This window comes from Mesobacillus jeotgali (genome assembly GCF_031759225.1).
Lineage (GTDB): Bacteria > Bacillota > Bacilli > Bacillales > Cytobacillaceae > Mesobacillus > Mesobacillus jeotgali_B.
Genome location: NZ_CP134494.1, coordinates 1,800,937 through 1,858,607, shown reverse-complemented (window position 1 = coordinate 1,858,607; position 57,671 = coordinate 1,800,937). Strand labels below are relative to the sequence as shown.

At 44.0% G+C, this 57,671-nt stretch carries 57 protein-coding genes and 2 pseudogenes (2 of these 59 only partly in view); 6 read left to right on the top strand and 53 right to left on the bottom strand.

Annotated elements, in window-relative coordinates; translation table 11 throughout:
- The 7 genes from RH061_RS09145 to RH061_RS09115 form a co-directional block, all read right to left on the bottom strand.
- Positions 1-194 carry the start of a hypothetical protein gene (locus tag RH061_RS09145; protein WP_311075547.1) on the bottom strand. 403 nt of this gene lie to the left of the window's left edge, so only the first 194 of its 597 coding nucleotides appear in the window; its start codon is at positions 192-194; its stop codon lies beyond the left edge, outside the window.
- Between the two features lie 32 nt (positions 195-226).
- Positions 227-1,252 carry a DUF2332 domain-containing protein gene (locus RH061_RS09140; protein WP_311075545.1) on the bottom strand — a complete coding sequence of 342 codons (1,026 nt, stop codon included), beginning with the start codon at positions 1,250-1,252 and terminating at the stop codon, positions 227-229.
- Positions 1,252-1,578 carry a hypothetical protein gene (locus RH061_RS09135; protein WP_311075544.1) on the bottom strand — a complete coding sequence of 109 codons (327 nt, stop codon included), beginning with the start codon at positions 1,576-1,578 and terminating at the stop codon, positions 1,252-1,254. The genes RH061_RS09140 and RH061_RS09135 overlap by 1 nt, the downstream gene beginning before the upstream one ends.
- A gap of 1 nt (position 1,579) precedes the next feature.
- Positions 1,580-2,185 (bottom strand): DUF4253 domain-containing protein, encoded by a 606-nt coding sequence (locus RH061_RS09130; RefSeq protein ID WP_311075543.1) that lies wholly within the window; start codon positions 2,183-2,185, stop codon positions 1,580-1,582.
- A gap of 26 nt (positions 2,186-2,211) precedes the next feature.
- Positions 2,212-3,108, bottom strand: coding sequence for a serine hydrolase domain-containing protein (locus RH061_RS09125; protein WP_311075541.1), 897 nt, complete (start codon positions 3,106-3,108; stop codon positions 2,212-2,214).
- Between the two features lie 8 nt (positions 3,109-3,116).
- Positions 3,117-3,728 (bottom strand): kinase, encoded by a 612-nt coding sequence (locus tag RH061_RS09120; protein ID WP_311075539.1) that lies wholly within the window; start codon positions 3,726-3,728, stop codon positions 3,117-3,119.
- Positions 3,729-3,835: 107 nt separating this feature from the next.
- A complete protein-coding gene (locus RH061_RS09115) occupies positions 3,836-4,273 on the bottom strand; it encodes an NUDIX hydrolase (protein WP_311075537.1) in 438 nt (145 codons plus the stop codon).
- A gap of 266 nt (positions 4,274-4,539) precedes the next feature.
- Here RH061_RS09115 and RH061_RS09110 point away from each other — a divergent pair, with 266 nt between their 5' ends.
- Entirely contained in the window at positions 4,540-4,869 is a 330-nt protein-coding gene (locus tag RH061_RS09110; protein WP_311075536.1) for a DUF4257 domain-containing protein, read from the top strand.
- 134 nt (positions 4,870-5,003) lie between these two features.
- Here RH061_RS09110 and RH061_RS09105 read toward each other — a convergent pair whose 3' ends face one another.
- Positions 5,004-5,465: a GyrI-like domain-containing protein gene (locus tag RH061_RS09105; RefSeq protein WP_311075534.1), complete on the bottom strand. Its 462-nt coding sequence runs from the start codon at positions 5,463-5,465 to the stop codon at positions 5,004-5,006.
- Between the two features lie 80 nt (positions 5,466-5,545).
- Between RH061_RS09105 and RH061_RS09100 the strand changes: the two genes are divergently transcribed.
- Positions 5,546-6,067: an undecaprenyl-diphosphatase gene (locus RH061_RS09100; protein WP_311075532.1), complete on the top strand. Its 522-nt coding sequence runs from the start codon at positions 5,546-5,548 to the stop codon at positions 6,065-6,067.
- An 897-nt stretch (positions 6,068-6,964) separates the two neighbouring features.
- On the opposite strand, the pseudogene RH061_RS09095 reads toward RH061_RS09100, so the two are convergent.
- The 3 genes and pseudogenes from RH061_RS09095 to RH061_RS09085 form a co-directional block, all read right to left on the bottom strand.
- Positions 6,965-7,255, bottom strand: a pseudogene (locus RH061_RS09095) (GNAT family N-acetyltransferase); the annotation flags it as partial.
- 4 nt (positions 7,256-7,259) lie between these two features.
- The gene (locus RH061_RS09090; RefSeq protein ID WP_396654866.1) at positions 7,260-8,135 is read right to left on the bottom strand and encodes an aminoglycoside 6-adenylyltransferase; all 876 of its coding nucleotides are present in this window, start codon (positions 8,133-8,135) and stop codon (positions 7,260-7,262) included.
- Position 8,136: 1 nt separating this feature from the next.
- Positions 8,137-9,138: an alpha/beta hydrolase family protein gene (locus RH061_RS09085; protein WP_311075531.1), complete on the bottom strand. Its 1,002-nt coding sequence runs from the start codon at positions 9,136-9,138 to the stop codon at positions 8,137-8,139.
- 363 nt (positions 9,139-9,501) lie between these two features.
- Here RH061_RS09085 and RH061_RS09080 point away from each other — a divergent pair, with 363 nt between their 5' ends.
- A complete protein-coding gene (locus RH061_RS09080; protein WP_311075530.1) occupies positions 9,502-10,341 on the top strand; it encodes an STAS domain-containing protein in 840 nt (279 codons plus the stop codon).
- A 116-nt stretch (positions 10,342-10,457) separates the two neighbouring features.
- Here RH061_RS09080 and RH061_RS09075 read toward each other — a convergent pair whose 3' ends face one another.
- The 18 genes and pseudogenes from RH061_RS09075 to RH061_RS08990 form a co-directional block, all read right to left on the bottom strand.
- Positions 10,458-13,640, bottom strand: coding sequence for a DEAD/DEAH box helicase (locus RH061_RS09075; protein WP_311075529.1), 3,183 nt, complete (start codon positions 13,638-13,640; stop codon positions 10,458-10,460).
- Between the two features lie 215 nt (positions 13,641-13,855).
- Entirely contained in the window at positions 13,856-14,182 is a 327-nt protein-coding gene (locus RH061_RS09070; protein WP_311075528.1) for an ArsR/SmtB family transcription factor, read from the bottom strand.
- A gap of 1 nt (position 14,183) precedes the next feature.
- Complete coding sequence (locus tag RH061_RS09065) at positions 14,184-14,597, bottom strand: SRPBCC family protein (RefSeq protein ID WP_311075526.1); 414 nt, start codon at positions 14,595-14,597, stop codon at positions 14,184-14,186.
- Between the two features lie 122 nt (positions 14,598-14,719).
- Positions 14,720-16,327, bottom strand: a complete 1,608-nt coding sequence (locus RH061_RS09060; RefSeq protein WP_396654890.1) for a ribonuclease J — start codon at positions 16,325-16,327, stop codon at positions 14,720-14,722.
- A 364-nt stretch (positions 16,328-16,691) separates the two neighbouring features.
- Complete coding sequence (locus RH061_RS09055; protein WP_311075524.1) at positions 16,692-17,849, bottom strand: homogentisate 1,2-dioxygenase; 1,158 nt, start codon at positions 17,847-17,849, stop codon at positions 16,692-16,694.
- Between the two features lie 15 nt (positions 17,850-17,864).
- Positions 17,865-18,788, bottom strand: coding sequence for a fumarylacetoacetate hydrolase family protein (locus RH061_RS09050; protein ID WP_311075522.1), 924 nt, complete (start codon positions 18,786-18,788; stop codon positions 17,865-17,867).
- Between the two features lie 8 nt (positions 18,789-18,796).
- Entirely contained in the window at positions 18,797-19,408 is a 612-nt protein-coding gene (locus tag RH061_RS09045; protein ID WP_311075521.1) for a flavin reductase family protein, read from the bottom strand.
- Positions 19,409-19,411: 3 nt separating this feature from the next.
- Entirely contained in the window at positions 19,412-20,503 is a 1,092-nt protein-coding gene (gene hisC / locus RH061_RS09040) for a histidinol-phosphate transaminase (RefSeq protein WP_311075520.1), read from the bottom strand.
- 69 nt (positions 20,504-20,572) lie between these two features.
- A pseudogene (hppD, locus tag RH061_RS09035) lies at positions 20,573-21,688 on the bottom strand (4-hydroxyphenylpyruvate dioxygenase).
- Between the two features lie 127 nt (positions 21,689-21,815).
- Positions 21,816-23,135 (bottom strand): dihydrolipoamide acetyltransferase family protein, encoded by a 1,320-nt coding sequence (locus tag RH061_RS09030; RefSeq protein ID WP_311075519.1) that lies wholly within the window; start codon positions 23,133-23,135, stop codon positions 21,816-21,818.
- 11 nt (positions 23,136-23,146) lie between these two features.
- Positions 23,147-24,142: an alpha-ketoacid dehydrogenase subunit beta gene (locus RH061_RS09025; protein ID WP_311076334.1), complete on the bottom strand. Its 996-nt coding sequence runs from the start codon at positions 24,140-24,142 to the stop codon at positions 23,147-23,149.
- Positions 24,142-25,209 carry a pyruvate dehydrogenase (acetyl-transferring) E1 component subunit alpha gene (gene pdhA, locus RH061_RS09020; protein ID WP_311075518.1) on the bottom strand — a complete coding sequence of 356 codons (1,068 nt, stop codon included), beginning with the start codon at positions 25,207-25,209 and terminating at the stop codon, positions 24,142-24,144. The genes RH061_RS09025 and pdhA overlap by 1 nt, the downstream gene beginning before the upstream one ends.
- 33 nt (positions 25,210-25,242) lie before the next feature.
- On the bottom strand, positions 25,243-26,349 hold the full coding sequence (locus RH061_RS09015) for a Leu/Phe/Val dehydrogenase (protein WP_311075516.1): 1,107 nt from the start codon (positions 26,347-26,349) through the stop codon (positions 25,243-25,245).
- A gap of 61 nt (positions 26,350-26,410) precedes the next feature.
- The gene (locus RH061_RS09010) at positions 26,411-26,800 is read right to left on the bottom strand and encodes a thioesterase family protein (RefSeq protein WP_311076332.1); all 390 of its coding nucleotides are present in this window, start codon (positions 26,798-26,800) and stop codon (positions 26,411-26,413) included.
- Positions 26,801-27,337: 537 nt separating this feature from the next.
- On the bottom strand, positions 27,338-28,132 hold the full coding sequence (locus RH061_RS09005; protein WP_311075515.1) for an ABC transporter ATP-binding protein: 795 nt from the start codon (positions 28,130-28,132) through the stop codon (positions 27,338-27,340).
- A complete protein-coding gene (locus RH061_RS09000; protein WP_311075514.1) occupies positions 28,107-29,138 on the bottom strand; it encodes an ABC transporter permease in 1,032 nt (343 codons plus the stop codon). Before RH061_RS09000 ends, RH061_RS09005 begins: the two co-directional genes overlap by 26 nt.
- Positions 29,139-29,156: 18 nt before the next feature.
- A complete protein-coding gene (locus RH061_RS08995; RefSeq protein WP_311075513.1) occupies positions 29,157-30,155 on the bottom strand; it encodes an ABC transporter substrate-binding protein in 999 nt (332 codons plus the stop codon).
- A gap of 450 nt (positions 30,156-30,605) precedes the next feature.
- Positions 30,606-31,553: an NAD(P)H-dependent flavin oxidoreductase gene (locus tag RH061_RS08990; protein ID WP_311075512.1), complete on the bottom strand. Its 948-nt coding sequence runs from the start codon at positions 31,551-31,553 to the stop codon at positions 30,606-30,608.
- A 73-nt stretch (positions 31,554-31,626) separates the two neighbouring features.
- Here RH061_RS08990 and RH061_RS08985 point away from each other — a divergent pair, with 73 nt between their 5' ends.
- A complete protein-coding gene (locus RH061_RS08985; RefSeq protein WP_311075510.1) occupies positions 31,627-32,148 on the top strand; it encodes a gamma carbonic anhydrase family protein in 522 nt (173 codons plus the stop codon).
- A gap of 59 nt (positions 32,149-32,207) precedes the next feature.
- On the opposite strand, the gene RH061_RS08980 is transcribed toward RH061_RS08985, so the two are convergent.
- The 19 genes from RH061_RS08980 to hflX all read right to left on the bottom strand — a co-directional run bounded on the left by RH061_RS08980 (position 32,208) and on the right by hflX (position 51,634).
- A complete protein-coding gene (locus tag RH061_RS08980) occupies positions 32,208-32,882 on the bottom strand; it encodes an NAD(P)H-dependent oxidoreductase (protein ID WP_311075509.1) in 675 nt (224 codons plus the stop codon).
- A gap of 49 nt (positions 32,883-32,931) precedes the next feature.
- The gene (locus RH061_RS08975; RefSeq protein WP_311075508.1) at positions 32,932-33,978 is read right to left on the bottom strand and encodes a DmpA family aminopeptidase; all 1,047 of its coding nucleotides are present in this window, start codon (positions 33,976-33,978) and stop codon (positions 32,932-32,934) included.
- A gap of 1,040 nt (positions 33,979-35,018) precedes the next feature.
- The gene (gene paaX, locus RH061_RS08970; RefSeq protein WP_167832925.1) at positions 35,019-35,894 is read right to left on the bottom strand and encodes a phenylacetic acid degradation operon negative regulatory protein PaaX; all 876 of its coding nucleotides are present in this window, start codon (positions 35,892-35,894) and stop codon (positions 35,019-35,021) included.
- Between the two features lie 132 nt (positions 35,895-36,026).
- Positions 36,027-36,803, bottom strand: a complete 777-nt coding sequence (locus RH061_RS08965) for an enoyl-CoA hydratase-related protein (RefSeq protein WP_311075507.1) — start codon at positions 36,801-36,803, stop codon at positions 36,027-36,029.
- A complete protein-coding gene (pcaF, locus tag RH061_RS08960) occupies positions 36,804-38,012 on the bottom strand; it encodes a 3-oxoadipyl-CoA thiolase (protein ID WP_311075506.1) in 1,209 nt (402 codons plus the stop codon).
- A gap of 12 nt (positions 38,013-38,024) precedes the next feature.
- Positions 38,025-38,888, bottom strand: a complete 864-nt coding sequence (locus RH061_RS08955) for a 3-hydroxyacyl-CoA dehydrogenase (protein WP_396654865.1) — start codon at positions 38,886-38,888, stop codon at positions 38,025-38,027.
- A gap of 66 nt (positions 38,889-38,954) precedes the next feature.
- The gene (locus RH061_RS08950; RefSeq protein WP_311075505.1) at positions 38,955-40,472 is read right to left on the bottom strand and encodes an aldehyde dehydrogenase family protein; all 1,518 of its coding nucleotides are present in this window, start codon (positions 40,470-40,472) and stop codon (positions 38,955-38,957) included.
- Between the two features lie 36 nt (positions 40,473-40,508).
- The gene (locus RH061_RS08945; protein ID WP_311075503.1) at positions 40,509-41,282 is read right to left on the bottom strand and encodes an enoyl-CoA hydratase-related protein; all 774 of its coding nucleotides are present in this window, start codon (positions 41,280-41,282) and stop codon (positions 40,509-40,511) included.
- Between the two features lie 14 nt (positions 41,283-41,296).
- Positions 41,297-42,076, bottom strand: coding sequence for an enoyl-CoA hydratase-related protein (locus RH061_RS08940; RefSeq protein ID WP_311075501.1), 780 nt, complete (start codon positions 42,074-42,076; stop codon positions 41,297-41,299).
- Positions 42,069-42,377, bottom strand: a complete 309-nt coding sequence (locus RH061_RS08935; protein WP_192473315.1) for an EthD family reductase — start codon at positions 42,375-42,377, stop codon at positions 42,069-42,071. The genes RH061_RS08940 and RH061_RS08935 overlap by 8 nt, the downstream gene beginning before the upstream one ends.
- A 117-nt stretch (positions 42,378-42,494) precedes the next feature.
- Positions 42,495-42,977: a 1,2-phenylacetyl-CoA epoxidase subunit PaaD gene (gene paaD, locus RH061_RS08930; RefSeq protein WP_311075497.1), complete on the bottom strand. Its 483-nt coding sequence runs from the start codon at positions 42,975-42,977 to the stop codon at positions 42,495-42,497.
- A 6-nt stretch (positions 42,978-42,983) separates the two neighbouring features.
- Positions 42,984-43,802, bottom strand: coding sequence for a 1,2-phenylacetyl-CoA epoxidase subunit PaaC (paaC, locus tag RH061_RS08925; protein ID WP_311076330.1), 819 nt, complete (start codon positions 43,800-43,802; stop codon positions 42,984-42,986).
- Positions 43,799-44,146 carry a 1,2-phenylacetyl-CoA epoxidase subunit PaaB gene (gene paaB / locus RH061_RS08920; RefSeq protein ID WP_311075495.1) on the bottom strand — a complete coding sequence of 116 codons (348 nt, stop codon included), beginning with the start codon at positions 44,144-44,146 and terminating at the stop codon, positions 43,799-43,801. Before paaB ends, paaC begins: the two co-directional genes overlap by 4 nt.
- A gap of 59 nt (positions 44,147-44,205) precedes the next feature.
- On the bottom strand, positions 44,206-45,165 hold the full coding sequence (paaA, locus tag RH061_RS08915; RefSeq protein ID WP_311075494.1) for a 1,2-phenylacetyl-CoA epoxidase subunit PaaA: 960 nt from the start codon (positions 45,163-45,165) through the stop codon (positions 44,206-44,208).
- A gap of 21 nt (positions 45,166-45,186) precedes the next feature.
- Positions 45,187-46,512: a phenylacetate--CoA ligase family protein gene (locus tag RH061_RS08910; RefSeq protein WP_311075493.1), complete on the bottom strand. Its 1,326-nt coding sequence runs from the start codon at positions 46,510-46,512 to the stop codon at positions 45,187-45,189.
- Between the two features lie 428 nt (positions 46,513-46,940).
- Positions 46,941-48,281, bottom strand: coding sequence for a type I glutamate--ammonia ligase (gene glnA / locus RH061_RS08905; RefSeq protein WP_311075492.1), 1,341 nt, complete (start codon positions 48,279-48,281; stop codon positions 46,941-46,943).
- A gap of 51 nt (positions 48,282-48,332) precedes the next feature.
- Positions 48,333-48,737, bottom strand: coding sequence for a MerR family transcriptional regulator (locus tag RH061_RS08900; RefSeq protein WP_311075490.1), 405 nt, complete (start codon positions 48,735-48,737; stop codon positions 48,333-48,335).
- Between the two features lie 144 nt (positions 48,738-48,881).
- Positions 48,882-50,153, bottom strand: coding sequence for a methionine gamma-lyase family protein (locus RH061_RS08895; protein ID WP_311075488.1), 1,272 nt, complete (start codon positions 50,151-50,153; stop codon positions 48,882-48,884).
- A 221-nt stretch (positions 50,154-50,374) separates the two neighbouring features.
- On the bottom strand, positions 50,375-51,634 hold the full coding sequence (hflX, locus tag RH061_RS08890; protein ID WP_311075487.1) for a GTPase HflX: 1,260 nt from the start codon (positions 51,632-51,634) through the stop codon (positions 50,375-50,377).
- Positions 51,635-51,814: 180 nt separating this feature from the next.
- On the opposite strand from hflX, the gene RH061_RS08885 reads away from it, so the two are divergent.
- The gene (locus RH061_RS08885) at positions 51,815-52,420 is read left to right on the top strand and encodes a trimeric intracellular cation channel family protein (RefSeq protein WP_311076329.1); all 606 of its coding nucleotides are present in this window, start codon (positions 51,815-51,817) and stop codon (positions 52,418-52,420) included.
- A gap of 69 nt (positions 52,421-52,489) precedes the next feature.
- On the opposite strand, the gene RH061_RS08880 is transcribed toward RH061_RS08885, so the two are convergent.
- The 5 genes from RH061_RS08880 to miaA all read right to left on the bottom strand — a co-directional run bounded on the left by RH061_RS08880 (position 52,490) and on the right by miaA (position 56,754).
- The gene (locus tag RH061_RS08880) at positions 52,490-53,509 is read right to left on the bottom strand and encodes an STAS domain-containing protein (RefSeq protein WP_311075485.1); all 1,020 of its coding nucleotides are present in this window, start codon (positions 53,507-53,509) and stop codon (positions 52,490-52,492) included.
- 296 nt (positions 53,510-53,805) lie between these two features.
- The gene (locus RH061_RS08875; protein WP_311075483.1) at positions 53,806-54,036 is read right to left on the bottom strand and encodes a glutaredoxin family protein; all 231 of its coding nucleotides are present in this window, start codon (positions 54,034-54,036) and stop codon (positions 53,806-53,808) included.
- Positions 54,037-54,120: 84 nt separating this feature from the next.
- The gene (gene spoVK, locus RH061_RS08870) at positions 54,121-55,080 is read right to left on the bottom strand and encodes a stage V sporulation protein K (RefSeq protein WP_311075481.1); all 960 of its coding nucleotides are present in this window, start codon (positions 55,078-55,080) and stop codon (positions 54,121-54,123) included.
- 460 nt (positions 55,081-55,540) lie between these two features.
- Positions 55,541-55,771 (bottom strand): RNA chaperone Hfq, encoded by a 231-nt coding sequence (hfq, locus tag RH061_RS08865; protein WP_214902219.1) that lies wholly within the window; start codon positions 55,769-55,771, stop codon positions 55,541-55,543.
- A 29-nt stretch (positions 55,772-55,800) separates the two neighbouring features.
- Positions 55,801-56,754 (bottom strand): tRNA (adenosine(37)-N6)-dimethylallyltransferase MiaA, encoded by a 954-nt coding sequence (miaA, locus tag RH061_RS08860; RefSeq protein ID WP_311075478.1) that lies wholly within the window; start codon positions 56,752-56,754, stop codon positions 55,801-55,803.
- 276 nt (positions 56,755-57,030) lie between these two features.
- Between miaA and mreBH the strand changes: the two genes are divergently transcribed.
- Positions 57,031-57,671, top strand: partial view of a rod-share determining protein MreBH gene (gene mreBH / locus RH061_RS08855; protein ID WP_311075476.1) — the 5' portion only. 367 nt of this gene lie beyond the right edge of the window; the window shows 641 of its 1,008 coding nt (coding positions 1-641); the start codon lies at positions 57,031-57,033; the stop codon falls past the right edge of the window.

Here is a 57,671-nt window from a genome sequence, read left to right as displayed (position 1 = left end):
ATATTTCCAAGGAAAGAGTTTACAGCAATGAAGATCAAATAACGGATCACATTGGCGACTGGATGGGCTTGCATCTTCTCTTCTATTTCTTTCTCCAAGCCGGCTGACGTTTTACTAATAAAAAGATGATAAATTGAGTAAAAAACCCCTATGGCCATACCTATGCCAGAAATAATTAAAGAGCCTTCATCCATACAAGTCACCCCAACGGAAAAATTTCAACATCCTAAAAATTAAGCTTGAACCACCGGCCATGGCCGTCGGTTTCCCCGATTGTGTTCAAGCTTTCATTACCATCGAGATAATAATCCAAGTGCAGCTTTACATCATAAATATTATTGTATATATGAAAAATTGCCCTCCGCTTCCCTATTTCTTTTATTTGTCCCAAAAGCTTCTCCTTAGTCTGGACTGGCATTTGATTTGCAACATGGGTATGGAATACACAAATCACCTGTTCTTCCGGAACTTCGCTTACCAGGGACCTGAGGACCTCTACTCCATCACCCTCTATTAAACTTAATGTTTGATTGCTTACATAGCTTGCTGCTTTTTCAAATAACTCCCGTCTTTCAGCGTGTTCAGGCCAGATCAATGCCTTTAGCCATAAATAATCCTCTGTATTTCTAACATCATTAATATTCAGGTCGACTCCTATTCTTGTTGCAACATCAAAATGGGGCAATGGATTCAAAAGTGTTTGATCTCCTCTTAATTCAGATCTCAGTTGAACTTCTGAATCAAAATTACCGAAAATCTCATCTGAGCCATATGAATAACTGTATTTGTCCACAAATAACTGCAAGCCAGCACTCGTTCCGATTTCAATCAATGCCAAAGGCTTTCTGGTCATAAGGGAAATGCGGCTAAAAATGGGATAGAGATAAGAACAGCGCCTGACCTCATTTGTCTGGACGATCTTACTTTTAAGTAACTCGATCAACTCATCAGGATAGGTCCGGCAAAAATCAACAAAAACCGGATAAGCTTCTTCTGCAGGAAGAGGCTGATCGGTCAAACTTGGATAGAATCCCGCCAGCGGGTGATTATATCCTTTCAATAATAGATAGTGTACAGCTCCCAAAAATAGATTTGGCACTGGTTGTCCTTCTCTCGCTTTTCCTGCAAGATCAAGCATTAAAGTATCTTCAGCTATTTTTGAAGAAAGGAATTCATAAAGCGGACTTGAGCCTTTACATTCTTGAACCGCAAATCTTTTGAACTTCAAAGAGATTTCATCAGACATGAACATCACCTAATCCTTTTAGATAAACCCTTCATCCACACTAGAATCATATAAACAGTTCCCACAGCGGCCACCACAAGGAGTAAATAGTTACCTATTAATATTTTCGTAGGGTTCTCCTGCGGACTCACTAATCCTAATTCAAACGGAAAAGCATCATCCAAAGGTGTCAACCAGGTGTTCTGTTCAATAATCGGAAGCGGCAGTCCAAGTCTGTGCTTGGTCAAATCATAATCAGGGGTTACAACGACAGAATCAAAGAAAGGAGTAATGGAGATTCCGATTACACCAATGAAAATAGAAATCATTAATAATCTGTAACGCTTTAACATATTAATCCCACCATAATAATAATTTCCCTGTCTCTTTCATATCCTGAATCAAACCGCTGATTGTTCCTGTTCCCTGTTCCACGATATCCGGACAGAATTTTTCGATTTCTTTTGCCAGCCCTTTTAATTCCTTGTCTTTAGGCATGGATTGAAACCTCATTTCTACCCAGTCATAATCCGCCCCAATGATGATGAAGGGATACCTACCATGCCAGTCCTTCAGCTTTGAAATGACGTTTTCATTGCCTATATCGCAATTGTCTCCATTGGTCTGCTGGACCTTCAGAATGTCGAATTGGTCTGTACCCTTAATAATTCCGATTTCTTTTTGATCATAATCGCAAATAAAGGCCTGATAGTTCACCTTCTGCAACTCCTGGTTAAGCTTTAAAACAAGATGTTCCGACTCTTTCTCACTGGTCTCAATACAAATTCCAGCCAATCCATCTGCTTCATCAGAAGATAAGTCCGTCTTATAAAAGGGCATTATTTTGCCGTGTGAATTCCGTTGTACAATTGCAAGTGCCTCTTTTGAAAAATCTGCTTCCTGAAGATTCAATTCCTTCTCCTGACTCTTGCGAAAGCTAAACAACTTTTTCCAATCCATATATGCACACTACTTTCTTTTTGATACTAAATGAATGACGGCAGTATATCTGTTTTAAAGTACTCCAGGGGTACGTGCGTTTCAGCATAGTTGTCACTGGTAAAGATCGTGACTAAATATATATCAGGTACGACTATGATATATTGCCCGCCATATCCCATGGCAAAAAAGGCATGCGGGCTGAACGGCGCATTGTCTTCATCTGAAAGAATCCACCAGTGGTAACCGTACATTCCAAAATAAGGACCGATGTACCTTGGTGCTGTAGATTCTCGTATCCATTCCTCTGAAACAATCCTCTTGCCTTCCCACTTTCCGTTACTTAGCATGAGCCTGCCTATTTTCAGAAGATCAAAAGGATTTAAAGACAGACCAAACCCGCCAATTGCGATTCCCTTTGAGTCAGAATGCCAGACATAATCTTTAATTTGCATCGGTTGAAACAAGTATTTTTCAGCAAAACTTGTCAGAGGTTCCCCTGCTGCTTTTTGAAGGATGGCGCTTAATAAATGTGAGGCTCCGGAATTGTAATACATATTTACTCCAGGTTCCTCGATCATTTCCCGGTCGAGGACAAACTTTATCCAGTCCTTGCTGTTGATCATCGGCATCGGTCTGCCGCCCCAGCTCGTAAACTCAGGCCAGTCAAAACCTGGGGTCATAGTCAGCAGATGCTCAACTGTAATTGCTTTTTTGGATTCCTCTAGGCATTCAAAAAAATCAGCTATCGGTTGTTTTACACTTTTGATTTTCCCTTGATCAATCGCAATGCCTATCAAAATCGAAAGGACGCTTTTGGTCACGGAATTCACTTTGTGCAATTTTTGCTTTTGTTTGTTGTTTCGGAAAAATTCATATATCACTTTATTTTCCTGCAAAACAAGACAGGAGTTGATTTTTTCTTTTGTGAACTTCTTATCCAAACCTACAGTCACTCTTTCACCAACTTATCGCATGATAATACTAATTGCGCTTTTTCAATCGGCCTCACTTTTTTCATGTAAAAATCTTCAGCCTTCCAATACCTTTTAGTGAACTTTTCGATATTCTGCTGAGTTTTCATGCTTTCCCTTGAAAAGCGAACCTCTCTTGGGCAATCCAGAAAGACGGTAAAATCAAAAAAGCTGCTCCATTCCTTTCTCAGCAAGAAGATCCCTTCAACAAAAATGACCTTCTTATCAGCTATATTCAGGTTTTTATATTCATGTCGATCCAAATAATTATCGTAATAGGGCAACTTCAGTTCACTAGAGGAAATGAGCTTTTCAAACAAAATTTCCTTGAGCGACTCAATATCCCACTGCAGATAATAATACTCTCTCCATTCGTCCTGCCCGGTATTGTATCTGGACTTCCGTTCAACAATATGGTCATCTATATGGATAATCAGGTTTTGAATGTCTTTTGAATCCAACATTGAACCGAGTCTTTTTACAAGAGTCGTTTTCCCTGACCTGCTAAGTCCATCGACACCTAGAATAAAGCGTTTATTTTGACCAATAGCTGAATGAATTTCCTTCATTAATTTCTCTGCAAAATCCAATTTGTCTACCTCTCATTTCATGGGTGAAAACTACATAATCTAATTCGCTAAATTCACACACATTTCCTTTTTTAGGCAAAAAAAATAACCACCTGTATCAGGCGGTATCATTTAAATTGAATTTTTCTGATTGTATGCTCAGCTTCTTCAATGCTCTCTTTTAACCAAACAGGAGCATTTGGATGGGCATTGATTTCTTCAGCCGTCATCCAGTATACAGCGGCGACTTCATCTGGACTTTTTGCAACCGGTTCTCCTGAAGCAATTTCACAATAAAAAACCAGATCAAGCACTTCCCTTCCATCTGGGAGAACAAAAGAAGTATTTCTGACATAATCAACATCATCTTCTATTGTAATACCCACTTCCTCAAAGAGCTCCCGTTTCAAGGTCCGCTCAAGCAAGTCTTTAGAGAACCCTTCGTTTTCTACCGTCCCTCCTACAAGCGACAAAAGGCCTCCTGCATGTTCCTCTTTGGAGCTCCTTTCAATGATCAGCCATTTTCCATCTCTGCAAATTGCCCCTTCCACATTTATAACAAACATTGGTATCCTCCTGTTCAATTGGTTTTTCCAAATTGATTACCTTCATTTAAATCGATTCTTTATGACAATAGGCCTGTAACTTTTTTCAAAGGTGTCAAATATTAAATTTTACCAAAAAGTTACACATAGTTTATACCATTTAAATATACTGAAAATTCGATAAATTTACACATGCTTTTCCACCATTACTACTTGTATAATAGTAATACACCTAGAGTTACCTAAGGTCGACCAACAAAAATCTGGACTTTAGGAGAGTGATGAACATGTTAGAAAACATTATTTTCGCAATGGTCATCGGTGGATTTGTTGGACTGACAGCACATGTGAGAAGACGAGGCAAGATCATCATGCCGAGAAGAACAAAAAAGTTCATTTACCTGGGTTTTTTAGAAGAGATCCTTACAGGTTCACTGGCCGCCGCTCTTTTGGTAGTCTCATCCGAAGCTGATTCACTGCTAAGAGTTTTTTTGATGTCAATCATGGCTGGCTTCGGGGGTGATGCCTTACTAAGAGGTCTGGAATTATTTCGAATAGGTAACAGTAACCCAGGCGGGGAGGATATTGGGAATGAAAAGACCAACACCTCAGCCTAAAAGAAAGAAGTTTGCTAAAGCCATTGGTCAAGCAGCTTCCAAAGTGCTTGTTTTTTTTTGATAAAAATGAACTTGGGAAACTTTTAAGCCGACTCCTTCCCCTTAAACATTACCCTCCTAAAAAAATCCCTCTTTTAAGCGATAATCGGAATATGGATTCTCAGTTCAGGTTCATCTTTTAAAGGATCAAAACTTCCTGGATACTCTTCCAGATGCTCTAATTCACTCTGGTTTATTAAATAGCCATTTTGTTTGATCCATGTATACAAGCCTGTATATGCTTCATGCACTGCTGTTCCCTTATACTCCGTACTGGCAAATGCATAAGCCGGAACCGTAATTAGCTCCATTCCTTCAGGCACTGCCACCGTATCCTCCACTTCCAATGCCAGATAATATGTAAAACCATTTTCGTTGATGTGATAAGAAAGCCCAAGAATGTTTTCAGGATTTACAGCGCATTCTATTTCATTTTTCCTTTCGAGAAATCCCCTGTGAAAGTTTTTGATTTCTCCTTTGGCTGCCTGTTCAAAAGTACCGATCCATTTGACTCCGATAGCCTTGAATGCTTCTTTATTTAATAGCTTTGCTTCCATTTCTAAACCCTCTCCTTATTTCATACATTTTTATGACCAGCCAGGGAAAAGTAAGGTTAAAAATAATGAGGAGAAACTAGATGGACCTTAAACTTTTTCAGTTAATCAACAGACTTTCTGGCCGATTCACCCCAGTAGATTTATTAATGATATTCATATCCAATCGGATGCGCTATGTCTATATTCTTATAACAGCATTACTTCTTTTTAAGAGCCGACGGAACAAGCAGATTGCTATTGAAACGGGAAGTTCTGTTTTTATCAGCTTTGTCATTCAATTTTTCATTAAAATCTTTTATTATAAGCCTCGGCCTTTCAAGAAAAGACGGGTTGGTATTCTCATTCCTTCAAAAATGGATTCATCCTTCCCGAGCAAGCACACTGTTCTGGCCTTTGCCGCTTCTACCTCACTATTGATGTTCCAGCGCAGGTTAGGAATACTGATGACGTGGTTGTCTGCCCTGACCGGTTTTTCCCGGATTTGGGTCGGTCATCATTACCCTTCAGATATTGTAGGCAGTGCACTAATCGGGTCATTGGCAAGTGTTGTGACAAGGATCATTTCATACCGTAGTTTCGGAAACAAACCAGAAATCAGTTAATTGCATTCTGTCAGCATAAGCCTTCTTCTTTGTGAAGATAGACTTTCTTTTGACAGCTTTTCATCGTTTGACCGCAAACCCGTTTGAAGTTACCCTTTCTTTTGGCAGCTTTTCTCCGGTTGGCCGCAAACCTGTCTGAAGTTGGCCTTTCTTTTGACAGCTTTTCATCGTTTGACTTCAAACCTGTCTGAAGTTGCCTTTTCTTTTGACAGCTTTTCACCGGTTGGCCGCAAACCTGTCTGAAGTTGGCCTTTCTTTTGACAGCTTTTCATCGTTTGACCGCAAACCTGTCTGAAGTTGCCCTTTCTTTTGACAGCTTTTCACCAGTTGACCCCAAACCTGTCTGAAGTTGGACTTTCTTTTGACAGCTTTTCACCGGTTGACCGCAAACCTGTCTAAAGTTACCCTTTCTTTTGACAGCTTTTCATCGTTTGACAGCAAACCTGTCTGAAGTTGCCCTTTCTTTTGACAGCTTTTCATCGTTTGACCGCAAACCCGTTTGAAGTTACCCTTTCTTTTGACAGCTTTTCTCCGGTTGGCCGCAAACCTGTCTGAAGTTGGACTTTCTTTTGACAGCTTTTCATCGTTTGACCGCAAACCTGTCTGAAGTTGCCCTTTCTTTTGACAGCTTTTCACCGGTTGACCGCAAACTTGTCTGAAGTTACCCTTTCTTTTGACAGCTTTTCATCGTTTGACAGCAAACCTGTCTAAAGTTGGCCTTTCTTTTGACAGCTTTTCATCGTTTAACCCCAAACCTGTCTAAAGTTCTCCTTTCTTTTGACAGCTTTTCATCGTTTAACTGCAAACCTGTCTGAAGTTACCCTTTCTTTTGACAGCTTTTCTCCGGTTAATCCCAAACTGTCTGAAGTTACTGAAACAGATTCTTCTGCATAACTTTCATTTCGGCTCCGGCCTTTCTAAATCAATCCAGAACCGTTTCACTACATTGCCATTTTCTTCTATATAACTGACATCCTCTTTGCCGCCATTTTTTAAAATAGCACGCTCTGAACCGACATTGTCTTCATTACATGTAACAAGTACCTTACTAATACCTAAATACTGTGCTTTCTCCAGGCACAATGACAAAATTTTTGTCGCCAGTCCCTTTCGCCGTTCGCTCGGTCGGATACCACAGCCGATATGCCCTTCAGTATTAAATAGCCTCTCTGTTAGCTCATGTTTGATGATGTTACTTAGTAAAGCTTCTAGCATCCTGCGGCAACTTCTTCACCTTTAACAAATACTCCCTCATTTTCTGCTCATATTCCATTGGATACTCATATCCCAAACTCTTCCCGACTTCTTGTGCCAGGCGGCTGAAAAAGTCTGCTGTCCGGAAGAGAGCTTCCCAGTTTTCTTCAATACCCGCTCCTGCATAAGTCCTTTCCAGTTCTGCCCATGTTTCTGAATCCAGGTATCGTTTGAACCAACGGCCGAACTTATTGGGATTGATGCTCCAATCATGCTTTACTCCCAGGTGCCATTCAATCACAGGCTGGAGGTACTGGAATCGTATGACATTGTCAAGCATGTATTTTGAATAGTACAGTTCATCACGCCATAGGCTGTTCGCGACATATGCGGTATCTCCCCAAAAACTATTGATAATATCAGCGAATCTTTCCGCTGAAGGCTTCTTTGTTATGTATGCCATATAAGATGGAGCCGAGATTCCTTTTGTGATGCCATCCTTATCCAACAGAACTTTATATCCGTTGTCATATGCATCTGGCAGTTCTGGCATGGAAGCCAGGTGTTTAACAAAATCATTCGTGGTAACCTGAAAATCTATCTTTGTTCCGTCTTCGTACAGGACGAGTCTCGTTCGCCAATTGCCATTCTGCAAAACCACTTTCTTTATGAGCGAACCGAATTGATCTAGCCATGCATCGTCATTGCTAAAAGCCTCTAAATCATCAACGAAAATCTCGAAATCAAAGTCTGTAAATAAGTCTGTGAAAGCATAAGGGTTAGCTCTTGAACTTGTCATGAGCACCGTCCTGATATTTTCATTTGGCTTAGCCCAATCAAGAAGCTGTTTTACCATCACTTGTTCTTGCTTCAAGTTAAATCACTCTCCCGTTTTCATTGATCAGTATTATTCTCTCTGAAATAGAACTGAATTGACCTCTTAATAGGAAAGCTCCAACCGCTTCGTTAATAGCTTCATAGATGCCTGTCCGTTCCTCATCCTCTCCCTGGTTAAAAATCAACGGGATATCAGAAAACGACATATGGTCCGCTCCTCTGATTTTTGCGAAGACTCGATGATCTCTACTGTTCTGATATAGGTATTCCTGGCCTTCAGTATATGCTTCGGCAATGACATCCTTCATTACCGACATCATTTCTTCACAGGTTGCCTGCTCTTGTCTCAGGTTTAATACCGGAAAGTGGAACTCACCTTCTTTTTCCAGCAAATGCAGACTACCATCAAGACTGATACAAGCTTTTAATCTTGAATCCTTCCTGGCGGTTTCCAACATCGCTGCTCCACCAAGGGAATGCCCTACTCCAACTGTATTGGATAAATTGAATATCCCCTTGAGCAGAGGGTCATGACCATTAATGTCCTCCAGATTATCAAGAACAGTTATAATGTCAGAAACCCGTGTTTCAAGAAGTTCCTTCAATGCCTGAAAATCAGTAAAATCCAGTGTTCTGACTGATTCATCCTGGAACAATATTTCTCCATCCTCCATCACTGTAAATAATGTATCGAGAATGTGTCCGATCGTTACAACTACATACCTGTTTTCAACAAGGTATTTAATAAGGGACGTATAAAGGTCCCTGTCGACACCAATACCTGGAGAAAACAATATGACCGGCAACGGTTGATCATCCAGGATATTGGCATTATTAGTGAATTCCACTATCAGTTCCGAGATGTGGTCCTTATCCGCCCCCAATTCAATGAATATGTTCAATGCTTCTTCTTCCGACGGAATGAATATTTGTGTATATGGACCTTCGGTTTGGTTAATAGCTGGGTAAAATACACTTAACATAATATTATTATTTTCCATACTATTGATTTTTCTGACTGCTCTTCCAATCCCTTTCAATTGTTGATCTCCATCCTTTTATCATGCTATTCCTTTTCTTTGCTTAACCTCTCAACCTCTTTTTCCAGAAAATCAAGTCGGCGGTGTATCCGATAAAATATCGGTAGGTACGCAATTATAACAATGATGAACCATCCCATTGTTTTCCTCCTTAACTCTTACTTGTATCTCCTTAAATCATGGGCTAGTTACTTATTTCGGTTTTCTGAGCATATTTCCTGCAAAAAATCGAGTATCAGGTGTTCTGGTGCTGGAATATTTGAGTTTACTCCTATTGTTTGCTACAGTTAAATTAAGGATATTTAACCCTATCTATATGTTGTTAATTAAATTTGAGTAAATTGCCGGGGAGTGTACATAAAAATGGAATCAACTTTTAACCATAGAAATGAAGTTACCGATTTCATTCAATCGAATAGGGAACTTTTCGAACAACACTTGTTATCAGAAGCGGTAAATGTAGCTTCAAAGATTAATGAAATCCTCCAAAAAGGGAATATCGATCTGTTAAAAAATGCTGAAAAATTAATTGTGTACATAGTAGAGCAACAGGAAGAGAATCTGGTTGCTTTTGCTGAACAAGAAGGAATCGCCTGGGCAGAACACTCGTTGACTGTTGCGTTCAAACTGGAGTGGATTCAGGCCATCCGTCGAACTTTGTGGCACTTCCTTAACAAATATGATCAATTGCATAACAGATTTTCTGACCGTGAGGAATTTTTCCAGCTCGAGAAAAAGATCAATGATCGAGTAGACCAATTCCTTAATACATTCTTCCTGACTTATACAAAGTACAAAGATGAACTGCTTAACTCGCAGAGGAAATTGGTTGAACATTTGTCTGTTCCAATTATCCCAGTCAGTGCTTCTGTTGCTGTTCTTCCTCTAATTGGTATGATCGATGATTACAGAATGCAGATTATTGAAGAAAAGATCCTGATGGATATATCAAGACTTAAAGTGCAGACCTTGATTATGGACCTTTCGGGGATTGCAGACATGGAAATGAATGTCATTTCCCATTTCCAAAAAGTATTGAGCGGCGTTGCGATGATGGGGTCAAACGCTGTTATAACTGGAATGCGACCGGAACTTGTTAAAAAAATGATCCAAACAGGAATCACTTTTAACCAAAAGGCAGAAACCAAAGGTACACTTCAGCAAACACTGAGATCCTATTTGGATAACGAAGTTGCAAAATAATGTAGCAAGCCCCTATTCGCTGAATAGGGGCTTTACTGTTGCCTATAAATATCTCTTGTCAAGCTTAAACACGAGTCTATTATTTTTTTCGATATTCTTAATGGTTTCCATCCAAGCTATATCTGCAAAATTTCGCGGATATCTTCTTCTGTCAGTGATGCTGGGCTTTTTTCTTCGATAATTTCTTCGATCATATTCCGCTTTTTATCCTGCAGTTCGTTCATTTTTTCTTCGATTGTGCCGCGGGCAATTAATTTAATGACCTGGACTGTGTTTTTCTGGCCCATTCGGTGTGCCCGGTCAGCTGCCTGCTCCTCAACGGCGGGGTTCCACCATAAATCATAAAGGATGACTGTGTCGGCTCCTGTTAAGTTTAAGCCTGTGCCTCCTGCCTTCAGGGAAATCAGGAAAAAGTCCCGTTCCCCGGTATTGAACTTTTCACAGGTTTCCACTCGCTCTTCAGGAGGTGTCTGTCCGTCCAGGTAGAAGAATGGAATTCCTTCATATGCTAGCTCCCTGCCGATTAGATCTAGCATTTTCGTGAACTGAGAAAAAATGAGCACCCTCCTGCCGGCAAACCTTGACTCCTCAATGATTTGTTTCAACTGATCAAATTTTGCAGAGCTCCCCTTGTATCCATCTACAAACAACGCTGGATGGCAGCATATTTGCCTTAACCTCGTCAATCCGGCCAGAATCCTGATTCGATTTTTCCTGATCGTATTCTTGTCCAGCTGCTTCAGCGTTTGATGGCGAAGCTTTGCTAAATAGGCAGCATAAAGCTTTTTCTGCTCAGGCAGCAAGTCAACTCTATCGATTGATTCGATTTTTTCCGGCAGCTCTTGAAGTACTTCTTCTTTTACCCTTCGCAATAAAAATGGCCGGATCCTGCGGGCGATGGTTTTGCTTGTCAAATGACTGTATTCCTTCAGCCCCTGGAATAACTCTGGAAATACAACCCGGAAAATAGACCACAATTCTTCTGTAGAGTTTTCAATCGGCGTACCCGTCAATGCGAAGCGGTGGTTCGCCTGTATGTTCATCACTGCTTTTGCCGTTTGGGTAAGCGGATTTTTGAAAGCCTGTGCTTCGTCGAAAAACACAGTGTGAAAATTGATTTTTTCGTATAGGTGAACATCCTTGCGCAAAAGCATATAAGAGGTAATGACTACATCAATACCACAAACATCCTTTAAAAGTTTGGACCGTTCTGCTTTATTGCCGTCTATGATGACTGCCTGGATTTCAGGAGTGAATTTCATGAATTCACTGAGCCAGTTATAAACAATGGATGATGGACAAACGATCAGGATCGGCTGTTGCCTTTCTCTCACATTGCTAAGTTCCGATGAGATATATGTAATGCTTTGCAGCGTTTTACCAAGACCCATATCATCAGCAAGAATCCCGCCAAATCCGTAGCTTGCGAGAGTTTTCATCCATTGGTAACCCTGTTTCTGGTATTCCCGTAGGATGGACTCCAATTTTTCAGGGACAGCGAAATTCACCTTACCAGGAGTACTGATTTCCTCGAGAAAATTCCTGAAAGTTTCTTCAAATTGAAGTACAGGTCCATCCTCGAATGACTCTATCAATTGCATACCCCGGACAATTGGGACATTAAGCCCTTTTTCGAGATCCTCATCCTGTATTGGTCCTGCATTCAAAAAACGTTGGATTTCTTCCCATTCCCTTGTTTCCAGCGACATTAGCGATCCATTGCGTAACCTGTAGAACTTCCTTTTTTCCTCAAGTGCTTCAAGTATATCCCTGATCTGTTTTTCAGGAATCCCATCCATTTCAAATTTGAATTCAAGCCAGTTTGTCCGTTCTTTTTTCACCTTGACTCGAATTTGCGGCCGTACTGGCTCCCTGAATATCCGATTCCTGACGGCTGTAGTGGCATAAATCTGTACAAGTTTTTGCAGCTTTGGCATGACATGATACAGAAATTCATACTCAAGCTCTTCATTATGCAAAAAATAACCGCCTTCTGTTTTCGCAAATGAAGCTTCATCCAGCAGCTCCAGTATCTGATCCTCCTTGACACTATCCCTGATCAACAGAGAATTCACTTTCGGTTCCCTGTCCTCGAGCGGGTTGAACATGATTTTTCCATATTGGAACTCAATTCCTGCCAGCAAACGGTTATTCACACGATCCAGATAAAGTTTTGCGGTCAATGGCTCTGTCATAAACTGCTTCGTTATATCGCCGTCTATTTGAACTTCTCCAATACGGCGCAGTCCCGGCACAACTTTTTCCACAAAGAATCCCATCTGATCATGTAAAATCGGTATGCTATCCGTTTTGGTTTTCGCGAGCATGTTTTTCAGTTCGAATAATCTGCTGCAATCCTCTGTACTGAGCTGGGTCAAGCTGGCTTTCGTCCAAACGAGATCATACTTTTCCATCACAATGAGTTCAGAAATACCTGCAATTTTTAAAGAATAGTCTCTCTCTGTCATTTTTTCAAAATTGAACATAAGGGGAAGTTTATCGTTTGAAACTGAAAACTGTCCAGTGATCTTGCCGTTTTCCTTAAACTTAACATCAGGTATATTTTTCAGCAGCGGAAACAGCTCAACCCAGAAGGAGGGCGGAATGATTAATGTTGACTTATAAATACCATTATTAGTCTTTATTTCAGCGTCCTCAACGATTTGAATGAGCATGTTGATGATTGAATATATATCATTTTGAAAGCAATGAAGCTTCGAATCATAGGTGAATAAATCAGATAGATGTGCTTTCTTCCCATTTGCTACACTCAACAGGAACCCTTGAAGGTCCTCGATTTCAATTGGACCAATACTCATCGATATACCGAGCAGCATTTCCTGGTCACTCTTTTTGACAGGTTCAATATTGAACACCGCGTTCAGGTTTTTCCTTGTTTCAAAGTGGAGCTGCTGGCCGCTTGTCCTGCGAGGTCCTTCGCTGAAAATGGTCAGCAGACCTTCAGCCAGATCGCTGCCTTTATGATCAATATTCTTAGTTGATAGTGATGTCCCTTTCTTTTGCTTGTCCATGATTGCCAATAAGACCGCAGCCACATGCTGGCACTCATGCTTGACAGACGCTAGCTTTGGACATGTGCACTCAGCTGCGAAATCACCGCCCCCTGTTTCGGTGACCGTGACATGGAATACATCCGCCCCCGTCACGGTTGCACCTACTTCATCCGCATTATAATCAGTGAATTCGACTTTTCCCGCACGGTAAAACGCATCCCCCCGCTTGAAGGAAACAGTTCCGCATAAATCCTTGATGTTTTTTTGACTTAGTTTGATATCCATGGTCTGCTCCCTCCTGGAAGATGCAATTCTCAATAATTATTAGTGTAGACCTTATGTACGCATTTGTTAAGCAGGAATGTAAAGAAGCATGGAATTGCTCCATGCTTGGAAGTCAGATATGTTGCCTGCGATTGACCATCGGGGCTGATTTTAATCTGAGAGCCATTTAAAGCGATTAAACCTTTCGACATGAATAAAAGAATTTTGACACTTCATTATTCATCATCCGATTCCACTAAATGTTTAAGTGCAGATAGCCTGTTATCCCAATATAATTCGAAAAATGAAAGCCATTCTTGCAATTCCTGAAGCGGTTCTGGCTGCAAGGCATAACGAGTTTCCCGCCCAACTTTCTTGCTAGATACCAGGCCTGCTTCTGATAAGACAAATAAATGCTTATTGACGGCAGTCCTCGTAATCGGAAACCTTTCAGTTATGGAGGCAATCGGCATCTCCTTGTCTGCAAGCAGCTTCAGGATTTTACGGCGAGTTGGGTCCGCAACAGCTTGGAACACATCATATCTCGCTTGTGAAGCTGTCATATTAATCCTCGATATAGGCTGGAAGTGCTTCGTTAACGATTTTATCCCAACCATTATCCATCATTCCTTGGACAATTGTATGAGGCTGGCCAAATTCTGTAACCTTTTCAGGATCCCATCCTGAGTGAATTAAAGTAAACTCGGTTTTGGAATCAAGTTCCTTCAATTCAAATACAAGGTGCCAATCTTTTCCCCAATCAAAGCCAAGGCGATTCGGCGGCTCCAATTCTGTCACTTTGCACGGTGAATCTCCAAAAGGTCCTGCGTGCAGAATGAACTCCTTTCCTAGTTCAGCTTCAAATGTATTCGGCATCCACCAGGCGGCAATGCCTTCTGATGTTGCGACTGCTTTCCATACTTTTTCGATTGGTGCATTCAGAATAATTGTTTTACGAATTTCTCTTTGTGTATCCATACTTGGCCTCCATTGATTAATAACACTATTTGGTGTCACTTTTTCATTATATAACACCTTTTAGTGTCACGTCAATAATACGAACCAGGCACATATGATAGTACCTGGTCCATCAGGGAAAATTAAATTTCGATAATGATTGGCAGAATCATCGGCTTTCTTCTAGTCTGTTGGAAGATATGCTGGCCCACTGCCTTTTTGATTCCTTGCTTAATGACATTCCAGCGATGCACATTGTCTTCTTGAAGTTCGGTTACTGTTTTGGTCACCAACTTATTAACATCTCTCATCAGGTCCTCGGAATTTTTCACAAAAACAAACCCACGTGAAATCGTATCCGGACCGGAAATGATTTTCCGTTCTGCTTTACTCAATGTCAGGACAATGACCAGCATTCCGTCCTCAGATAACTGCTTCCTGTCCCGGAGAACGATTTCGCCAACATCGCCTACGCTTACGCCATCAACGTACGTATCACCTGCTGGAACATTTCGTGTCTGGCGCGCCTCACCGTTTTCAATGTCAACGATATCCCCATTTCGAACAATGAATGTATTTCCTTTTTCTACGCCAACAGATTCCGCAAGCAAGCGATGATGATGCAGCATCCTGTATTCCCCATGGATCGGGATGAAATATTTAGGCTTCATCAGGGTCAGCATCAGCTTAAGGTCTTCCTGGTAGCCATGACCGGAAACATGCATCCCTGTTGTGCTGCCGGAGCCGTAGATGACTTTCGCCCCGAGCTTGAATAAATTATCTATGATTTTGGAAACATCCTTTTCATTTCCTGGAATGGGTGACGCCGCCATGATGACGGTATCACCTGGATAGATCGAGACATCGCGGTAATTCCCGGAAGAAAGACGGGAAAGTGCTGCCATCGGCTCACCTTGGCTGCCTGTACACAGGATCGCCACTTTGTCAGGATCCAATTGGTCGACAACATGAGGTTCGATCAGCATACCTTCAGGAACATTTAAATATCCTCTTTCGATCGCCACATCCACTACATTAACCATACTCCTGCCAAGCAATGCTAGCTTCCGGTCCGTCTTGATCGCTGCCTCGACAACCTGCTGAACCCGATTAACGTTTGATGCAAATGTCGAAACAAAGATTTTCCCTTCCGCTTTCATGAAAGCTTCCTCAAGATGGCTTGCTACCATACGTTCAGACGGTGTCAATCCGGTGCGCTCTGCATTTGTGCTTTCTGACAGCAGCACCATTACACCTTCCGTTCCAATCTTCGCCATCTTATGAATTTCGGATTGTTCGTCATTGGCAGGCGTCAAGTCGAATTTGAAGTCTCCCGTATGGACAACATTCCCCTCTGGAGTGTGGAACACTATTCCCAAGCAATCCGGGATGCTATGGCTCACTTTGAAAAAAGAAACTTTCACCTTGCCGAAATCCAGTTGTGAGTCTGAGTTGATTTTATTGAGCTCAGTTCCTCTTAAAAGCTTGTGTTCACTCAGTTTGAGTTCAATTAAACCAAGAGTGAAATTTGTTGCATAAACAGGTGCCTTTAGCTTTTTGAAAAAGTAAGGGACCCCGCCAATATGGTCCTCGTGACCATGAGTCACAATCAGGCCGCGGATTTTCTCTCTATTTTCTTCAAGACAAGTCATTTCCGGGATAATCAAATCGATTCCCAATAAACTTTCATCAGGAAACTTCCCTCCACAGTCAATCACAAAAATATCGTCCTCATACTGGACAACATACATATTTTTCCCGATTTCATTGATACCGCCCAAGGCGAAAATAGATAAACTCACATCAGATCCTCCTAATCCGTAGTCGATTTTGTTAGTATTGCCTATTGATTTTCCGATTATTTGGTTGACCTGGAAAAAGTACATCATTTATATACCCCCAAAGCAGTACCCATACAATTTTATTGGCGATAATTTCATTTTATTGGCGATTTCCACCTATTTATTGGCGAAAAAATGATTTTATTGGCGATGTTCACACCTTTATTGGCGAAAATAACAATTTTATTGGCGAACTGGAAAAAACCGCGGATTTTTTCCAGTTTCTCCACACAAAAAAACCAACTCGCTTCATAGCGAATTGGTCGTCTTCCCCTTATTTTTCTATCCAGGTATACATATACTGGTTGTCTTCGATTTCCTTGGATTTCTTTACCGTTTTCAACGGGCGGAATGTATCGATCATGACAGCAAGCTCCAAAGTTTCTTTTTTCCCGATGCTTGCTTCTGTCTTGCCCGGATGCGGCCCGTGCGGGATTCCGCTTGGATGCAATGTAATCGACCCTTCCTTGATTCCTTTGCGGCTCATGAAGTTGCCCTCCACATAGTACAGCAGCTCATCACTGTTCACATTGCTGTGGTAATATGGAGCAGGAATCGCTTCAGGATGGTAGTCGTATAACCTTGGCACGAAGGAACATACCACATAGTTATGGCCTTCGAACGTCTGGTGGACCGGAGGCGGCTGATGGATCCGTCCAGTAATTGGCTCGAAGTCCTCAATATTGAAAGCCCATGGATACAGATAGCCATCCCAGCCGACAACATCCAGCGGGTGATGGTTCAACACATGGCGATGCAGATGGCCCCGTGTCTTGGTGATCACCTCATGCTCCCCTTTTTCAGAGAAAGTTTCGAGTGTTTCCGGTCCGCGGATATCACGTTCACAGAATGGACTATGCTCGAGCAGCTGCCCATATTCATTTCGATAGCGACGAGGAGTCGTGATCTGGCTGAACGATTCCACAATCAGCGCTTTAGTCATTTCTGAATCATCTGGCACCACACGATATATCGTCCCGATCGGGATTACCACATAGTCACCTGGGCGATAGTTCAATGTACCGAACATTGTTTCCACCTTGCCGGAGCCATGATGGAAAAAGAACATCTCATCTCCATCACCATTCCGGTAGAATAGCTTCATTGGTTCATTGATATTCGCAAACCCAATCAGGAGATCATCATTACCAAGTATATATTCCCTCCCGCTTAAAGCATCCCCTGTTTTCGCAATCTGGTCGGTTAAGAAGTGCCTGTGGTTCAGTGATTCCTGTTCCTCATATTCAGGCATGTAACTGCCGATCAATTCACTTTTCACTACCTCTGTCGGCATATGGTGATGATAAAGGATTGACTGCGTGCCGGAAAAGCCTTTCGTTCCCATTACCTGCTCGCGGAATAGCGAACCGTCTTCCTTTTTAAAAATCGTATGGCGTTTCTTCGGGATTTCTCCCAGCTGGCGGTAATACATATAAACACCTTCTTTCTAGTCTTGAATAATTTTATTTCTCAGGACACCAAGCTCTTCAATCTCAAGTTCTACTTCATCTCCGGGCTCGAGCCAGCGGTAAACATCTGTACCCAATTCGAGGATACATCCTGTTCCCACTGTACCTGAGCCGATTACCTCTCCCGGATACAGTGTCGTCCCTGCGGAAGCACGCTCAATCATCTCGCCGAAGGAATAATAGAGATCCTTCACATTTCCGCTCGAAAGCTCTTTCCCATTCACCCTTGCTATCATTTGCAAATCAAAGCCTTTCGCAGATTTGCGGGACATCAATTCATCCTTCGTGACCAGGTAGGGACCGAAGGATGTCGCAAAATCCTTGCCCTTCGCCGGACCAAGTCCGACCTTCATTTCCTTCCGCTGCAGATCACGGGCACTCCAGTCATTCATGATAAAAAAGCCAAAAATATGTTTTTCAGCATCCTCAGCCTTGATATTCCGGCCTTCCTTGCCGATGACACAGGCGATCTCCAGTTCATAATCGAGCCACTCGCAGTTTTGCGGCCGCCTGATTTCTTCCTCTGGCCCCTTGATGGCAAGATGGTTGGTAAAATAGAACACCGGGATCTCATACCATTCAGGAATCATTTCAAGGCCTCGGTTCTCCCTGGCTGTTTTCACATGCTGCTCAAATGCGTAAAAATCCCGGACGCTCTTCGGATTAGGCAGCGGCGCTTTCAAGGTGACTTCTTCAAGTGGTAAAGTCCCATTCCCTGTCTCAATGAGGGCCTTTTTGTTTTCAAGGTATTCCATAAAATGCTCTTGGTTTTCAATGAATGCCAGCATATTATCAGGCAACGTTCCGTCTGATGCTTCTTGCATATCGACAGCTTCATTCCGTGAATTGATCCACCCTGCACTCACTTTTCCGTCTTTTTTCGTAAACGTAATAAATTTCATGAAATCACCTATTTTCTTTGAAGCTCAAAGGTCTTTGCCAGCGGCAGAGTATAGGTTGCACCCGCCAGCCTTCCCACCGGATTCAATTTTTCCGAATTGATGCGTCCGTTTTCATAAAGATCATCATCGACATGTACATGGACGACCTTTCCAATGACAAGACTGCCAGACCCGGCTTCTTCCCCGCCAAAGTGAAGGACTTGATCGAGAACACATTCGAGATGGACCTTCGATTCCTTTACCCGAGATGGTTTAACTGCCACGCTGTCAACCTTTGTCAGTCCGGAAGCATCGAATTCATCGACTTCTGACGGAAATTCAGTCGCACAGTCATTCATCTGCTGAACGAACTCTTCACTGACAATATTGATGACGAACTCATTTGTGCTTTCAATATTCCTCAATGTATCCTTCTTTGCACCATCCGTCCCTCTTCTCATTGGGGAGAAGCAGACCATCATCGGATTCGCACTGATGACGGTAAAAAAACTGAATGGAGCCAAATTGGCGTTTCCGTTTTCATCTTGGCTGGAAACAAAGGCAATGGGCCTTGGCAGGACAGAACCTTGCAATAGCTTGTATGCGTCTCTCCATTCAAGTTGATCAGTTTTGATTTCCAAGGCTTACACCGCCCTTTCATGAAAAAGCTGGCTGACGATGTGCAGGATGAATTCATGGTCTTCACGGCTGCCTAGTGTGATTCTGAATGCTTCTTTATAACCCGGAAGCTGCATTTGTCTGACGAGGACACCATTTTCCGTGAGCGTCTTGATGACCGGCCTGTTCGTGAAGGCAAACAAGAAGTTGGATTGCGAAGGGAAACTATCAATCTCCAGCTCTTTGAACTTCTCTTTCAAGAAGTCTCTTTCTGCACTATTTTTAGCTGAGCAGTCCTGGACGAAAGCCTGATCCTCAATCGCTGCCATCGCTGCCGCCTGGGCCAGCTGGTTGACATTGAATACATCCCTGACTTTGTGAAGCTCTTTCGCAATGTCTTCATGCATGACACCATAGCCGACACGCAAACTGGCAAGGCCATAGATTTTTGAAAAAGTCCTCAGGATTACAAGATTTTTATATTGCTTAAGCAATGGCATCGTATCAAGATATTCCTCGGAGTCAGCATATTCAAAATAAGCTTCGTCCATGATAATCAGAACATTTGAAGGCACATTATCGATAAACTCAAACAATTCTTGTTTAGCCACAATCGTCCCGGTTGGATTGTTTGGATTGCAGACGAACACCATTTTCGTATTATTGATGATCGCTTCCTGCATTTTTTTAAGATCATGCCTGCCATCTATCATCGGAACAGTGACAGCTCTCCCGCCCTCAATTACAACATTCGTTTTATACCTAGGGAAAGTTACCTCTGCCATCACCGCTTCGTCACTTTTATCAATATACGCTCTTGTCAGCAGGCGGATGATTTCCTCCGAACCATTGGATACCATAAAATGCTTTGGGTCCAATTGATAATGGACGGAAAGTTTTTCAACAATCCCTGAAGTCATTCCGTCCGGATAAAATGCCAGGTTAGCAGATGCCTGCATGATTGCTTCCTTCACTTTTGGCGAAGTACCATATACATTTTCATTATCCGAAAGCTTCCTGACTGTCGTGATTCCATACAATTCCTTGATTTCCTCAATGCTTTGGCCGAGGGCATATGGTGTGATGCCTTCCAGTTCTGCTCTTGCTTTTACATTCAAGATTATCCCCCATTTCACAGTCGCATTTATAACGAAAAGGGAGCGAACCGCCCCCTTCTCTCCCGGCTATTAAAGGTTGCCGCGTCTTTCCTGTTCACGTTCGATTGATTCGAATAGCGCTTTGAAGTTTCCTTCACCGAAGCCTCTAGCTCCTTTACGCTGGATGATTTCAATGAACAGCGTCGGACGGTCTACAATCGGTTTTGTGAAGATCTGCAGCAAATAGCCTTCGTCATCACGGTCTACTAAAATACTAAGCTCTTTCAACTTATCGATTTCTTCATCAATTTCTCCTACGCGCTCCGAAAGCATTTCGTAGTAAGAATCAGGAGTGCTCAGGAATTCCACACCATTTTTACGCAATTGAGCTACAGTGCTGACAATGTCCTCTGTCAAAATCGCCAGATGCTGTACGCCAGGTCCGTTGTAGAATTCAAGGTATTCCTGGATTTGCGATTTGCGCTTTCCTTCTGCCGGTTCATTGATTGGGAATTTGATGCGTCCGCCATTGTGCATAACCTTGGACATCAGCGCTGAATACTCGGTCACGATATCCTTATCTGTGAAGTGCTTCATTTCCTTGAAGCCCATGACATTCGCATAATAATTAACCCATTCTTCCATTCTCTCAACATTGCCAACAACATGGTCGATGCCAATGAAACCTGCGTCATTCACAGGAACAGCTGATTCGTGCTCAACATAGCCGGGCATGAAAATACCTTTATAATCTTTTCTTTCGACTAAAGTATGGATTGTGTCACCATATGTACCGATGACTGCCTTTTTTAACGTCCCGTGTTCATCAGAAACCTCATGCGGAGGCTGGATTTCAATTGCTCCTCGCTTAACCGCTCCCTCATATGCCTTCTCGACATCATCAACAGCAAGCGCGATATCCTTAACGCCATCGCCGTGAGTTTTTACAAACTGAGCTACACGGGAAGAGTCATTGTATGTTCCAGTCACAACAAGGCGGATCTTGCGCTGCTGGAGAACAAAGGAGGCTGTTTCGCGGTTGCCTGTCTCCAGCCCGGAATAAGCAACTACCTTAAAACCAAAAGCCGTCTGGAAAAAGTGTGCCGCCTGCTAGGCGTTCCCTACATAAAGCTCTAAATAATCAACATCTTGGACCGGAAAAAAGTCTTCAGTACTTTGGCCAGATACCATAACTTTTTCTTGCATTGTAAAACCTCCTGAAAGAATATTTTTAATATTTAAAATAATTTTATAGTATTTATTCCTTGACTCTCAAGAGCGCGATGTAAAGCTATAATGCTTTTGAGCACTAAAGAGCCCGTTTACTTATCTGCTACATTAATTCCAACAGCATCATTTTCGGGTTTTCAATCAGCTGTGCGAAACGGTTGGTAAAAGCAACAGCCGTAGCCCCGTCTGCGACTCTATGGTCAAACGCCATTGACAGATTCATGATAGAACGGATGGCAATTTCATCTTGATCCGTGACAACTGGCCGTTTCTTTGTTTTATGGAAGGAAACAAGCGCTGTCTGCGGATGCTGGATGATTGGTGTAGCACCAATGCTGCCGCCCAGCGGACCGACATTGCTTATCGTGAATGTTCCGCCTGAAATATCCTTGACCGTTAACTTGTCATCAAGTGCAAGCTTTGTCAGACGCTTCATTTCACCATGGATTTGCTTCAAGTTCATTTTCTCCACATTGCGGATAACCGGTACAATCAAGCCATCCGGAGTGTCCACGGCAATTCCGATATGATGTTCACGCAGCAGCTGGATGCTCTCATTCTCTTCATCAAGCTTCGCATTAAAAACAGGGAACTCTTTTAACCCAATGGAAAGAGCTTTGATGAAGAAAGCAGTAGCAGAAATAGAGTTTCCGGCTGCCTTGATTTCTTCCCTTAAAGCGATCAACTCGCTAACATCAATTTCCTCAAAATGTGTGCAGTGAGGGATGGTGTAAAGGGACTGGACCATCTTTTTCGCAATCTGCTTCCGGCGGCCGCGGAATGGCAATGTATCCTTGTGGACGCCGGAATCATGTTCTTCGGAACCTGCTTCCGAAAGCGTCGGAGCCTGCAGTTCGGAACCTGCTTCTGAAACATTCGGAACCTGATGCTCGAAACCAGGTTTCGAAGTGTTCGCAACCCCAGCCTCTTTTAATTTAACAAAGGCCAATATATCCTCTTCGATGATCCGGCCGGCTGGACCTGTTCCCTTGACTTCCATTATATTGACACCGTTTTCCCTGGCAACTTTCCTTGTATAAGGAGATGCAAGAATTTGTCCTAACCTTGCACTCACACCAACAGGGACCCTAACTTGAGCGGGTCTGTCCAATACAGCAACCGCAGGTTCGGCTTCATTTTTTACAATGTGAGTTCCCTTTTGGAACTCTGCTGAATGATCTCCGCCGGAACGGTCTTCCATGACCAGCAGGGTAGTCCCCACTTGTACCGTTTGCCCCGGTGATAACAGCAATTCTTTAATTACACCTGAGCGGGGAGCAGGAATCTCTGCGGTCATCTTGTCTGTCTGGACCTCCACCAATGGATCATCCGCTTTGACGAAGTCCCCCGGCTTCACCAGGTAACAGTTGATGTCCGCTTCGGTCATGCCTTCCCCAATGTCGTGGAGCTTTACTTCAACCATCGGCACGCCTCCTAAAACTTCATTACTTTCTCTATTGCAGCTGCGACTCTTTTCGGCGTCGGCAGATAATGATCTTCAAACCCGAAATACGGCACAGGCGTATCATAGCCTGTCACTCTTTCTGCAGGAGCCTTTTGGTAAAGGAATGCCTCATCATTGATCAATGAAATCAAATCACTGCCAGTGCCTCCTGTCGCATGAGCTTCATGGACAATCACCGTTCGGCCAGTCTTCTGGACTGACTCTATGACAAGGTCCTTGTCGATTGGATAGAGTGTCCTTAAATCAAGGACCTCACAATTGACACCTTTTTGTTTCATCTCTTCTGCAGCCTTCATCGCAACCGGAACCATGGCTCCCCAGGAAATGACTGTCACATCTTCACCTTCAGTCAATTTCTTTCCTTTTCCTATTTCAACCGTATACTTCCCTTCCGGAACCTCACCCCGTGAGGAACGATAACTTCTCATCGGTTCTAAAAAGAGGACAGGATCCGGGTCTTCAATTGCAGCGATCATCAAGCCTTTTGCGTCATAGGCATTGGACGGACAAACTACCTTCATTCCCGGCATATGAGTAAAAAGTGACTCCGTGCTGTCACAATGAATTTCAGGTGCGCGGACACCTGCGCCATATGGGGCCCGGATTACCATCGGCACCGTATAATGGCCCATTGTTCTCATCCGAAGTCTTGAAGCATGGGTCATGATTTGTTCATAGGCAGGATAGATGAATCCCAGGAACTGGATTTCCACAACTGGCCGGAACCCATTCACTGCCATGCCGATTGCTGCACCGACGAAACCTGCTTCACTTAAAGGAGTGTCAATGACGCGATCCTCTCCATACTTTTCCTGAAGGCCATCAGTTGCACGGAATACCCCGCCATTTTTTCCGATATCTTCGCCAAGAAGGATGACCTCCTTGCTTTCACCAAGCATCGTATCAAGTCCATCGGTGATCGCCTGGACAAGGGTCAAGGTCTTTGTCTGAAGTGCTGTTTCCATCATGCTTCACCTCCGATCAGTTCAAGGTACTCCCGTTTTTGCTTCTCAATTGTCCATGTAGGCTTCTCAAAGACATAGTCAAAAATCACGGCCGGGTCGGCTTTAGGGAACTTCTCCATTTCCTGTACAGCTGCGTCAATTTCTGCAGCAGCCTGCTCTTCTACTTCCTTCACCCATGCTTCATCGTAAAGTCCTTCATTTTTCAGCCAGCGTTCCAGCCTTAGCAAAGGATCAGTTTCCATTCGTTTGAGTGCACTCTCGCCCTGGTCACGATATTTTGTAGCATCATCGGCGGTTGTATGGGATCCATACCGCCACGTCATTGCTTCAATCAGTGTCGGGCCTTCGCCATTTCGTGCACGTTCCAACGCCTTTTCCGTTTCAGCAAAAACAGCAAAAACATCATTTCCATCCACTCTCACACCTGGAATATCATAAGCCAGCGATTTTTGAGCGATCGTTGCGGAATTCATTTGTTTACTGATTGGGACGGATATCGCGTATTGATTATTCTGGCAAAAATAGACGACTGGAGATTTGAAGACGCTGGCAAAATTCAAGCCTTCATGAAAGTCCCCTTCCGAAGTCGCTCCATCACCGAAATAACAAATGGCCGCATTCCTTGTTCCTTTTTGTTTTTCTGCAAAAGCAGCACCAGCTGCGTGCGGAATTTGTGTGGCGATTGGTATAGCCGGCGGGAAGATTTTTTTTCCATCCGGCGGCACACACCCCTCGTTCCGCCCGTTCCAGAACAGTAAAATATTTCTCAAGGAGTGGCCAAACACAGTTGCCGCACCATGATCGCGGTAGGTTGGGAACATCCAATCTTCACTGTCAAGCGCAAGAGCCGTTCCTACCTGGGATGCTTCCTGCCCTTCAAAAGGCGCATATGTTCCAATTCTGCCCTGCCGCTGGAGACTGATCGATTTCCTGTCCAGCGTCCGGATCCTTACCATTTCGGAATAAAACTTCTTCACTCGTTCCTCAGTCACCAAATCTTTATATTCCTCAGACACAATGTTTCCGTTTTGGTCCATCACTTGAAAAATCGGAAAATCCTTTTCCATCGGCTCACCCTTTTTTAAAAGTCTATGAATCTATTACATCCTCACTGCCCATTTAGGACGCTTCATATGCGAGAAGAAGCTATTGCGTCTTGTTCTGGCTTCGATGCGGTTTTCGCAGAATTTATTCGCCGCTTCAACAGTGGTGATTCCTTCACTCTCTGCCTGCCTGTAAATATTTAAAAGAGAATTATAGATTGCCTTCGTCTTCTTTAAGACTCGTTCCTTATTTGGTGAATATAGCTCATCCGCTACCTGGATCAATCCGCCAGCATTGACGATGTAATCAGGCGCATAAAGAATGCCTTTCTCCTGAAGGATGTGGCCGTGCCTTTCTTCTTTGAGCTGATTGTTCGCTGACCCAACCACCGCTTTGACCTGAAGCTGGGGAATCGTCTCATCGTTAATGATTCCGCCCATTGCGCACGGAATGAAAATGTCTGCAGGCTGGGAATAGATTTCATCACTGTTTACGACCTTGATGCCCGCTCCCATTTCCTTGGCTTTCTGAACAATCTGGTCGATTGCTTTCTGGTTGATGTCGGTTACATAAAGGTCTGCCCCATTTTCAAGCAGGTACTCTGCTACCTTATAGCCAACCTTGCCCAGACCCTGGATCGCATAGGATTTCCCTGACAAATCATCCGTATCCCAAAGCGCCTTGCTCGTTGCCTGCAAGCCAAAGATGACGCCTTGAGCCGTTGGTACTGAAGAATCACCGCTGCCGCCATAAACTTCATCGACCCCAACGATGCAATTCGTTTCTTTTAGTGCATGGACAAAGTCCTCAGGATCTGTCCCCATGTCTGTTCCTGTATAAAAACGGCCCTGGATCGACTCTACAAACTGGCCAAATGCCCTGAATAATTCTGGACTCTTATCCTTTGTAGGATCGCCAATGATGACAGCCTTCCCTCCGCCGAAGTCGACGTCAGCCGCAGCACATTTATACGTCATGCCTTTGGAAAGACGCAGTACATCTTCAAGTGCATCGTCAACTGATTTATAAGGGTACATACGGCAACCGCCCAAAGCCGGCCCCAGCCGAGTACTATGGATTGCAATAATCGCCTTAAGACCCGTTGCTTCATCATTACAAAAAACTACTTGCTCATGCTCACGAATTTGTTCGAACATATCCATTGTTCTTTCCCCCTTTATTCCGTTAAACCATGTTAGCGCTTTCATTTTTGCGCAAAAATTTTTAGCTGCCTGTAAGTAATTCTGTTATCTTCTCTTTAGGAAGGATTACTTGTTTGACTTCTCCCACTCCGATCAGACGGCCTTTGCATTCAGCTTTTATTTTCGTAAGGATTGTATTTCCTTCTAGGGCCGTAACGGTTGCGGTTACAGTCACCTCAGCACCCTCGATACATGGTGCGATGTGTTTTACAGTCACAGCGCCTCCCATACCCTCTTCATGATCCTCTAAAAAGGGAATGATAATCTGTCTCGATACCCACTCCATGTGATATACCATCGAAACAGTTGAGTATACCGGGTGGACGACTTTTCCTTCAAAGCGGGCAAACATATCTGGTGTAACAATGACATCGATGGAAGCCGTATGCCCAGCGATCAAGCCATCTCGCATCATATCCCACCTTTCCAAGTTGCAAATATGTATAACGTTTATTTAACGTAATCATAACATTTCGTTAAATAAATGGTCAATAAATTGTAAGAAATTTTGGTATTTTCTTAAAAATGATATTGATATAATATTTAGCTAGCAACTTTTGTACTATAATAATGTAACTCAGCCTTATTTCAATGCATCAGAAAAGCCCTTAAAGTAATAGCTTAGAAATTTGGACGGTTGATTTCCACTCCAGGTTGCTTCGCTTTCCGCGGGGCGTGCGGTGAGCCTCCTCAGCGCCAAAGCGCCTGCGGGGTCTCACCTGTCCCGCTGATCCCGCAGGACTTTGATTGTGCTTCCTCGAACCTTCCCACGCACGATGGAAATGCGTTAGCATTTTCGGAGGAGTCTACGCACCTTCCGTTCCAATCAACCTGGTGTTGCTAAACATATTACAAAACAAATAAGAGTAAAAAAAGCCGGAATAATTCCAAAATAACGGAATCATTTCGACTTTTTCTAACCCGAAAATTTTTCAAATGTCATGTTTGTCTAGCCTAACAATGCGCGGTCGCTTGCCATTTTTGTTCCGCGGATCCGCTGGAACTCTTTTAGCAAGTCTTCGATTGTCAGCTTTGCTTTTTGCTCTTCATTTACCTCCAGGATGATCTGGCCTTTGTCCATCATGATCAGCCTGTTTCCGAGGTCGAGTGCCTGCTGCATGTTGTGCGTAACCATCAGTGTAGTGAGATGGTATTTATCGACGATTTCTTTTGTTAGATTGGTGATTAATTCGGCACGTGCTGGATCCAGTGCCGCGGTATGCTCATCCAGTAAAAGTATCGATGGTTCTGTGAATGTAGCCATCAATAGGGATAATGCCTGTCGTTCTCCTCCTGATAACAAGCCTACCTTCGCATTCAGGCGGTTTTCAAGTCCCAGGTGCAATGATTCAAGCACTTCCTGGAAAAGTTCACGACGTTTTTTCGTTACGCCCCGTCGGAGAGTACGGCGCTTGTTCCTTGAATAGGCAATCGCCAGGTTTTCTTCAATGGTCATGCTTGGAGCCGTTCCCGCCATCGGATCCTGGAATACCCGGCCAATCAATTTTGAACGGTTGTATTCAGACATGTAGGTTACATCCTTACCATCCAGTTCCACCTGACCGTGGTCTGGAATCATGACACCGGAAATCACGTTCATTAACGTTGACTTTCCGGCTCCGTTACTTCCGATGACTGTGACGAAGTCTCCCTTTTCCAGTGTAAGATTTATCTTATCAAGGGCGATTTTCTCATCTGGAGTACCCTCATTGAAGACTCTATGAATCTGATTTAAGTGCAGCACCAGCCTCACCCTTTCCTTCAGAAGGAACAGCTACCATCTGCATGTGCTCAAGCTGTCTTTTCACCTTCCGTTTTTTCTCTTTATAGCTTTCTATCATTTTCGGTGCAGTCAATGCCAAAATTACGATAATAGCTGTGATCAGCTTCATGTCACCTGGCTCGAGGAACTCTACCCTTAGTGCCAGCGTGACTACGATTCGATAGATAATCGCTCCGCCAATTACAGCGAGTGTTGTTCTAGCAATCGATTTTGTACCGAACAAAGCCTCACCAATGATGACAGACGCAAGACCGATGATAATCATCCCGATACCCATACCAACATCAGCGAAACCACCCTGCTGGGCGATCAATGCTCCCGAAAAAGCAACCATCGCATTCGAAAGACCAAGGCCAAGGATGATCATCAGGTTCGTGTTAGAAGAGAAACTGCGAATCATTCTCTTGTTGTCGCCAGTTGCCCGGATTGCAAGTCCAAGTTCTGTTTTAAGGAAGGCATCCGTAAGGAATTTGATTGCCAGCGTCACGACGATCATGAACAGAAGGATTCCCCATGTTCTAGGGAGACTGTCGCCAAGTCCCACTGCCGTCAGGATACCGTTGAAGAAACCGTCAATTCCTGTTTTATCGAAAAAGTCCCTCACCGCTGTCATGGCAGTATCGGTATTCAGCAGCGGGACATTCGATTTTCCCATGATCCTTAGATTGATAGAATACAAGGCGATCATCATCAGGATACCCGATAGAAGCGCATTGACCTTACCAACTGTATGGATGATGCCTGTCAAGCATCCAGCGATGAATCCGGCAACCAGTGCTACCATCGTAGCAGCAAATGGATTCGCGCCATTTACAATCATGATGGCGGCAACTGCAGCCCCAGTTACGAAGCTGCCGTCAACCGTCAAGTCCGGAAAATCTAGTACCCGAAAGGATAAGTATACACCCAGAGCCATGATGGCATAGATAATGCCGGACTCAAATGCTCCAAATATTGAAGTAAACAAGTTGAATCATCCTTTCTCTTATTCTTCGTAAAACTCTGCGTCGTCTCCCCATTCTTCCTTGACTTCAACACCTTGCTCTTCAGCAGCTTTTTTGTTGATTGTCAGTGTTAATGATTTCGGAAGTTCAACAGGGATCTCTGAAGCTTTTTTATTGCCTGATAAAATTTCAGCAGCCATCAAGCCTGACTGGTAACCAATGTCATAGTAGTTGAAACCGCTGGCTGCAACTGCTCCGCGCTTCATGGAATCAAGCTCGCCAACGAATAACGGGATCTTTTTACCATTAGCTACAGAAATAACAGATTCAAGTGCAGATACGACTGTATTATCCGTAGGAACATAGATGGCATCAACGCGTCCGACAAGGGATTCTGCAGCCTGCTTAACTTCAGCTGAAGTAGAGATTGAGGCTTCAACGACCTTCGCTCCATTTGCTTCCGCTAGTTTCTTGACTTCCTTAAGCTGGACTTCAGAATTCTGCTCACCAGCGTTATAAATTACGCCGATATTCTTCGCGCCAATTTCATTCGTCATGAAATCAATTGTCTTTTTCGTAGCATCCGGATGATTGTCTGTCGTTCCTGTGATATTGTCACCAGGCTTATCGAATGCTTCGACTAGTCCTGCACCGACAGGGTCTGTTACTGATGTGAAAATGATCGGGATGTCCTTCGTTGCATTCAGTGCTGCAACGGCACTTGGTGTAGCATTAGCGAAAATGAGGTCGACTTTATCGCCGACAAAATTGTTTGCGATGCTTGCTGTGTTATTCATGTCTGCCTGTGCATTCTGGAAGTCATACGTTACATTGTCACCCTCTTTGAACCCTTTATCCTCAAGGGCTTTCTTAAAACCCTCAGTGGCAGCATCAAGCGATGGATGCTCCGCGAATTGAGTCAGGCCAATCTTGTACTGATCTTTGTCTGAAGAACCATTTGATGCTTCATTTCCTCCGCAGCCAGCCATGAACAAGGCACTGGCAAGAACAAGAGAAATAGCTTTTACTGATTTTTTCATATAAATCCCCCTTGAATATTTTTAACCGGCAGTAAAACTATGTAGACTTACACTTGCAAGCAGCCGGAACACACCAATTTAAACACAGCAGGCAAAGATTTTGATGACTTTTTTGAAAGCGATTCCAAAAAGTATGATATTCACTATAGACACCGTAAATATAACGTTATATTAACACCAGCTATAATTTGAAGTCAACAAAATTCCGAAAATTTAGTATGTTATGATTTTTAATTATTAAACCATCACTTTAGGAAACTATCAAGATGTTTTTTAAAAATAATATAACTTTTTCGCTTTTAAGCACGAAAGTGACTGTTAAACCTTGTATTTAACCGCTTTCATTCATTTTTCACAAAAAAAACATTCGGTAATGTTCTTGATTTAAAAAGCAATATTTCAAGTATCATAAAAAAGCATGCTTCCAATTGAAAGCATGCCTTGAAAAGATTATAGTAATAATTCGGCTATTCTCAGACGATCCTTTGCTTCTTTTACCATACGATCAAGTAATTCCTGTACGGATGGGATATCTGAAACCAGTCCAGACACCTGGCCCCCATTCATGAAGCCGTTGTCCTCACTGCCTTCCAGTGCACCTTTTTTATGTAGTTCCTCAGTCGTCAGTTCGGCGAATTCTTCAGGTGTAAGACCCTGTTTTTCTGCCTCGAGCAGTTTGCCTGCATAAGAAGTATTCAACAGCCTGCGAATTCTGCCTACAGATCTTCCGACTATAACGGTTTCATGGTCACTTGCCTGCAAAAGTTTTTGCTTGTAGTTTTCATGGAACGGAGCTTCCTTTGTGGCGATGAACCTCGTTCCCATCTGGACGCCACTCGCTCCAAGCGCAAGCATAGCGGCAAGGCCCTTCCCGTCACCAATTCCGCCAGCTGCAACAACCGGTATGTTCACCTGTGCAACAATCTGAGGAATCAGTGCCAGTGTCGTTGTTTCAAGGTTCGAGTTAATACCGGCAGCTTCATATCCCTCAGCAACTAGAATATCAGCGCCTGCAGCTTCTGCTTTCTTTGCTTGTTTCACAGAGGCAACAACGGTAATAATCTTGACTCCAGCCTCTTTCAGCTTAGGGATGAAAGGAGCAGGATTCCCTGCTGATAATGTTACTGTCTGCACTTTATGTTTGACAGCCAGGCGAAGGATTTCCACCACATTCGGCGAAACACTTAATGCTACATTCACCGAAAAAGGCTTCGATGTCCTCGATTTCGTTTCAAGAATAATTTTCTCCACTTCTTCAGCAGGCATCGTACCGGCGCCTATTGTTCCAAGCCCGCCAGCTTCGGAAACAGCAGCTGTTAAAATGGCATTGCTGATATTGCCCATTCCACCCTGGATGATTGGATATTTTATGCCCAGAACAGAAGTAATTCCATTCACAAAAATTCCCCCTTCGTTAAATTAATGTTATACTAGTTCTAAAATTATGACAATTGAAAAGGGGGAATTTTCATTGATTCTAAGTTATTCTGATAAGAAACCGGTCGTGGATGAAACCGTTTTTCAGGCACCGGGAAGTTTTATCATTGGAGACGTGAAAATCGGCAAGAATTCCAGCGTGTGGTTCAATGCTGTTCTGCGCGGTGATGAGGACACGATCACCATCGGCGAAAGCTGCAGCATCCAGGATAATGTCACATGCCACCTTTATGAAGGCTCTCCTCTAGTGATTGAAGATGAAGTCACTGTCGGCCACAATGCAATCCTTCATGGCTGCACCATCAAAAAACGATGCATTATTGGCATGGGCTCAACTATCCTTGATGGAGCTGAAATCGGGGAAGAGTGCATCATTGGGGCCAATACTTTGATACCAGCGGGGAAGAAAATCCCTCCACGCTCTCTCGTTGTCGGCGCACCGGGTAAAGTCGTGAGGGAGATCGGCGATAAAGACCTGGAGCTGATTCAATTATCGATCGATACATATGTGCAAAAGGGTAAGGAATACCGGGAAAGCTTAAAAAATATCACCTAAAGACAAGAGCCAGGCAAATGCCTGGCTCATTGTTTTTCAGTTACAAAATCTCTCTTCTATTAAACCCATTTGACGATGTCATCCAATGGTCTTCTTGTCTTCGGATTCGGTTCTTTTACACGATAGCCGAACGCACACATGACGGAAATTCCGAAATGGCCATCTTCAAGCAATCCCTCATCTGCCAGAAGTTTGTTCATGTTTTCAAAATTGAAGCCCTCTATTGGACATGAATCAATTCCTATTTGCGCTGCCGCTGTCATCATATTGGCCAGGACGATATACGTTTGCCTGCAAGCCCAATCAAACAGCGGGCGGTCTCCGTCGAGCAATTTAAAATCAGACTTTTGGAATTCCTCGATGCGCTTGAGATAATTGGCCATGAATTCCTCAGGCATCTTTTTCTTGTTTCTGAAATGATCCTGAAGATATTCTGAATCATATTTAGTATCGACTTTCGTCCTCGCCAGGAGGATCACAAAATGGCTTGCTTCCGGAAGCTTGCCAAACGCTCCCCAGGCAGTATTTTTTACTTTCTCGCGAAGCTCCTCACTCTGGACCACTAGAAAGCGCCATGGTTCAAAACCAAAAGAGCTTGGAGATAACTGACCTGTCTCCAGGATAAAGCGGAAATCTTCTTCTGGAATCTTTTTGCTTGGATCGAATTCCTTTGTGGCATGCCGAAAATGGAAAGCCTCAAGAATCTCTTGCTTCAACGTCTCTTTGTCACGCATATGTATCTCTCCTTCCATGTTTTGCTTTTTTAAACTTATCATATTTCTTTTAAAATTGGCTAGAAAAAGGGTAAGCCTCTATGACTCTCCCTTTTCTCCCTTTAGTCGAATAAGCCTGTGATAATGAATTCAGGATAGCTTCTTCTGTTGCTTCTGCTGAAGCCGTGAAGAGATCGTTCATCAAGGGATGATCATCCCTGATGGTGCTGCTTGTTTGCATGGTATCTCCTGACTCATGCATCGATTTATTGGCAGTTGAAAAAGCAATCACAATATCGCCACTTCCATGACTGAAATGGCTTCCGGTCCGGCCTAGGCCAATTCCACATCTCTTTGCAAGGCGCAACAGCTGGCGATCGCTTAATGGGACATCGGTTGCAAGGATGATGATAATGGAACCGTCCGCTGTCTCGGAAAGTCCTGAATGTATTGATCCAATACCGTAGTTCCTTGTCTTGAATTCTTCCTTTTTGCCAAAATTGCTGAGCACTAGACAGCCAATAGTATACGGAACATCTGAATCAATCATTCTTGATGCCGTCCCAATGCCTCCTTTATGGCCAAAGCACACCATGCCTTTTCCTGCACCTACGGCCCCTTCCTCTGCTGGATCCACTGAAGCTTTCATGATTGCTTGTTTGGCATGTTCCGGCTTAACCGGAAAAAGGCGGATTGAGTTTAAATAACTGTCATTGCATTCCCCGACGACAATATTGATGGTGCCAGTCGTCTCGCCAATCTCTTCATTTTGTTCAAGCATGTGCTCCAGCGTTCCCTGGGTTACTGCCGGCACTCCAAATGTATTTGTCAGCATTATTGGCGACTCAATTGTTCCGAGTTCATTCACCTGGACGAGACCAGTCGTTTTGCCAAATCCGTTCAGGACATAGCTCGCAGCCGTAACTTTCTCCTTGAACAAATTACCGCCATGCGGCAAGATTGCCGTCACCCCGGTACAAGCATACTCCTCACCTTTGTCATCCAGTGGGAAATCAAGGGTCACATGGCCAACCTTCACACCCGGCACATCGGTTATACAATTATTGATCCCAGGGAACATCCTGCCAACTATTATGCCTCTTTCTCGAACTTTCATATTCTGCCTCCCAGGACTGTTATTTTAGATAAATCGCGTATGTAATCTAAACAAATGAGATCAGCTTCAGAAATACCAGGGGTGTCCTTATTCGCACCTACTTCTGACAGCTTTTCCTCTTTTCACTGCAAACCTGTCAGAACTTCGAGCTTCTTCTGACAGCTTTTCCTCTTCCCACCGCAAACCTGTCAAAACAATGAGCTTCTTCTGACAGCTTTTCCTCTATTCACTGCAAACCTGGCAGAACTTAGGGCTTCTTTTGACAGCTTTTCCTCTTTTCACTGCAAACTTGTCAAAACATCGAGCTTCTTTTGACAGCTTTTCCTCTTTTTACATCAAACCTGGCAAGACTTCGAGCTTCTTCCGTCACCTTTTCCTCTTTTCACTGCAAACCTGGCAGAACTTCGAGCTTCTTTTGACAGCTTTTCCTCTTTTTACATCAAACCTGTCAGAACTTCGAGCTTCTTTTGACAGCTTTTCCTCTTTTTACATCAAACCTGTCAGAACTTCGAGCTTCTTCTGACAGCTTTTCCTCTTTTTACATCAAACCTGGCAAAACTTCGAGCTTCTTCTGTCACCTTTTCCTCTTTTCACTGCAAACCTGGCAGAACTTCGAGCTTCTTTTGACAGCTTTTCCTCTTTTTACATCAAACCTGTCAGAACTTCGAGCTTCTTTTGACAGCTTTTCCTCTTTTTACATCAAACCTGTCAGAACTTCGAGCTTCTTCTGACAGCTTTTCCTCTTTCCACTGCAAACCTGTCAGAACATAGGGCTTCTTTTAACAGCCTTTCCTCTTTTCTCACCAAACCTGTCAGAACTTCGGGCTTCTTCTGACAGCTTTTCCTCTTTTCACTGCAAACTTGTCAAAACATCGAGCTTCTTTTGACAGCTTTTCCTCTTTCCACCGCAAACCTGTCAAAACATCGAGCTTCTCCTGATAGCTTTTCCTCTTCCCAATACAAACCTGTCAGAACCTAAAGCTATTTAGGACAATATGATTGAATAAAGCCATCCAAGACAGGGCATGGATGGCTTGTTGCTATTCTAGTATATACGGGTGGTCCATGACGTTATAGTCCACGTCTTTATGTTTGATTTCGTTTCCTTCTTTGAAGACGGATTCGAAAAAGCGGGATGCTGGTTCTGCTAGTTCTTTGTAGTATTCGCTGAACAATGCGGCGGCGTGGCTTCCGAGCCATTTTTCCGGTAAAAGTTCTTCAGGAAGGCCCGGGTCGAAGAAGAGGAACTTCCTGTATTCATGGACCAGCTTCGTGCGCTCGACGAAGCATTCTGCATCAGACATGCTGCCCTTCTGGATTTTGTTTTTATCGATGATGTATTTCTGGCTGTACTCGCTGATGAATTCCTGGTATTTCGCATTTATTTCCTTCAGGTCCCAGCTTTTTTCAACAAGGCGCAGATTTTCATGAGGGCCCTTGTACTCGGCAACAAAGAAATCAACATATTGCTCGATTTCATACTTCTCGATCAAATCCCTGACCTGTCTCTCGAGATTATTAGCTGAAATCCAGAAACTGTTCGACATCGATCCAAATCCGCTCCAAATCAGTTCTTTGCGCAGTTCATCACGGACATTGCGGATTTCTTCAGGAATTGTGTACATGAGGATTCTCCATTTTCCATCCCATTCCTCTGGCTTCAACTTAAAAATACGCTTGCCTGCCTCGTCGATCCTTTTTTGGCCGCGCGGTGTCAGGGAATAATAGCTCTTGTTGCCAATCTTTTCGGCCTGCACCCAGCCCTGCTTGTTCATGCGTGAAATCGCCGCTCTTACCGATTGGTCATTGTGTCCAAATTCATTCAGCAGCCGAATCAGGCTCCCAATCCAAATTTTGCTCCCATAATGGGAGATATAGTCACCGTATAAGGTAAAAATCATTGATCTAGTATTCAAGCTTATGTCATCCTCGTCCGTTTTTATTGTACGTAATAAAACCGTTATAGAATATTTTACAGTATAATCATTATTTTGCAAAAACTTTTTACTCAAAAAGCGAAAAAACCATAGGGATTTCTCCCTATGGACTTATTGTGCTGTAAAAACAGGCTTGCGTTTTTCACTGAAGGCGTTCAGTGCTTCAACGCGATCCTTGGTTGGAATCGTTACTTCATAAGCTTTAGACTCAATTGCCAGACCAGTCTGCAGGTCTGTGCTGCTGCCATGCTGGATGGCATACTTCGCCTGCCTTACTGCAATCGGTGCATTCTGGAGGATTTCTCCGGCAAGCTCCTTGCAGGCTGTCATGACATTCTCTCTTGATTCCACAGCAGTAAGAATCCCCAGTTCATAAGCCTTCTCGGCAGAAATTTTTCTAGCTGTAAAAATCAGTTCCTTTGCTTTCATCTCACCGATCAGCCTTGACAGACGCTGAGTTCCCCCTGCACCCGGAATGATTCCCCAGCTAACCTCCGTCATTCCCATTAAGGCACTGTCAGCGGCAATTTTAAAATCGCAGGCAAGCATCAGTTCAAAGCCGCCGCCAAAAGCAAAGCCGTTCACTGCAGCAATCGTAGGCTGCGGAAGTTCAGCAATCGCACTGAATACATCACGAATCTTTTTCACATTACGGCGCACTTCTTCCTCAGTAAGATGCTTCCTTTCCTTCAAGTCCGCTCCTGCGCTGAAGGCTTTCTCGCCTGCACCGGTAAAAATGACCACTCTGACGTCGGTATCTGTATGCAAACGGTCTACTAGATTCCCCAGTTCCTGGAGTGTCTCATAATTGAAGCAGTTCAGTGATTCCGGACGGTCGATCGTCACATATGCAATATGCTGTTCTTTCTGGAATTTGATGTTGTTCATTTATTTCTCTCCTATATTCTCGATAATTGTGGCGATTCCCTGGCCTACACCTACACACATGGTCGCAAGTCCGTACTTGGAATCCCGCTTTTTCATTTCATATAAAAGGGTTGTCAAAATCCGCGCACCACTTGCACCGAGCGGATGGCCGAATGCAATTGCCCCTCCGTTCACATTGACTTTGGATTGGTCCAGCCCCAGCTCCTGGATGCATCCGAGTGACTGGGCAGCGAACGCCTCATTCAATTCAATCAGGTCCATATCCCCTACAGATAAGTTTGCACGCTTCAGAGCCTTTTGGACCGCATAGACAGGTCCCATACCCATAATCGAAGGCTCCAATCCTGCTGTCGCTGACACAATATACTTAGCCAGCGGCTTCAGTCCAAGCTCTTCAGCCTTCTCACGGCTCATCAATAACAATGAAGACGCCCCATCATTCACTCCAGATGCATTGCCTGCAGTAATCGTCCCATCCTTGAATAAAGGCTTCAGCTTTGCCAGTTTTTCAACCGTTGTTCCAGGCCTTGGATGTTCGTCTCGGTCAATTACTGTCTTGTTCCCCTTTTTATCTTCGTAGACAACTGGAACGATTTCGTTTTCAAATCGTCCGGCTTCCACCGCATTTTGTGCGCGAAGCTGGCTTTCTGCAGCGAATTCGTCCTGTGCCTCCCTTGAGATGCCATACTTTTTCGCCACGTTCTCTGCTGTCTCTGGCATGCTGTCTGTTCCGTACATTTCCTTCAGTTTGCTGTTGACGAAACGCCAGCCGATGGTCGTGTCGAACATCTCCATATTGCCGCGCGGAAAGTCCTTTTCTGGTTTTGCCATCACGAATGGCGCCCTTGTCATGCTTTCCGTCCCGCCGGCAATGAAAATCTCGCCTTCCCCGGCTAAAATTGCCCTTGCCGCATAGTTGACCGCATCCAAGCCGGAACCGCATAATCGGTTGATGGTTGTCCCAGCTACCTCTACAGGCAGTCCAGCCAAAAGTCCGGACATCCTTGCGACATTCCGGTTATCTTCGCCTGCCTGGTTCGCATTGCCTAAAACTACTTCTTCAATTTGAGATGCTGGCACGCTAGGATTGCGTTCAACCAATGCTTTGATGACGATTGCCCCTAAATCATCCGGACGGATGTGACGAAGACTGCCGTTGTATCTTCCAATAGGTGTCCTGACCGCATCGACAATTACAACTTCTCTCATTGCCATCCCCCTTTATTTCGTGGTAACTGACTCTCTATAATCGTACACACCGCGCCCGGTCTTCCTGCCAAGGCGGCCTGCTTTTACATATTGCTCTAGCAATGGAGCCGGGCGATATTTTTCACCGAGCTTCTCATGCAGGTATTTCAAATTATTCAAGCGTGTATCAAGACCTACCAAATCGCCCAATTCGAATGGGCCCATCGGGTAATTCAACCCAAGCTTGATGGCTTTGTCGATATCTTCTGGCGAGCCTAATCCTTCCTGAAGCATGTAAAATGCCTCATTGCCAACAAGCGCGCTGATCCGGCTTGTGACAAAGCCAGGAAACTCATTGATGATGACAGTTTCCTTTCCCATTTGGATTGCAGCATTCTGGATTGTTTCTGCTGTTTCATCGCTCGTTTCAAGACCGCGGATGATTTCAACAAGCGGCATTTTATGCACCGGGTTAAAGAAATGCATCGCAATGACCTTTTCAGGGCGCTTCGTAAAAGAAGCGATTTCCGTCGGGCTCATTGTTGAGGTATTGGACGCAAACAGACAATGTTCCGGTGCGTGCTGGTCAATCACTTCGAAAATAGTTTTCTTGATATCTAGCTTTTCAGGTACCGCCTCAATAATCAAATCTGCATCCTTGACATTCTCGGCAAGGAAGTTTGAATATTTTAATCTTGCTTTGGCAGTTTCAGCATCGTCTAGCGTCACTTTACCGCGGGCAATCCCTTTATCAAAAATGCTGTTGATTTCCTGTTCCGCGTTTTGAAGTTGTTTTTCTTCAACATCAATCAGTACGGTCTCAAATCCGCCAAGGCAGCTGACATATGCGATACCTCTGCCCATAACGCCAGAACCGATTACGACGAGTTTCTTCATTATATAGTCCCCCTGTTCTTAAAAATGAAAGGCGAGCACCCGGATCATAGAGTGCTCGCCTCGTGATTAGACGTTAAACGGATTTAGCGGGCGGCTGCCGTAGTAAGAGACGATACTCTTTGTTTCTGTATATAAATCAAGTGTTTCGATGCAAAGTTCACGGCCGAACCCGGATTGCTTGTAGCCTCCGAACGGTGTTCCAGGGAAAGCGGAGAACGGGCAGTTGATCATGACGATACCTGCCTGGATTTGCTTTGAAACCCTTGTAGCACGGCCGTAGTCCTTTGTCCAGATCGCAGACCCAAGTCCATACTCACTGTCATTTGCCAGTTTGACAGCTTCCTTTTCATCCTTGAATTTCATGACCACGACTACTGGCCCGAAGATTTCTTCTTTTACAGCCTTCATGCTGTGATCTGTTTCAGCGATGATGGTAGGCTCATACCAGAAGCCATTTTCATAGCCTTCCAGATTCGCAGCCTTACCGCCCGTCAGAACTTGTGCTCCATCTTCAACCGCAGATTTCACATAGCCGTCGATGACATCCATTTGGTCCTGGCTGATGACAGCACCAACATGCGTTTCTTTATCAAAAGGGTTGCCAAGCTTAAGCTGCTTTGTTTTTGCTACGAATTTCTCGATGAACTCATCGTAGACATCTTCATGTACATACAAACGCGAACGAGCTTCGCATGATTGTCCTGTATTGTAGAAGATCCCGAATAGCGAGCCCGCTACTGCAGCATCAACATCCGCATCTTCAAAAACGATGCTCGGTGACTTTCCGCCAAGTTCAAGAGTCACGCGCTTTAGGGTTTGGGAAGCTCTCGCCATGATATCCTTGCCGATTGGCGTAGATCCTGTGAACGCAACTTTGTCGACTTTTTCATGTTCAACAAGATAGTTGCCGACAACAGAACCTGAACCAGGAATGACATTCACTACGCCTTCCGGAACGCCTGCTTCAATACAAATCTCACCAAGGACAATGGCAGACAAAGGTGTTAATGAAGCTGGTTTTACAACAACCGAACAGCCGACTGCGATTGCCGGAGCGATTTTCCATGCTGCCATCATCATAGGATAGTTCCACGGAATAATCTGGGCACAAACGCCGACAGGCTCTTTTTCGGTGATATTCTGGAATGCACCAGGCATGCTGTTTACTGCACCACGGTGGCTGACGATGGCTCCTGCGTAAAATTCAAAGTCCTCGATTGCCTGCATTACCTGTCCCTGTGCTGCAGCGAGTGATTTACCTGTATCAAGAATCTCCAACTCTACGAGCTCATTGAACCGGGAACGCATAATAGAAGCGATTTTATTCAGTGTTCGGGAGCGCTTGTTCACAGGGAAATGACGCCACTTTCCGAAGTCGAACGCATTTCTGGCCGCCTGGACTGCAAGCTCTGCATCTTCTTTTGAAGCCTTCGCCACAGTTGCAACTTCCGCACCTGTCGCCGGATTGTACACTTTGTATGTTTCACCATTTACACTGTCCTGGCGAACTCCATTGATGATCAATTGATATGTCTCGCGTTTTACTGCCATTGCTTCGAATTTTTGCTCTTTTACTGTTGTCACGCGTAACATCTCCTTTTAGTAGATTGAATACTTCTCTTATTCACCTTTAAATAAGGGTTTTCTTTTTTCCATGAATGCCTGGACGCCTTCCTTATGGTCGACGGTCTGCCCGGCAATCCTCTGGCTCTGGGCGTCCCTCTCCAGATAGTCTTCTAGGTTAGAATGCCAGCTTGCCTTTAAATTCCTTTTAATCAGCCCGATTGCCTTTGTTGGCATATTGGCCAGTCTTTCTGCAAATGAAGCGACATGGTCGTTCCAGTTGTCAAATGAATAGACTTCCGTAACCAGCCCAAGATCCTTTGCCTTATCTGCCGCTATCTTCTCCCCGAATACAGCAAGCTCCATCGCTTTCGCATGGCCGATGAGCCGTGGAAGATAATACAGATTGCCGGCATCCGGAACAAGGCCGACATGGATAAACGCTTCTACAAAACTAGCTTTTTCGGAAGCAATCCGGAAATCACAGGCGAGCGCAAGGCTCATCCCCGCTCCTGCCGCCACACCATTGACAGCTGCTATCACCGGCTTTTCACAACGATCAAGTTCCAGCAGCATTGGATTATAGCGTTTGCGAAGCACTTCGCCATGGTCCATCTCATCGGATACACCTGCCAGGTCCTCCCCCGAGCAAAAAGCTCTGCCTGCACCTGTGATAACCAGTGCCCTTACGTCTTTATCGCGAGAAGCAGACTTGATGGCACTCTGGATTTCCTTGTTCAACTGCTGAGTGAAGGCATTCAATTTATCAGGGCGGTTCAGGGTGATGTAGGCTACCTGATTCCGCACTTCATATAAAACGGTTTCAAACACAGCTATGTACCCCCTTATTTCCCTTTAAATTCTGGCTTTCGTTTTTCTTTGAAAGCCCTCATGCCTTCCTTCTGATCTTCTGTCGCAAAAAGCATATAAAAGTTTTTGCGCTCATATTGCATGCCTTCGTATAAAGGGTAATCGACCGCTTTCAGGACAGATTCCTTGATCAGCCTGACGGCAATTGGCGCCTGTTTTGCAATTGTATCCGCAAACTTCATTGTTTCTTCCATCAATACTTCCTCTGCAAAAGTCGAATTGATGATTCCATAATGCAAGGCCTCTTTTGCGGTAATGCGCTTGCCGCTGAGGATCCATTCCATCGCCTTCGTTTTACCGACGAGCTTTGTCAGTCTCTGGGTACCGCCTGCTCCAGGCATCACACCAAGATTGACTTCTGGAAACCCAAACTCCGCATTATCAGCAGCGAACAGCATATCGCAACATAGGGCCAGTTCGAATGCACCGCCCAGAGCAAATCCGTGGACTGCGCCGATAACAGGTTTCTTGATCCAGGCAATCCGGTCCCAGTCGGTGAACTGATTCAATGTTTCCATGCTGATGGCATCAGCGTCCATCATTTCATCGATATCTGCGCCCGCAGCGAATGCCCTTCCTTTTCCGGCGAGGACAATGACCTTAACTGAGGGATCATTGTCGTATGCTTCCATAGCGGAAAGAACCTCAGAAACCATTTGCCTGTTCAGGGCATTCAGGACCTTCGGGCGATTAAGCTCGATTAATCCGATTTGTCCTTTTACAGTCGTTTCGATCATTTCATAGTTGTTATTCATTCACTTCTTCACCGATCATCATTGTGACCAGATCACCCGCAAAGCTCATAACATCCTTTCCAGAAGCTCTGCCTTCAGCAGATTTCATCCCAGCTTTTAATGCTTCATGGTCGTCATAGTACATTTCACACATTAAATAGTATTTGCCTTCGCCACCCATTGGGCTGCCGACGATGCGAGTCACTTCCATTTTGCGAAGTCCCGGGATTTTTGCAGTCAGTGGAGCGTGTGTTTCAAAATAGTGCTTGTCAAATGCCTCTTTGTCCTGTGGATGCTTATAAATCGCGATTAGTTTTACCATTAATAATCTCTCCCTTTTCTTTGCCAAATTTTTATAGACCAAATAGAATATATGCTTTACTTCTTGAAGCTATTAATCAATTGATATGACACCAAATTTTCTTTTTTGACTTTGGCGTCACATCAAAGTTGATACTGGTTTCATTGCTTCGAATGGGTTTTTGCATGACTTGCAGTACAGGATACTGCGGCAGGCAGTCGGACCAAAGAGATTTTCCATTGTCGTATAGGTGGAGCCGCAGTATGGGCAATCGGCTTGCCACTCACCAGTCTCTGCAATATGCCTTGGCGGCGGAGCGATGCCGAATTCCTTCAGCTTTTCCCTGCCCAGCTCAGTCACCCTGTCTGAAGTCCATGGAGGATGGAAAATGAATTTTACATCCACTTTTTCAACTCCATCAATGGATGATACCGCTTTGACAACATTGTTTTTGATGATATCAAGCGCAGGGCAGCCCATGAAGGTAGGCAAAAGCTTTATCAAGACTCCTTCAGGATTGATTTCGAGTTCTTCGAGCATACCCAGTTCAGTAATCGATACACTGTCAATCTCAGGATCCTTCACAGTTTGCAAGGCTTCGATGACTTTATCTCTCAGCATCAGTCATCACCAGCTCGCTGCCGGATCGAAGCTATAGACCTCGCCCAAAGTATCCAAAGCAGCCTGCAAATCAGCTGTATGCTCGCCGTTTCGCCCATTTCCGCTTTTCATTCCGAATTGTTCCGGCATCTTGAGAGCCAGGCTTTCAAAAACAGGTGACATCATTTGCATCCATCTCGTCCTTAAAGTTTCCTCTGAATCTATCAAATGATGCTCTGTGAACTCTTCGGCCCGATCACCCATGGAGAACAGCCCTTCAAGTTCATCAAACACTTTTGCCATTGCTTCTTCCATTCTTGCCCTTGCCTCTCCACCGGCACTCACAAGCTGGGAGAACCAAGTCTTCCAGTGCAATAGATGGTAGTAAAGTTCCATATTGACTTTGACTGCTGCCTCCGCCAATGGCTGGTAGGAGGAATTTTTCAGCGATTCTATTTTCACTTTCTTGGCCTGTGCGTAAAAATAGTTCCTTACTACCGCCAATGCCCAGTCATAATGCGGTTCGGTCAAATACGTACCCGGTCCGTTCACTTTTTCTAGTAATATCGCATTCTTCCGTTCTGCTGACTGCCTTGCATGGGCAAGCTCGTCGGGATCCCCTGCTCCCAGGTCACTTAGAAGCTGATAGAACATAGCTGCGTGGCCCATTGTATCCTGGCTGATTGAGGAAAAAGCGACGTCCTCTTCAATATGAGGGGCAAGCCCAAGCCATTCTGAGCCTCGGTAGGCAATCATGAAATCATCATCGGCGAGCTGGAACAGGAGCTCAACTGCAGCGTCGCGAAGGGCTTCATTTTTCAATGCATCTTCAAGTTCATATTTCATTTCTCCTGCTTCCCTCCCCATGACAAGATCTCTTTTTCATCAAGCATTTCCTGCTCGTAGTGGCGCCATTTCTTTTTCAAATAGCCATAGCCTTTCGTATTCCTGTAATCCTTATTATCAAGCCTTTGCAATGTTTGCCTCTCTTCAAGCGACATCTTTCTGACATCATCGCGCTTGATGACCCAAATATCGGCAACCGGCTCCCGTCTCATGAAATTTTCCTGCGCCATCACAAGGGCCAGCTCATGGTTCGGCGCCAGCAGTGAGAACTGGTACTGCATCGGGGAAGTTGTCGTCCTTTTGCTGAAGACTTCGAACTCCTGATAAAATCCACTCCCAGACATGGTCCTCTCTCCTTTCCGGTGATATTCCTGGACTGTTTCTATAACGTTTTCTAGCTGCATTAAGCTTTAGCGCTTAATGCGTCGATGACCCACTTATTGTTACTGTAGGAGATTTCCCTCAGCCTTAAGCGATCCTTTGATTTCGGCCCATTATTCTTGATGATTTGTTTGAACTTGCTCCAATCTGGCTGCTTGTATTGCCACATGCCTGACTCCTGGTCAAAATGCATCGTCTCATCTGGCAGCTTCAAGCCAAGTGACAGGACTCTTGGAATATATTTTGTAAAAAAGTCCTGGCGGAGCTCTTCGTTCGTTTTCGTTCTGATCCTGTATTTGATGGTTGTATCCTGTTTGGAAGTTCCTGTAGTAGACGCATCCGCCGGACCGAAGAACATGAGAAGCGCTTCCCACCATCGGTCGATCGAATCCTGGATCATCGCTTTTTGTTCATCTGTTCCTTCTGCAAGCGCCATGATGATCGCCTCACCATGCTGAGCGTGGAAAACCTCCTCGGCACATATTCTCTTCAGCGCTCTTGCATATGGCCCATAGGAAGCATCAAGCATATTCGTCTGTGATATTATGGCGGCGCCATCGACGAGCCAGCCAATCAACCCGGCATCTCCCCATGTTTTAGCCTCCATGTGGAAGACATTGTGGAATTTCAAGTCGCCGGAAAGCAGGTCCTGAATGATGTTCTCGCGTGATTTTCCGAGCGGCTTCATCAAATCCTCCGCTACCCTCAGCAAAAGTTGGCCGTGGCCCATCTCATCCTGTACCTTGGCCATGATTCCAAGCTTTCTTTTCAAGGAAGGGGCTTTTGGCACCCATTCCTTTTCAGGGAGCGCACCCATTATTTCACTGATCCCGTGCATGGATATCAGCTTGATCAGTGTCATTCGATAGTCATCCGGCATCCAATCTTCTGCTTCGATCTTATCGCCAGCTTCGATCCGCTTCATGAAGTGCTCATATTTCGCCTCTTCAGTCAGCAGATCGAATGAAATTGTGTTTTCCATGCTGCCTTACCTCCTTAAGTTTTAAGTTCCAATCGGTTCCTTTGTTTTATCAACAATCCGGACTGCCTTTCCTTCTGAACGCGGGATTGTTTTTGGCCGATGCACACGCACTTCCATCGAAATCAGGCACTGGCTTCTGAGCAATGACTGAATCCTCTGCTCGAGCTGATAGACAGAATCAGAAATCGGATCCGCCCCGATCATCGTGAAATATTCCTCATTCATCTCAACATGCAGCTCAAGAACCTTTAATGTTCGTTTCTGTAAAATCTGAATCTGGTAATGTGGCGCAAGTTCTGGTACTGTCAGCAGGCAATGTTCAATCTGTGAAGGGAAGACATTGACTCCATTGATGATCAGCATGTCATCAATCCGTCCCTTGACCCGTGACATTCTAACTGTTGTCCTTCCGCAGCTGCACTTTTCCTTAGTCAGGGAAGCGATGTCTCCAGTCCGGTAGCGGATAATCGGAAAGGCTTCCTTTGTCAAACTGGTAAAAACCAGTTCGCCTTCTTCCCCATCTTTTACAGGTTTCAAAGTATCAGGGTCAATGACTTCCACATAAAAATGGTCCTCAGCAACATGGAGTCCTGCCTGGGCTTCATGGCATTCATTTGCCACACCTGGCCCAATCACTTCGCTCAGTCCATAAATATCGCATGCCTTTATTCCGAGCTTTTCTTCTAGCGTCCTTCTCATTTCTTCAGACCAAGGTTCAGCCCCGAAGATACCGTATTTTAAAGAAGTGTCACGAGGGTCCTTGCCCATTTCCTCCATCGTTTCAGCGATATTCAGGATGTAAGAAGGTGTCCCGCAAATGACCTGCGGTTTAAAATCTTCTATTAACATGATTTGTCTCTGGGTATTCCCGCCTGAAACAGGTACTGTCACCATTCCCAGTTTCTCACTTCCGTAATGCAGGCCCAATCCACCGGTAAAAAGCCCGTAACCATAAGCGTTGTGAAGGAAATTGCCTGGTTTACCACCAGCAAGTGCAATCGCCCTGGCGACAATCTCTCCCCACATGTCAATATCATTTTGTGTATAGCCAACCACCGTCGGTTTCCCGCTTGTTCCAGATGAGGCGTGCACCCTGACCAATTCACTTTGCGGAACAGCGAACAACCCGAAAGAATAGTGATTCCGCAGATCCTGCTTTTCTGTGAAAGGAAGCGCTTCCAAATCTTCCAGACTCTTTAGCATTTCAGGAGAAAAATTCGCGTCCTCAAATTTCTTCTTGTAGAACGGCACCCTTTGAGCGACTTTCTCAACTACTGTTTTTAGTCTATGGAGCTGAATTTCTTCAATGACCTCACGACTGCTCGTTTCGATTTCATGTAAAATCAAGATTTCGCCCCCTGTATTACATAAAATTTTATTTATATAACGTTATATAACCGTAACACAATAAAAGTGTTATATATTTTAAAACAAAGATAACGTGTATATAGGAAAAAGTCAATTATTTTTCTGAAAATTTTAATATTTGGCGGTCGTTTTTTTGCCAGGGAATGTAGAAAGTTATGCTTTCGCCGATAATGAGTGATTATTGGGAAAATTGTAGCTCTTAAAAGGAAGCGTGGTGCTATAGTGATTTTTGTTTAAAGCGGAAAGATTACGAGGAACGAATAGTAGCCGTACTTAATAGCAGAGTTATTATGGAGATTTCTATTTTAAAGCCAAGTGATAAACGACGTGGTTCAGCCATTCCAATAATATTGGCATATCAAATGAAAAAAGACCTCCTGACAGAGTCAAGAGGCCGTTTCTTCCTATTAATACATGCTCATGTACTGCTCGCGTTCCCATGGGTGAACTTGTGTGCGGAACATATCCCATTCAATCTCTTTTGCTTCGATAAAGTGTTCAAGGATGTGATCGCCAAGTGCAGCGCTGATGACTTCGTCCTTTTTCAGCTGGTCAAGAGCTGCTGCCAATGTTGGCGGCAGATCATCGATTCCTTCTTCTACACGCTCTTCCTTGTTCATCACGTAGATGTTGCGGTCTACTGATGCTGGAGGAGTCATTTTGTTCTTGATTCCGTCAAGACCTGCTGCAAGCAAAACTGCCATTGCAAGGTATGGGTTTGCTGCTGGGTCAACACTGCGGACCTCAACACGTGTGCTCAAACCGCGTGATGCAGGGATACGGATCAATGGTGAACGGTTCTTTGCAGACCATGCAACGTAGCAAGGTGCTTCATAACCAGGTACTAGACGCTTATATGAGTTTACAGTTGGGTTTGTTACAGCTGTAAATCCAGAAGCGTGCTTCAGAGTTCCAGCGATGAACTGGTAAGCAGTTTCGCTTAGCTCAAGCTTCTTATCGGATGGATCATAGAATGAGTTCTCGCCGTTACGGAACAAGGACATGTTGCAGTGCATTCCGGATCCGTTAACACCGAATAATGGTTTCGGCATGAATGTTGCGTGAAGACCGTGCTTGCGGGCGATTGTTTTAACAACTAGCTTGAAAGTCTGGATCTGATCACAAGCTGTCAAAGCATCTGCATATTTGAAGTCGATTTCGTGCTGTCCAGGAGCAACCTCATGGTGTGATGCTTCAATTTCAAAGCCCATCTCTTCAAGCTCTAGAACGATGTCACGGCGGCAGTTTTCACCAAGGTCTGTTGGCGCAAGGTCAAAATATCCACCATTATCATTCAATTCTAGTGTTGGTTCGCCATTTGCATCAAGCTTGAAGAGGAAGAATTCTGGTTCTGGCCCAAGATTGAAGTTTGTGAAGCCCAGTTCTTCCATTTCCTTAAGGATACGCTTAAGGTTACCGCGCGGGTCACCAGCAAACGGTGTTCCATCAGCATTTTTAATATCACAGATCAAACGTGCAACCTTACCTTTTTCAGCTGTCCAAGGGAAGATTACCCATGTATCCAAGTCAGGAATCAGGTACATATCAGATTCTTCGATACGAACGAAGCCTTCAATTGAAGATCCATCGAACATCATTTTGTTATCAAGCGCTTTTTCAAGCTGGCTGATTGGAATTTCAACGTTCTTGATTGTTCCTAAAATGTCCGTGAACTGCAGACGGATGAATTTTACATTTTCTTCTTTTGATAAACGAATAATGTCTTCTCTAGTGAACTTTTTTGCCATCCTAATTTCCTCCTAAAATTTTCAACAAATTAATTAATAGTTTTTAAATCCTTAATGGAAAAATCTCGACATGTCGCCGCGGTCGGTTGACCGGTTGAAGCGGCCTGCCTGGAGAAGCTCTTTCCTGAGCAGTTTTCTCAATTCGGAATCGGAAAGATCTCTTCTCGTTTTTTCAGCCTGTTTTTTCTCAGCGGCACTTAGTTCTGCCTGTTGTTGAACATTGAAAACCTTCTTGATGCCTGCCATATTGACTCCCTGGTCAATCAAATCTTTGATTTCAAGGAGCTTGTCGATATCATTTAAGGAAAAGAGGCGTTTATTGCCCTCTGTTCTAGCCGGAGAAATCAATTCATGCTCTTCATAGTATCGAATTTGCCTTGCGGTCAGATCTGTCAGCTGCATGACAATCCCGATGCTGAAGAGCGGCATATTCCGGCGAATTTCACTTCCGCCCATTTTGATTTCTCCTCCTTTCCTTTTAAGATAATCTCATTATATTCAATGTAAGGTATCATGTCAAATATATGTTAGATTATCTAACATGAAAATTCATAAAAAAAGAACAGGACTTATTTAGCAAGCGTCCTGTTGTATATTTACCTATTTTAAAAGAATTAAACCTTTTTCAATTAATGCATCGAGTGCGATACATACAGCCATCTTCACATGAGAATAGGTTAACCCACCCTGCACATACGCGACATAAGGTGGTCTGATCGGTCCATCAGCAGTCAATTCAATGCTTGCACCCTGGATGAAAGTACCAGCAGCCATGATTACATCATCCTCATATCCCGGCATATAAGCGGGATGTGCCGTAACATGCGAATTGATTGGCGATGCATACTGAATCGCCTGGCAAAAAGCAACCATCTTATCCCGGTCATCGAATTGGACTGCTTGGATTAAATCGGTCCGTTCAGCATCCCATTTAGGTGAAGAATTCATTCCTAACCGATCCAGCATTGCAGCTGTAAAAACAGCACCCTTCAGTGCCTGCGCGACTATATGCGGAGCCATGAAAAATCCCTGGTACATTTCCTGCAACGAATATAGTGAAGCACCAGCTTCGGCACCGATACCAGGAGATGTCATCCGGTAAGAACAAGACTCGACATACTTTTCCTTCCCTACGATATATCCGCCTGTCTTGGCAATACCGCCGCCTGGATTTTTAATCAAGGATCCTGCCATCAGATCAGCGCCAACATGGCAGGGTTCCAGCTCCTCGACAAACTCACCATAGCAGTTATCAACAAAGACAACGACATCGGATTTTATTTCTTTTACGAACTTCACCATTTCACCAATTTGCTCCACAGTGAAAGAAGGTCGTGTCGCATACCCTTTAGAGCGCTGGATGCCGATCATTTTCGTTTCAGGCTTGATCGCTTTCTCAACGGCAACCCAATCGATTTCTCCCTCTTCTGTAAGATCTACAGCATTATAAGAGATTCCAAATTCCTTCAATGATCCGTTTCCGGTACCGCGTATCCCGACAATCTCTTCAAGAGTGTCATAAGGTTTCCCGGTGATATATAGCAGCTCATCACCAGGCCGAAGAATTCCGAATAGCGAAATTGAAATCGCATGAGTTCCGGAGATAATTTGCGGGCGGACCAACCCAGCTTCGGCACCAAATACCTCTGCATAAATCTTTTCGAGCGTTTCCCTGCCAGCATCATCGTAGCCATAACCGGTGGTAGGAATGAAATGGGAATCACTTACCCGATGCTTTTGGAAGCTCTGCAATACTCTGAATTGGTTTGAATCAATCCGCTCATCAATTTTCTTGTGTACCCCGGCAATTTGCTGCTCTATCTCGCTGACAAGCGGCTGCAGCATTTGCCCGTTTTTTAATTGTGTAAACATGTTGCTCTCCTATCTTTATAAAAGGCTGTTTTCGTAATGATTGTTGTTAAAATCCTAAAGCCGATTTTAACGTTTTATTAGTCAGTTAGCTGGTCGATATTTAGTTTGCAAGCTCTTTTCTTGTTTAAATAGTCAATTTAGCGAAGTAACATAGGTTATTCAATGCTATATTGAGGAAATAGCAAACAAAGTTTTAGAAAAGAGCCTTATAAAAAATCATCTTAAACCGAGAATCGTTTCAGCTGGCCGGTAATCTGATGGTCTGCCAAAGAGTAGCCTTTACAGACATAGCCTTGCTTTTCTTCGTCAAAAGCAAGCTCGCGAAGAATGGTCTCATTTTTCAATTGAGCCAGCAGTTTCCCTTCATCGGACGGCACCAGGACATGGAAGGGCTCCATCATTCCAATTATCGCCTGTTCGATTTTCACAAGCAGATTCCTGCGGTCTTCCTCATCGAACGCGCTTATAAAAGCTGTTTCATTTTTTGCGTTTGGCACAAAATCCTGGTGTGCGATGTCGCGTTTATTATAAACGGTAATCTGCGGGATTTGGTGGACTTCAAGGTCCTCCAGCAGTTTATTGACTGTCTGTTCATGTGAAAAATAATCTTCATTGGACATATCCACTACATGCAGGAGCAAATCCGCCTCACGAACTTCTTCCAGAGTGGAGCGGAAAGCAGCGATCAAGGTTGTCGGCAAGTCCTGTATAAAACCAACCGTATCTGTTAATAGAGCCGTAAATCCGCTCGGCAAAATCGCTTTCCTTGTCATTGGATCAAGGGTGGCGAACAATTGATTTTCTTCAAAAGATTCAGCCTCAGTCAACCGATTAAACAGCGTCGATTTCCCAGCGTTCGTGTATCCGACAAGGGCAATCTGGAATGCCTTGTTTTTCTTCCGGCGCTCCCGGTAACGGTCACGGTGCTGAACGATCACCGATAATTGTGTTTTAATATCATCGATTCTTTTGCGGATGTGCCGGCGATCAGACTCCAGCTTTGTCTCCCCTGGTCCTCTCGTCCCTATTCCGGCACCAAGGCGTGACATTTCAATCCCCTTTCCGCCAAGACGAGGCAGCAGGTACTGCAGCTGAGCAAGCTCAACCTGGAGTTTCCCTTCTTTGGAGCGGGCTCTTTGAGCGAAAATATCCAGGATCAGCTGGGTACGGTCGATGACTCTTGCCTTCAAACCGGCAGAAAGATTCCTGTTTTGACTTGGCGACAGTTCATCATTGAAAATGATTAAGTCAGGCTCTAGCTCTTCCTCAAGGGCTTGAAGTTCTTCCACCTTCCCTTTGCCTATGTATGTAGCAGGATGGACCTTTGGCCGTTTTTGGACAACCTGCATCAGGACATTGCCCTTAGCCGTTTCCGTAAGCGATTCAAGTTCCTCCATCGAATACTGAAAACGAAGATCTTCCTCTTCAGCTGTCTGGCAGCCAACAAGAATCACTTTTTCAAATACGTTTTCCTGTTCCAAATAGCACCCTTCTTTCCATATAAATAGCTAAAGATATCATACCAAAATAACGCCAGAAACAAAAATTTTGAAAGCTGGGGGAAAAGTGGTTGTAAATTGGAATATACATGATAAAATCAATATGTTTTCATTTAACGTTTTAGTATTCAGGCATCATTTTAACAAGAGGAGAAAAGCATGATGACATGGGAAGTACTCAGCATGATTGGAACAGTAGCATTCGCGATCAGCGGTGCGTTTATTGCAATGGAAGAAGAATATGATATTTTCGGTGTATATATATTAGGAATCGTGACAGCGTTTGGCGGCGGTGCCATCCGCAACCTGCTGATTGGGGTGCCAGTCTCGGCATTATGGGAACAAGGTATCTTTTTCAATTTAGCATTGTTGTCTATTACCATTGTTTTTTTATTTCCTAGCAATCTATTAAAACACTGGCAGCGATGGGGCAACTTCTTTGACGCGATCGGGCTTGCGGCCTTTGCGATCCAGGGTGCCATTTACGCATCAAATATGGGCCATCCGCTAAGCGCAGTCATCGTGGCCGCTGTATTGACTGGAAGCGGCGGAGGTATAATCCGCGACCTTCTGGCAGGCAGAAAACCATTGGTATTGAAAGCGGAAATTTATGCAGTCTGGGCTGTTCTTGCCGGACTTGTAATTGGCCTAGGTATGGCTAATAAAGCAGTTGAACTCTATGGCCTATTTGCTGTCATCACAGCACTTCGCGTTCTCTCGTATACCTACAAATGGCACTTGCCAGTACGTAAGCTGGGAGTCCACTAAAACAACGCAAAAAGCAGAGTTGATCTCAACATTGTGATCAACTCTGCTTTTTCTTTTATGCAAAAATCTCTAGATGATTTTCCTGCCCATCTGCCCGATTGCGTAATGGATGCCATGCTGGAGTGTCTGGAAGCAATCAAACTTCGATAAATTAATGTTTGATTGAGTGATTTCAATCCCAAGATTGGATGAAATCCCTACTAGGATCGTCTTTGTCCCGATAAGCCTTGCTGCTGAACCAATCTTTTCGATCAGGCTGACAGCGTGCTGGCCGATTTCCTGGTCCATGCCTGTCAAATCCAGAACAAGATAGCTTGCTTTATAAGACGGCAATCGATTCAAAGTATTGACAATCAGCTGGTCTGCTCTATCTTCCTCATATTTCCCGATCAAGGGAACGACAACGATCCCCTCAAGAACCGGGATGATCGGGGAAGAAAGCTTATTGACAAGTTCCTTTAATTCGGCTGTTTTCTCTTCAACCAGTCCTTCCAGTTTCCTGATTTGTTCTGATTCTTTCTTACGTGCCAGCTGGTGAATATTATCAGCGATTGTCACATCAGATGGGAAATACTCAATTACGCTGTATTCATGCCCTTCTAGCTGATGCTGCTTGATTTTATACCAGATATTTGTTCCGAAAAGCCCCGTGAAAACTCCTGCATAATGAGCAGGCAGAAAGCTCCCTCCCTTTTTCTTACCCTGGGCAACATTCACTTTATGCTCCCAGCTGTCCTTCATGAATGCTGTAAAGGTCTTCGTCTCAAAATTCAAATCTTTAATTAGCGTCAACCCCCACCCGGCGGTTGCATATGTATTTGTAATCATGTCTGCCGCTTCAGCGACGCTGACTTCTTTCATTTTCTCAAAGTATTGGCCGACCACTAGTCCCTGGCGAAACCCAGTAGATTCAAAAACAAGGTTGGAGGCTTCTTCTCCAGAAATTTCTTCAATCGTATCGAAAAAGGTTTTCATTGCAGATGAAATCCAAAAAAGCACGGCGTCCTGGCCCTCGAAAGTGAACTTACCGGATTTTACATCCCAGCCGAAATCATAACCTGCAACTTCCTGATTATACTCATACCCCATAATTTGATAGCTCCTTTTTCTCTATATAATTGTTAAGCTCCCATTTTATAATAATAATTAGTTTCCCCAAAATGCACCCGAGGAAACCTCCTTCCTTTACCCTTTATTAAAACTTTCAAACCTGATTCTCAACAAAATTAGCAACTGCTGATGCACGAAATAAGAGGTTAGGACTACAGCAATGAAAAAGGTCGGAGCTCCTTTGGACGGTTCTTCGAAAGGATGAGTTGTACCCCAGGAGGAAGGTTGTTAGGGAAAATAAATAAGGATTCCAGTAAAACTGGAATCCCCTGTCATTATTTTAAGAAAGACATAATTGAATTTGGATCAAATCCTAATACCCAATTTCCGTTTACATTTGATTGAGGCACACCCATTTGGCCGGTTGCATTGACCAGTCTTTGTGCAGCAATTGGATCTTGCTGTACGTTCACTTCTTTGTATGCTAATCCTTTATCGTCAAGAAAGTTCTTTAGCATTGTGCAGTAAGGACAAGTATTTGTTGTGTATACTGTGATTTCGTTCATTTAAAATTCCTCCATAAACAATTTTATATACCTATAGGGGTATAATAACAAACTAAAAAAATAATGTCAACAAAGCTGCTGACATTATTTGCCCTTGTTATCATCTGTAAAAACGAGGTCATTACTTCGGAGTGTCATTAGTTCATGGCGATCATACTGATTCTGCATTAACAACCGCATAGCCTGTGCCCTGATCGATTTCTCAATTACGTTGCGTACATAGCGGCCATTCGAAAAGCCTGCCGCCCCTAATGTGGATTTTACATGTGCAAGATGCTCCCGTAACTTCCGTTCTGCCTCGTGGCTCAGACTATATTCCCTTTCCTTCAGCATTCGCTGGCCGATTTCCATTAGCTGTTCTATAGAATAGTCTGGAAAATCAATCACCAGCGGGAACCTTGAATGAAGCCCAGGGTTCAGAGTCAGGAAAAACTCCATTTCTCTCGAATACCCGGCAAGGATCAAGATGAACTCATGCTGCTTATCCTCCATATGTTTAACGAGGGTATCTATCGCTTCCTTGCCGAAATCTTTTTCCCCTCCACGGCCGAGAGAATAAGCTTCATCAATGAACAGGATGCCTCCCATTGCTTTTTTTATCAAATCGCGCGTTTTTTGCGCGGTATGGCCAATATACTCGCCAACAAGGTCCGCTCTCTCTGCTTCGATCAAATGCCCCTTTGACAGTACATTCATCTTAAGGAAGAGCTTCCCGATAATCCTGGCGACCGTTGTCTTTCCTGTTCCCGGATTGCCCTTGAACATCATATGGAGAGCCTGTTTTCCAGCTTTCAGGCCCATTTCTTCCCGTTTCTTGTTCACATAGATCCAGGCATATATCTCCTTGATCATCCTTTTCATTTCTTCCATACCGACAAGTGCACCGAGCTCTTCCTCAATTTCCTTTAAAGCAGCATGCTCCTGCGGGATTGACTTTGGCACCAGCTGCGACTCAGGCAATTCCTTAGTCAATGTTTTCCTTTGCTGTGCATTTAACACTATGCTGATTTGACCGTTGTTTTTCTTACGAAGCGGTTGGTCCAAAGATTTCACCTCTCATTCTGGAAACAGTATACGCATCATAGCTGTATTTGTGATATCCGCCTACTAACACCTTATATATTGATTTCGTATATATATTTCTCGATGGCAATATTTCACGTTTCAGAAGCAGCTTGGTTTGTTCGACAAGCTTCGGCAGTGAATTTAGCTTTTGTCACAATATGCGGTTTCCCAAGAAATAAACTTCTATATTTATATGTATTCACGAAGGTGGAAATTCATTTTTAAAATAAACAATTATCGTGTGTCGCGGAAGTTAATCGTACCCTACTGAGGCTGAGTTTAACTTCATAAGGGTACATTTAGGCTTGTATCACATCCTTATGGCGCTGTGAATGCCTGCATAAGGGTACATTTAGGCTTAACAATCAGAACGGTTCAGGAAAAATCCCCAAAAAAGAAAAAACCCGCACTATGGCGGGTCTTCCTGGTCATTATTTAATTAAGCCTGTCCCTCATAATCAATCTGGACATTTTTTTGCGGCGCGAACGTAGAAATAGCATGTTTATAGACAAGCTGCTGTTTTCCATCGGATTCAAAAAGGACAGTAAAGTTGTCGAAACCTTTGATCTGGCCTCTTAACTGAAAACCGTTCAGCAAAAAGACGGTTACGTTAATGTTGTCCTTACGGCATTGGTTTAAATACTGGTCCTGAATGTTCACTTGTTTCATGGGCGGATCCTCCTCTTTTATCTCTATTATTATGTATTCGCTTTTATATCGAGCTTTCCTTCAATGAACTTGGAAATTTCGGCGAATTTTTTTTCAGCGTCTTTAGACTCTGACATATCAAACCATTCCACATTCATCTTGTTTCGAAACCATGTTAGCTGCCTTTTTGCATATCGGCGGGAATTTTGCTTTAGATTCTCGATCGCCAGCTCAAGCGAAACCTTGCCATCAAAATAGTCATAAAGCTCTTTGTATCCTATCGCCTGGATGGACTGGCAGTCTCTTAAGCCTTTATCATAGAAGTACTTCACTTCATCGAGCAGCCCCTGTTCAACCATTAAGTCGACACGGTAGTTGATACGGTTGTACAGTATTTCTCTGTCCATTGTCAATCCGATCAATGCAGTTTCATACAAAAGCTCCGGTGATTGGTTTTCCTGCAGTTCGCCCGCAGTTTTGCCGGTGCAGTGAATGATTTCCAGCGCCCTGATCACACGGCGGACATTATTAGGATGGATTCGTGATGCACTTTCGGGGTCGGCTTCTTTCAATTTTCCATGTAAAAAATCCTGACCTTCAGCCTCTGCTGTTTGTTCCAAACTACGCCTGAAAGCTGGGTCAGAGGGTGCATCGGTAAAATGATAATCGAAAATTACTGACTGGATGTATAATCCTGTACCGCCTACAATCATCGGCATCTTACCGCGTGAGCTGATTTCATCAATCTTCTTCCGGACAAGTTCCTGGAATTCAGCGGTTGAAAAACTTTCATCCGGTTCCATGATATCAATTAAATGGTGGGGAATCCCCTCCATCTCTGCCACGGTGATTTTTGCGGTTCCTATATCCATCCCTTTGTAAATTTGCATGGAATCACCGCTTATGATTTCACCGTCGAATTTCTTCGCAAGCTCAATGCTCAGCTTCGTCTTGCCAACTGCAGTCGGCCCAATTAACACAATCAATTTCTGTTTTTGTTCCAAAAAATTTCACACTGCCTTTTCATATAGGGTGTCAGCCATGTTATATCTGACATCTTAAATTTATCTTACCATTAAATAGAAAGCAGTTGAACATCTATGCATTATACCCGTATTTTACAAATATTATTCTCTTATATCATCTTCTGAAAAAATTTTCCTCAACTTTTACAGTTAGATAACGATTCGGTAACAAACAAGGTTTCACCCCCAGATTCATGATAGTTTAATAGAAGTCTATGATGGTTAATAATTTTTAGGGAACTGGGTGAACACACTATGTTATCAACTACAGAAATAGGAATTGATCTAGGTACTGCCAATACACTTGTATATAGTAAAAATAAAGGAGTCGCCTTGAATGAACCTTCAGTAGTGGCGATAGATACTGAGACGAAGAATGTCCTTGCTGTCGGCAAGGAAGCGAAGGAAATGATCGGCAAGACTCCTGGAAAGATCGTGGCGATCCGTCCGTTGAAGGATGGAGTCATTGCAGATTTCGACGTGACAACTGAGATGTTGAAGCAAATCATGAAGAAAGCTTCAAAAAAGGGCGGCTTTTCACTCCGTAAACCGGATGTTGTTGTCTGCACACCGTCTGGCTCAACAAGCGTTGAACGCCGTGCAATCCAGGATGCAGTCAGAAATGCTGGCGCAAAGAAGGTTCATCTGATTGAGGAACCAGTTGCAGCAGCAATTGGTGCTGGACTGCCTGTTGATGAGCCTGTAGCTAATGTTGTTGTCGATATCGGAGGCGGCACAACTGAAGTCGCCATCATCTCATACGGCGGTGTCGTAGCCTGCCATTCCATTCGTATCGCTGGCGACAGACTGGACGAGGATATCATCCATTATGTACGTAAAGAATACAATGTCCTCATCGGTGAAAGAACTGCTGAGAAAATCAAGATGGAGATTGG

Excerpts from the sequence above, each read along its gene's own strand:
- RH061_RS09140 (WP_311075545.1), bottom strand. The coding sequence starts at position 1,252 with ATGTTCATGTCTGATGAAATCTCTTTGAAGTTCAAAAGATTTGCGGTT.
- RH061_RS09135 (WP_311075544.1), bottom strand. The coding sequence starts at position 1,578 with ATGTTAAAGCGTTACAGATTATTAATGATTTCTATTTTCATTGGTGTA.
- RH061_RS09130 (WP_311075543.1), bottom strand. The coding sequence starts at position 2,185 with ATGGATTGGAAAAAGTTGTTTAGCTTTCGCAAGAGTCAGGAGAAGGAA.
- RH061_RS09115 (WP_311075537.1), bottom strand. The coding sequence starts at position 4,273 with ATGTTTGTTATAAATGTGGAAGGGGCAATTTGCAGAGATGGAAAATGG.
- RH061_RS09110 (WP_311075536.1), top strand. The coding sequence starts at position 4,540 with ATGTTAGAAAACATTATTTTCGCAATGGTCATCGGTGGATTTGTTGGA.
- RH061_RS09105 (WP_311075534.1), bottom strand. The coding sequence starts at position 5,465 with ATGGAAGCAAAGCTATTAAATAAAGAAGCATTCAAGGCTATCGGAGTC.
- RH061_RS09100 (WP_311075532.1), top strand. The coding sequence starts at position 5,546 with ATGGACCTTAAACTTTTTCAGTTAATCAACAGACTTTCTGGCCGATTC.
- RH061_RS09080 (WP_311075530.1), top strand. The coding sequence starts at position 9,502 with ATGGAATCAACTTTTAACCATAGAAATGAAGTTACCGATTTCATTCAA.
- RH061_RS09075 (WP_311075529.1), bottom strand. The coding sequence starts at position 13,640 with ATGGATATCAAACTAAGTCAAAAAAACATCAAGGATTTATGCGGAACT.
- RH061_RS09070 (WP_311075528.1), bottom strand. The coding sequence starts at position 14,182 with ATGACAGCTTCACAAGCGAGATATGATGTGTTCCAAGCTGTTGCGGAC.
- RH061_RS09065 (WP_311075526.1), bottom strand. The coding sequence starts at position 14,597 with ATGGATACACAAAGAGAAATTCGTAAAACAATTATTCTGAATGCACCA.
- RH061_RS09060 (WP_396654890.1), bottom strand. The coding sequence starts at position 16,327 with ATGTATGTTGTCCAGTATGAGGACGATATTTTTGTGATTGACTGTGGA.
- RH061_RS09055 (WP_311075524.1), bottom strand. The coding sequence starts at position 17,849 with ATGTATTACCGCCAGCTGGGAGAAATCCCGAAGAAACGCCATACGATT.
- RH061_RS09050 (WP_311075522.1), bottom strand. The coding sequence starts at position 18,788 with ATGAAATTTATTACGTTTACGAAAAAAGACGGAAAAGTGAGTGCAGGG.
- RH061_RS09030 (WP_311075519.1), bottom strand. The coding sequence starts at position 23,135 with ATGGTTGAAGTAAAGCTCCACGACATTGGGGAAGGCATGACCGAAGCG.
- RH061_RS09025 (WP_311076334.1), bottom strand. The coding sequence starts at position 24,142 with ATGGAAACAGCACTTCAGACAAAGACCTTGACCCTTGTCCAGGCGATC.
- pdhA (WP_311075518.1), bottom strand. The coding sequence starts at position 25,209 with ATGGAAAAGGATTTTCCGATTTTTCAAGTGATGGACCAAAACGGAAAC.
- RH061_RS09015 (WP_311075516.1), bottom strand. The coding sequence starts at position 26,349 with ATGGATATGTTCGAACAAATTCGTGAGCATGAGCAAGTAGTTTTTTGT.
- RH061_RS09010 (WP_311076332.1), bottom strand. The coding sequence starts at position 26,800 with ATGCGAGATGGCTTGATCGCTGGGCATACGGCTTCCATCGATGTCATT.
- RH061_RS08995 (WP_311075513.1), bottom strand. The coding sequence starts at position 30,155 with ATGAAAAAATCAGTAAAAGCTATTTCTCTTGTTCTTGCCAGTGCCTTG.
- RH061_RS08980 (WP_311075509.1), bottom strand. The coding sequence starts at position 32,882 with ATGCGTGACAAAGAGACGTTGAAGCAAGAGATTCTTGAGGCTTTCCAT.
- RH061_RS08975 (WP_311075508.1), bottom strand. The coding sequence starts at position 33,978 with ATGAAAGTTCGAGAAAGAGGCATAATAGTTGGCAGGATGTTCCCTGGG.
- RH061_RS08965 (WP_311075507.1), bottom strand. The coding sequence starts at position 36,803 with ATGAACAACATCAAATTCCAGAAAGAACAGCATATTGCATATGTGACG.
- pcaF (WP_311075506.1), bottom strand. The coding sequence starts at position 38,012 with ATGAGAGAAGTTGTAATTGTCGATGCGGTCAGGACACCTATTGGAAGA.
- RH061_RS08955 (WP_396654865.1), bottom strand. The coding sequence starts at position 38,888 with ATGAAGAAACTCGTCGTAATCGGTTCTGGCGTTATGGGCAGAGGTATC.
- RH061_RS08940 (WP_311075501.1), bottom strand. The coding sequence starts at position 42,076 with ATGAATAACAACTATGAAATGATCGAAACGACTGTAAAAGGACAAATC.
- RH061_RS08935 (WP_192473315.1), bottom strand. The coding sequence starts at position 42,377 with ATGGTAAAACTAATCGCGATTTATAAGCATCCACAGGACAAAGAGGCA.
- paaD (WP_311075497.1), bottom strand. The coding sequence starts at position 42,977 with ATGCTGAGAGATAAAGTCATCGAAGCCTTGCAAACTGTGAAGGATCCT.
- paaC (WP_311076330.1), bottom strand. The coding sequence starts at position 43,802 with ATGAAATATGAACTTGAAGATGCATTGAAAAATGAAGCCCTTCGCGAC.
- paaB (WP_311075495.1), bottom strand. The coding sequence starts at position 44,146 with ATGTCTGGGAGTGGATTTTATCAGGAGTTCGAAGTCTTCAGCAAAAGG.
- paaA (WP_311075494.1), bottom strand. The coding sequence starts at position 45,165 with ATGGAAAACACAATTTCATTCGATCTGCTGACTGAAGAGGCGAAATAT.
- glnA (WP_311075492.1), bottom strand. The coding sequence starts at position 48,281 with ATGGCAAAAAAGTTCACTAGAGAAGACATTATTCGTTTATCAAAAGAA.
- RH061_RS08900 (WP_311075490.1), bottom strand. The coding sequence starts at position 48,737 with ATGGGCGGAAGTGAAATTCGCCGGAATATGCCGCTCTTCAGCATCGGG.
- RH061_RS08895 (WP_311075488.1), bottom strand. The coding sequence starts at position 50,153 with ATGTTTACACAATTAAAAAACGGGCAAATGCTGCAGCCGCTTGTCAGC.
- RH061_RS08885 (WP_311076329.1), top strand. The coding sequence starts at position 51,815 with ATGACATGGGAAGTACTCAGCATGATTGGAACAGTAGCATTCGCGATC.
- RH061_RS08880 (WP_311075485.1), bottom strand. The coding sequence starts at position 53,509 with ATGGGGTATGAGTATAATCAGGAAGTTGCAGGTTATGATTTCGGCTGG.
- RH061_RS08875 (WP_311075483.1), bottom strand. The coding sequence starts at position 54,036 with ATGAACGAAATCACAGTATACACAACAAATACTTGTCCTTACTGCACA.
- hfq (WP_214902219.1), bottom strand. The coding sequence starts at position 55,771 with ATGAAACAAGTGAACATTCAGGACCAGTATTTAAACCAATGCCGTAAG.